At 58.3% G+C, this 40,449-nt stretch carries 34 protein-coding genes and 1 tRNA gene; 25 read left to right on the forward strand and 10 right to left on the reverse strand.

Annotation, left to right across the window (positions count from 1 at the left end):
* Positions 1-60: 60 nt before the first annotated feature.
* The 3 genes from rdrA to OKC31_RS19680 form a co-directional block, all read right to left on the reverse strand.
* Positions 61-2,166 carry an antiviral RADAR system adenosine triphosphatase RdrA gene (gene rdrA / locus OKC31_RS19670; RefSeq protein ID WP_270657461.1) on the reverse strand — a complete coding sequence of 702 codons (2,106 nt, stop codon included), beginning with the start codon at positions 2,164-2,166 and terminating at the stop codon, positions 61-63.
* A 181-nt stretch (positions 2,167-2,347) separates the two neighbouring features.
* Positions 2,348-2,423, reverse strand: a tRNA-Thr gene (locus OKC31_RS19675).
* Between the two features lie 89 nt (positions 2,424-2,512).
* Positions 2,513-3,253 (reverse strand): phosphatase, encoded by a 741-nt coding sequence (locus OKC31_RS19680; protein ID WP_247823157.1) that lies wholly within the window; start codon positions 3,251-3,253, stop codon positions 2,513-2,515.
* A 468-nt stretch (positions 3,254-3,721) separates the two neighbouring features.
* Here OKC31_RS19680 and OKC31_RS19685 point away from each other — a divergent pair, with 468 nt between their 5' ends.
* From OKC31_RS19685 to OKC31_RS19710, 6 genes are all read left to right on the forward strand, one after another.
* Entirely contained in the window at positions 3,722-4,375 is a 654-nt protein-coding gene (locus tag OKC31_RS19685; protein ID WP_005334507.1) for a TetR/AcrR family transcriptional regulator, read from the forward strand.
* A gap of 48 nt (positions 4,376-4,423) precedes the next feature.
* Positions 4,424-6,763 carry an acyl-CoA dehydrogenase gene (locus OKC31_RS19690; protein ID WP_270657462.1) on the forward strand — a complete coding sequence of 780 codons (2,340 nt, stop codon included), beginning with the start codon at positions 4,424-4,426 and terminating at the stop codon, positions 6,761-6,763.
* Positions 6,764-6,930: 167 nt separating this feature from the next.
* On the forward strand, positions 6,931-9,993 hold the full coding sequence (locus OKC31_RS19695) for an efflux RND transporter permease subunit (RefSeq protein ID WP_270657463.1): 3,063 nt from the start codon (positions 6,931-6,933) through the stop codon (positions 9,991-9,993).
* Between the two features lie 15 nt (positions 9,994-10,008).
* Positions 10,009-11,058, forward strand: a complete 1,050-nt coding sequence (locus OKC31_RS19700) for an efflux RND transporter periplasmic adaptor subunit (RefSeq protein ID WP_270657464.1) — start codon at positions 10,009-10,011, stop codon at positions 11,056-11,058.
* A 115-nt stretch (positions 11,059-11,173) separates the two neighbouring features.
* Positions 11,174-11,695 carry a crossover junction endodeoxyribonuclease RuvC gene (gene ruvC, locus OKC31_RS19705; RefSeq protein ID WP_005334512.1) on the forward strand — a complete coding sequence of 174 codons (522 nt, stop codon included), beginning with the start codon at positions 11,174-11,176 and terminating at the stop codon, positions 11,693-11,695.
* A 342-nt stretch (positions 11,696-12,037) separates the two neighbouring features.
* Entirely contained in the window at positions 12,038-12,619 is a 582-nt protein-coding gene (locus OKC31_RS19710; RefSeq protein ID WP_258721797.1) for a hypothetical protein, read from the forward strand.
* A gap of 53 nt (positions 12,620-12,672) precedes the next feature.
* Here the strand turns inward: OKC31_RS19710 and OKC31_RS19715 are convergent, their stop codons facing one another.
* Complete coding sequence (locus OKC31_RS19715) at positions 12,673-13,863, reverse strand: MalY/PatB family protein (protein WP_270657465.1); 1,191 nt, start codon at positions 13,861-13,863, stop codon at positions 12,673-12,675.
* 87 nt (positions 13,864-13,950) lie between these two features.
* On the reverse strand, positions 13,951-15,522 hold the full coding sequence (gene malX / locus OKC31_RS19720; RefSeq protein WP_270657466.1) for a maltose/glucose-specific PTS transporter subunit IIBC: 1,572 nt from the start codon (positions 15,520-15,522) through the stop codon (positions 13,951-13,953).
* 281 nt (positions 15,523-15,803) lie between these two features.
* Between malX and OKC31_RS19725 the strand changes: the two genes are divergently transcribed.
* From OKC31_RS19725 to OKC31_RS19815, 19 genes are all read left to right on the forward strand, one after another.
* Complete coding sequence (locus tag OKC31_RS19725; protein ID WP_005344074.1) at positions 15,804-16,841, forward strand: Mal regulon transcriptional regulator MalI; 1,038 nt, start codon at positions 15,804-15,806, stop codon at positions 16,839-16,841.
* A gap of 240 nt (positions 16,842-17,081) precedes the next feature.
* Complete coding sequence (locus OKC31_RS19730) at positions 17,082-17,993, forward strand: BRCT domain-containing protein (RefSeq protein ID WP_182963520.1); 912 nt, start codon at positions 17,082-17,084, stop codon at positions 17,991-17,993.
* 166 nt (positions 17,994-18,159) lie between these two features.
* Positions 18,160-18,423 (forward strand): hypothetical protein, encoded by a 264-nt coding sequence (locus OKC31_RS19735; protein ID WP_005334591.1) that lies wholly within the window; start codon positions 18,160-18,162, stop codon positions 18,421-18,423.
* A 357-nt stretch (positions 18,424-18,780) separates the two neighbouring features.
* The gene (locus tag OKC31_RS19740) at positions 18,781-19,239 is read left to right on the forward strand and encodes a DUF6998 domain-containing protein (protein WP_201934317.1); all 459 of its coding nucleotides are present in this window, start codon (positions 18,781-18,783) and stop codon (positions 19,237-19,239) included.
* Positions 19,240-19,296: 57 nt separating this feature from the next.
* The gene (locus tag OKC31_RS19745) at positions 19,297-20,013 is read left to right on the forward strand and encodes a sugar isomerase domain-containing protein (RefSeq protein ID WP_182963518.1); all 717 of its coding nucleotides are present in this window, start codon (positions 19,297-19,299) and stop codon (positions 20,011-20,013) included.
* Positions 20,014-20,068: 55 nt separating this feature from the next.
* Complete coding sequence (locus tag OKC31_RS19750) at positions 20,069-20,764, forward strand: hypothetical protein (RefSeq protein ID WP_236327085.1); 696 nt, start codon at positions 20,069-20,071, stop codon at positions 20,762-20,764.
* A 157-nt stretch (positions 20,765-20,921) separates the two neighbouring features.
* Positions 20,922-21,437 carry an AAA family ATPase gene (locus OKC31_RS19755; protein WP_182963517.1) on the forward strand — a complete coding sequence of 172 codons (516 nt, stop codon included), beginning with the start codon at positions 20,922-20,924 and terminating at the stop codon, positions 21,435-21,437.
* An 11-nt stretch (positions 21,438-21,448) separates the two neighbouring features.
* A complete protein-coding gene (locus OKC31_RS19760) occupies positions 21,449-22,225 on the forward strand; it encodes a phosphotransferase family protein (RefSeq protein ID WP_232098397.1) in 777 nt (258 codons plus the stop codon).
* Between the two features lie 535 nt (positions 22,226-22,760).
* On the forward strand, positions 22,761-24,671 hold the full coding sequence (locus tag OKC31_RS19765) for a PTS fructose transporter subunit IIABC (RefSeq protein WP_182963516.1): 1,911 nt from the start codon (positions 22,761-22,763) through the stop codon (positions 24,669-24,671).
* 580 nt (positions 24,672-25,251) lie between these two features.
* The gene (gene uhpT, locus OKC31_RS19770) at positions 25,252-26,658 is read left to right on the forward strand and encodes a hexose-6-phosphate:phosphate antiporter (protein WP_005353611.1); all 1,407 of its coding nucleotides are present in this window, start codon (positions 25,252-25,254) and stop codon (positions 26,656-26,658) included.
* Between the two features lie 219 nt (positions 26,659-26,877).
* Positions 26,878-27,183 carry a PTS fructose transporter subunit IIB gene (locus tag OKC31_RS19775; protein ID WP_005334611.1) on the forward strand — a complete coding sequence of 102 codons (306 nt, stop codon included), beginning with the start codon at positions 26,878-26,880 and terminating at the stop codon, positions 27,181-27,183.
* Positions 27,183-27,950, forward strand: coding sequence for a PTS sugar transporter subunit IIA (locus OKC31_RS19780; RefSeq protein WP_270657467.1), 768 nt, complete (start codon positions 27,183-27,185; stop codon positions 27,948-27,950). The genes OKC31_RS19775 and OKC31_RS19780 overlap by 1 nt, the downstream gene beginning before the upstream one ends.
* A 106-nt stretch (positions 27,951-28,056) precedes the next feature.
* A complete protein-coding gene (locus OKC31_RS19785) occupies positions 28,057-28,962 on the forward strand; it encodes a pseudouridine synthase (protein ID WP_270657468.1) in 906 nt (301 codons plus the stop codon).
* On the forward strand, positions 28,962-29,453 hold the full coding sequence (locus OKC31_RS19790) for an NUDIX hydrolase (RefSeq protein WP_270657474.1): 492 nt from the start codon (positions 28,962-28,964) through the stop codon (positions 29,451-29,453). Before OKC31_RS19785 ends, OKC31_RS19790 begins: the two co-directional genes overlap by 1 nt.
* Positions 29,454-29,771: 318 nt before the next feature.
* Positions 29,772-30,878, forward strand: a complete 1,107-nt coding sequence (gene mnmA, locus OKC31_RS19795) for a tRNA 2-thiouridine(34) synthase MnmA (RefSeq protein WP_005353619.1) — start codon at positions 29,772-29,774, stop codon at positions 30,876-30,878.
* Between the two features lie 23 nt (positions 30,879-30,901).
* A complete protein-coding gene (hflD, locus tag OKC31_RS19800; RefSeq protein ID WP_005334622.1) occupies positions 30,902-31,516 on the forward strand; it encodes a high frequency lysogenization protein HflD in 615 nt (204 codons plus the stop codon).
* Positions 31,517-31,645: 129 nt separating this feature from the next.
* Positions 31,646-33,016: an adenylosuccinate lyase gene (gene purB, locus OKC31_RS19805; RefSeq protein ID WP_005334624.1), complete on the forward strand. Its 1,371-nt coding sequence runs from the start codon at positions 31,646-31,648 to the stop codon at positions 33,014-33,016.
* Positions 33,017-33,155: 139 nt separating this feature from the next.
* Positions 33,156-34,286, forward strand: a complete 1,131-nt coding sequence (locus OKC31_RS19810) for a ribosomal protein uL16 3-hydroxylase (protein WP_267511595.1) — start codon at positions 33,156-33,158, stop codon at positions 34,284-34,286.
* 181 nt (positions 34,287-34,467) lie between these two features.
* Positions 34,468-34,881 carry a hypothetical protein gene (locus tag OKC31_RS19815; protein WP_270657469.1) on the forward strand — a complete coding sequence of 138 codons (414 nt, stop codon included), beginning with the start codon at positions 34,468-34,470 and terminating at the stop codon, positions 34,879-34,881.
* A 96-nt stretch (positions 34,882-34,977) separates the two neighbouring features.
* On the opposite strand, the gene OKC31_RS19820 is transcribed toward OKC31_RS19815, so the two are convergent.
* The 5 genes from OKC31_RS19820 to OKC31_RS19840 all read right to left on the reverse strand — a co-directional run bounded on the left by OKC31_RS19820 (position 34,978) and on the right by OKC31_RS19840 (position 40,363).
* Positions 34,978-35,517, reverse strand: a complete 540-nt coding sequence (locus OKC31_RS19820) for a GNAT family N-acetyltransferase (protein ID WP_005334630.1) — start codon at positions 35,515-35,517, stop codon at positions 34,978-34,980.
* Positions 35,518-35,523: 6 nt separating this feature from the next.
* A complete protein-coding gene (locus tag OKC31_RS19825) occupies positions 35,524-37,164 on the reverse strand; it encodes a GNAT family N-acetyltransferase (protein ID WP_270657471.1) in 1,641 nt (546 codons plus the stop codon).
* Positions 37,164-37,778: a glutathione S-transferase family protein gene (locus tag OKC31_RS19830; RefSeq protein WP_270657472.1), complete on the reverse strand. Its 615-nt coding sequence runs from the start codon at positions 37,776-37,778 to the stop codon at positions 37,164-37,166. Before OKC31_RS19830 ends, OKC31_RS19825 begins: the two co-directional genes overlap by 1 nt.
* Before the next feature lie 36 nt (positions 37,779-37,814).
* Positions 37,815-38,453: a pyridoxamine 5'-phosphate oxidase gene (pdxH, locus tag OKC31_RS19835; RefSeq protein WP_019444749.1), complete on the reverse strand. Its 639-nt coding sequence runs from the start codon at positions 38,451-38,453 to the stop codon at positions 37,815-37,817.
* A gap of 176 nt (positions 38,454-38,629) precedes the next feature.
* Entirely contained in the window at positions 38,630-40,363 is a 1,734-nt protein-coding gene (locus tag OKC31_RS19840) for a reprolysin-like metallopeptidase (RefSeq protein ID WP_270657473.1), read from the reverse strand.
* Positions 40,364-40,449 lie beyond the last annotated feature (86 nt).

Here is a 40,449-nt window from a genome sequence, read left to right on the forward strand (position 1 = left end):
CTATCTGGAAAAGGTACTGGATGCTGGGTTGGCTAAATTGACCTCAATTTAACAATTTGTTCACGCTCTCACCCTGTAGATAAGCCAAGGCGAGACATCTAGTTCCGCAATGGAATAGTCTTTGCGCCATTGCGCAATTTCCTGCTGTAGATCACTCAAAGCCAAGTCGAGCGGGTCTTCCACTTCTTCGTCATTGCTATCGTCAGTTATCTGGTCTCCATCATTAACATCTTGCTGCTCTGAAACCGCAATATCCTGCACTTGTGACTTGGCAGAGAAGAATGGTGCCGAGTGAAGAATCCGCTGCAAATCGATTAACTCTACATCACCAAGCAGGCTGGTAATAATCAGCTCAAAGATACGCCCGATATTTAGCAAAACTGTACGCCTTGCCGTCGTGTAGAAGTAATGCTCTGCCAGCAAGTTAAGCAACAACCCGGCCTTTCGCGAAAGTAGCTCATTTGAAGTAAAATCCGCTGAGACCTTGCCAAGTGCAGCCAACCAGTTTTGATTATTTGCATTACGACTGTAGGAAAGCTGCTTTTGCAAATCTTTATTGATGTTGCTGCCGACCTCTGCCAGCGGATATGGCAAGATCGTTTTCAATCCTGACAAATCACGGAACCATACTTTGGGTAGCTTGTCTTTCAGCGTTCCTTCCCAATCAGATAGATCATGCTTTCGTTCAAAATGCTGATAGTTCACATTGCCGTGCATACGCGGCTGGAATAGTGGTGTGTCAAATACGCTGCCACTGTGTTGACCGGCTGCTGCATCTTGCCATTGCTGCCAATGTTTACTTGCTAGTAAAACCAGATACGCAGCACCACCTGCTGGTTCGAACTTGAAGTGCTTTTCCAAGCTTAATAACCATTTCTTGCGATCGACATTATCCTCACCAGTACTTGCATCGACGGCAGATGATGGCTTGGAAAATTTTGCAAACGTGGTATAAGCAGAGCCGTATTCTCGCTTCTGGTCTTTATGTCGTTGCTGATATTCCTTTTCAAACTCTTCAATCGCTTTGACAGGCACGTCCGGCATTTGCCACGCTCGCTTGACCTGTAAGGTAGAATCAGCTTCTTTGACGGCTTTAGGTAAAGCGGGTATCAGTTGGTGACACCGATTCAATAATTGAGTCAGCGCGCGCATAGAAGGAATTGGCAACGACAATTGACTATCGCCCAGACCATTTACCGGCCCTGCCAGAAAAATCTCCAGCCACGCAATAAAGTTGCGCAGCGGCATTACGTCGGCTGGTTTATCATCACGCAAGTAGATATTGCTCTGCTGCCAATAGCGGCTGACTTCCGGCATGGTCAAACGGCGCGGGAATGGCAGGGTCTTGCGCTGATACTCTGCGGCCAACAGTACAGCTGTGTCATAGGCCTCCTTGCGACGGTAGCTGGAATCCTTGGTCAGGCGACCATGAAAATCACGCCAGGTCACATCGTTGTAAAGCTTGCGGTCGCCGCAGACGATGGGCAAAACATAAGGCGTGGCCAGATAGCGGCGCACGATTTCAAGGTTTTCAAAGGCACGATTAAGCGAGGTATCGACGTCATCAATCGGCAGGATCAGCAGCTGTTTGCCGAGCAAGCCCAGTACTTCACGGAAGAAATCCTGCACGCAGTCAGCCAACTGCTTATTGCTGAACATGGCGCGAACCTTGTCCATGCCGTAACGGTCTTGTTGTGTCTCGACCGACTCCAATGACTGAGCGAGTTTTTCCAGCGTCTGGTTCAGGCTACGGGCTTTATCCGGTTTGTTGCGCTGTTGTTCTTTGACATCTTTGTCGTGTAGTACCGCCGCGACAATGATGTGCAGGAATAGCGACTCTCCATTTTCCAGCAGGGTTGGGTCTACCGGGTCGAGGATGTGCACTTTGCTTAGGATAGATTTGTGCTCATCTTGATTCAGATAGCTTTTCAGGTTGACCAGTACGGCTGTCTTGCCGGTGCCGCGCTCACCGTCTATCGAGATGGCGTTGTGTTCTCGCAGCTCATTGAGCGATCTGCTTTCGGCGGCTTCTGCCTTGTTCACGGCATCAATAATCATCTGCGCCAGTGGTTCGTACACTTCATTGCGTGGCAGCAGGGTGTTGGCTTCGGGCAAGACGGCTGATTCGCCGGCATTTAGGGGGATGTATCGCTTGTTGTGGCTCATGAGCGGCACCTAGCTAGCGGGTTTATATAGGGCAAAATTGGGTCTGATTCTATCACGACAAATACAAAAGACATTTACCATGCCAAGTACAAGCTACTTGTTTGCAGGGGCTGATGTTAGCCCAGTGTTAGCCCACCCTTTAAATGAACAAGGCCCACATCGCTGTGAGCCTTGCTATATCTGGTGCCGATAAGGGGAATCGAACTCCTGACCTTCGCATTACGAATGCGCTGCTCTACCAACTGAGCTATACCGGCTTGTTGCCAGTCAGATTCATGAAAAATGGCTGGCGTGTCAATCGAGCCAGCTCGATTTTATGAGTTGGCTCATGGTGTTAGCGCCCATTCTACAGATCCGTAAACTCGGGGATATGGGCGCGGCCGCGACTCTCGAGGAAATCGAGCAGGGCACGGGGGGAGCGCACCAGGATCCGCTCCAGCGGGAAGCCCGCTTCGGTCACCAGCCGGTGGCAATGGTCAAAATCGCCGAGGCTGAAAGCGACGTGGGAATCGGAGCCGAAGGTGAGGTAGGCCCCCAGATCTCGCGCGGCTTCAACGATTGCGCGACAGTTGCCTTCGCTACCCGGGCGCGAGTGAATGAAGGAGGAGTTGTTGATCTCCAGCGCCACCCGATAGTCAGCTGCCGCCTTGACCACAGTCTGAATATCGATGGGAAATGAGGGGTTGCCCGGGTGGCTGATCATGTCGACCCGGCCGCTCTTGATGGCGTTGATCATCGCCTGGGTGTGGGTAGCCTGATCGCAGGGAGGGAATACCTGCTCATGAAAACCCGCCATGATCATGTCGAGGCGCGACTCGTAACGCTCGGGAAAATCGATCTCCCCCTCCAGGTTTTTGATGTTGGCCTCGATACCCCGCAGGATCCCTACCCCATCCACCACTCTTGGCAATATCGGCAAGTTGGCAAAATGCCAGACATGAGGGGCATCGGCCATCTCGGGGCCATGATCCGTGGTGGCGAACAGCTTGATCCCCTTGGCCCTGGCTATCGGCAGATAGTCGTGGATAGTGCTGTAGGCATGGGTGCTGGCAATGGTGTGAGTGTGGGTATCGACCGGGTACTTCATCTTCTCTCCCCTCATATTTTGAAAGGGCAGCATAGCAAAGAGCGGCAGCTTGGGCCACGCCAGTGCTTGCCACACTTTGTCACAAAATGCCGCGAAGCTGACATAGTCTGAGGGGCTCTGGCTGGCATACTGCCCCCGTCGATACATGCCTGAACTCGCATCGACAGTTTGCTGTCAGGATGACGCGAACTCACTTTCCCCACCGTCGCGCCCTGCGGCGGTTTTTTTTGCCTGCAAGCCGCAAACTGGTAACAAACGCGCAAAAAAAGGCCCAACTAGCATGGTGCAGGTTGGGCGAGACTTAATGTTTAATTGCAGTGGCATAGATATAGAGTCCTGCTTTTTGACTAAGTTCCGCCCACTTTGCTTTTTTCATCGAAAAACATTCCGCTAACACTCATTCACATTCTCTTGACACTTCACGTTATGAAACGTACTTTTTAAACATTCGTTTAAGTGAGGTGTCCAGTGAGTAAAATCGATACCAAAAACCGTATTCTCGACGCCGCTGAAGTGCTGTTTGCCGAGCGGGGATTCGCCGATACCTCTTTGCGTCTGATCACCAGTGAAGCCGACGTCAATCTGGCGTCGGTGAACTATCACTTCGGCTCCAAGAAGGAGCTGATCCAGGCAGTACTCGACCGTTACCTGAGCCTGTTTATGCCCGATCTCGATGCCCGCCTGCGGGTACTGATGGAGCAGGAGCAGCTGACCCTGCTGCAACTGTTTGAAAGTTTTGTCGAGCCGCTGATGAAGCTATCGGCGGTGCGGGCCAACGGCCCGGCCATCTTCATGCAGCTGCTGGGGCGCGGCTATATCGACAGCCAGGGCCACCTGCGCCGCTTTATCACCGCCCACTATGGCCCCATTTTGCAGCGGATCACCCAGGCCATCTCCAAGGCCAATCCGGCCCTGTCGCCGGCGGATCTCTTCTGGCGCCTGCACTTCACTCTGGGCACCGTCGTATTCACCATGGCCTCTGCCGATGCCCTGCGCGACATCGCCCTGGCCGACTTTGGCCAGCAGCTCGATGTGGAAGGGCTGGTGCGCAACGTTATTCCTTATCTGGCGTCCGGAGTCGGGGCGCCCGTGGAGTCGACCAGGCTATCCCTGGCCGTGTAACAACAAACAATAAATCAACGGAAACAGTGAAATAGAAGGAACTTCGGTATGATCACATTGCTTGTCCTGCTGGTGCTGGCGATAGCCGTTGTGCTCGGCGTACCCTCCATCCGTAAAAAGGTGGTAACCCGTCCGGTGTTCGGCATCTTCAAAAAGATATTGCCGCCCTTGTCAGCTACCGAGCGGGAGGCCATGGAAGCTGGCTCCGTCTGGTGGGATGGCGAGTTGTTTCGCGGCAACCCCGACTGGAAAAAACTGCACGGCTACGGCAAGGCCGAGCTGACCGCAGAGGAGCAGGCCTTTATCGACAATCAGGTCGAAACCCTGCTCGCCATGGTTGATGACTTCAAGATCGTCAACGAAACCAAAGACCTGCCAGAGCCGGTGTGGGACTATCTGAAGAAGGAAGGCTTCTTCTCCCTGATCATCCCGAAATCCTACGGCGGCCGCGAATTCTCGGCGATTGCCAACTCCACCATCGTCACCCGTATCGCGACCAAGAGCCTGAGCGTGGCGGTTACCGTCATGGTGCCGAACTCCCTCGGCCCGGGCGAGCTGCTGATGCACTACGGCACCCAGGCCCAGAAAGATTTCTGGCTGCCGGGGCTGGCCAATGGCAAAGAGGTGCCCTGCTTCGCCCTGACCGGGCCGGAAGCGGGCTCCGATGCGGGTGCCATTCCTGACAAGGGGATCGTCTGCAAAGGGATGCACAAGGGTGAAGAGGTGCTGGGTATTCGCCTCAACTGGAACAAGCGCTACATCACCCTGGCGCCGCGCGCCACCGTGCTGGGGCTGGCATTCAAACTCTATGACCCGGAAAAACTGCTGGGTGACAAGGAAGAGCTCGGCATCACCTGCGCGCTCATCCCCACCAGCCACCCCGGCGTGCGCGTCGGCGATCGCCACTACCCCATGGGTCTGGCGTTCCTGAACGGCCCGACCTTCGGCAAGGATGTGTTCATTCCGCTCGACTGGATCATCGGTGGCCCGGATTACGCAGGTCGCGGCTGGCGCATGCTGGTGGAGTGTCTCTCCGCCGGTCGCGGCATCTCGCTGCCTGCTCTGGGTACCGCCTGTGGTCACATGGCGAGCCGCACCGTGGGCGCCTACTCCTATGTGCGCAAACAGTTCGGCATGTCCATCGGCAAGTTTGAAGGTGTGCAAGAGGCGCTGGCCCGTATCGGCGGCCTCACCTATCAGCTGGAAGGGGCCCGTCGCATGACCGCAGGTTCCCTGGACTTGGGTCAGGCACCGGCCATCGTCACCGCGATTTCCAAGTACCACATGACCGAGATGGCGCGCCAGATCATGGATGACTCCATGGACATCCACGCCGGTCGCGCCATCCAGCTCGGTCCGAAAAACTACACCGGCTACGCCTACATGGGTATTCCGGTGGCCATCACGGTGGAAGGGGCCAACATCCTGACCCGCAACCTGATGATCTTCGGGCAGGGTGCCACCCGCTGCCACCCATACGTCTTTGCCGAGCTGGAAGCGGCAGCCGATACCGACGTGGAGCGCGGTCTCGAGAAGTTTGACGCCCTGCTGATCAAACACATCGCCTTCGGTGCTGGCAACTTCTTCGGCTCCCTGTTCCAGGGGCTGACCCTGGGTCAGTTCAACAGCGCGCCGGTGGCTGGCGAAACCGCCCGCTACTACAAGCAGCTCTCCCGCATGAGTAAAGGGCTGGCCCTGTGCGCCGACGTCTCCATGCTGATGCTGGGTGGCGATCTCAAGCGCAAGGAGATGATCTCCGCCCGCTTGGGTGACGTGCTGAGCCATCTCTATCTGGCCTCCGCCACCCTCAAGCACTACGAGGATCAGGGCCGTATGGTCTCCGATCTGCCGTTCGTGCAGTACGCGGTGGAGCGCAACCTCTACCTGATTGGCAAGGCGTTCGAGGGCTTCTTCCAGAACTTCCCGAACAAGGTGGTGGGTGCCGTACTCAAGCGCGTGGTGTTCCCGTTCGGCGTGGGTTACAAGATGCCGGCAGACGATCGCTGCCACGCCATCTGTCTGGCCATGATGAAGCCGGGCGAGTTCCGCGACCGTCTGACCGCCCTCTGCTATGTGGGCAAGGACGAGGCAGATCCGGTCGGTCTGATGGAGCGTGCCTTCCAGGCCATGGTCGCAGTGCAGCCCTACGAGAAGAAGCTGGTGCAGGCCCAAAAAGAGGGCAAACTGCCCCGCAAACTGGCGCTGCCGGAGCTGGTTGCCGCTGCGCTGGCCGGTTCCATCCTGAGCAAGGACGAAGCGGACAAACTGCTGGCCGCCGATGCCCTGCGCTACGAAGCCATTCAGGTAGACAACTTCGCCCCGGGCGAGCTGGAAGGCTTCTCCCAGCAAGCAAACAAGCAGCCAAACAAGGTCGAGCACGCCGCCTGATCCCTTGGCAAACCAGTACCAAACCGGCCCTCGTGGCCGGTTTTTTTGTTTGTTAACCATGCATTTACAAGCCGGGCGAATTCCAGTTAAATGCTTGAGTCCCTGTTGCAGGGGCTTTGGAAGCAAGGCCAGCGGAATGGCCGATAACAACAACTCAGGAAGAGTGAATGAACCTCGCCAAAACGGCGATCGAACGCCCCATCTGGGTGGCGGTCTCGATCGTGCTGATTTTCCTGCTGGGCCTGCTCAGCATCCGGGGACTGCCGATCCAGCTGTTCCCCGACATCGACCGTCCACACCTCAACATCTCGGTGAGCTGGCGTTCAGCCTCGCCCCAGGAGATGGAGTCGGAGATCACCGACCCCATCGAGCAGGAGATGCAGGGGGTGCAGGGGCTCAAGAGCCTTGTCAGCAACAGCTATCCCGGCTTTACCGAAATCGACATGGAGTTTGCCCTCGGCACCGACATGCAGCGGGCCCAGCTCGATGTGATTTCGCGGCTGAACCGGGTCTCGGGATTGCCGGACAAGATTGGCGGCCCCTACGTCAACAACTACAGCAGCAACGACACCCTCACCTTCTTCTTCATCCAGCAACTGCCCGGCGCCAAGGGGGTGATCGATGATCATCAGGCGTTGATCGAGGCGCGGGTCAAACCCGAGCTGGAGCGCATCGAAGGGGTCTCGACGGTCGCAGTCGAGGGGATCAACGAGCGCCAGATCCAGATCCGTTTCGACCCCTATCGCGCCGCCGAGCTGGGGGTGGAGATCCCGGTGCTGGCCAGCCGGGCCACCACCGGCTGGGACGTGTCGGCCGGTACCCTCGACATCGGTCGCTGGGAGTACAAGCTGCGCTTCGCCGGTCGTTACGACGTCGAGACGCTGGGGGACAAGGTGGTGGACTGGCGCAATGGCCTGCCCATCTATCTGCGGGATGTAGCAGAAGTAAGGGTGGCCAGGGAAGAGAACCCGGTGCTGCGGATCCAGAACGGCAATACCGCCATCGCCGCCCGGATCTTCAAGGAGAGCGGCGCCAATGCCCTGGCCTCCCTTGAGGCGATCAAGGCCCGGGTGAACGAGCTCAACCGGGAGGTGCTGGAGCCGGTCGGGCTGCACATGGAGCAGTCATTCGATGCCTCCCTCTACATCAATCGCGCCGTCAGCATGGTCACCGCCAACCTGGGGCTCGGGGTGCTGCTCTCTTGCGCCATCCTCTGGCTCTTCCTGCGCCAGCTCAAGGCGACCCTGATGATTGCCCTCGCCATCCCCATCAGCATCATGCTCACCTTCTGCCTGCTCAAGGTGATGGATCGCACCCTCAATATCATCTCGCTGGCGGGCATCGCCTTTGCCGTCGGCATGGTGCTCGACGCCGCCATCGTGGTGCTGGAGAGTATCTACCGGCGCCACGAGCGGGGGGATTTGAGCAAGGCGGAGGCGGCGCTTGAAGGCACCCGTCAGGTGTGGACGGCGCTGGTCGCCTCCACCCTCACCACGGTCGCCATCTTCCTGCCGGTGCTGCTGCTCAACGATGTGGAGGGTCAGCTGTTTGCCGATCTGGCGCTCACCATCGCCTGCGCCGTGACTGTCTCCATGCTGGTCGCCGTCATCGTGCTGCCCGCTGTGGCGGCGCGCTGGATGGGACATGAAACGCTGACCGATCCCTATGAGTCGCTGTGGCAGCGCACCACCCGTCATGTGATCCGCTGGACCTCGACCTCACGCCAGCGCTGGACGGTCATCACCCTGATGATGAGTCTGCCGGCACTGGCCACCTGGGCGCTGCTGCCCAAGATGGACTATCTGCCGGACGTGAAACGGGACGCGGTGGATGTCTGGATGAACTTCACCCCCGGGGTCAACCTCAAGGCCCAGCGCGAAGAGGTGATCGATACCCTGATCGCCCGCCTCGCCCCCTACATGAAGGGGGAGAAAGAGCCTGCCCTCAAGAACTACTACATCTTGCGCTACCCGGGGGGCGCCCAGATTGGCGTGCGCCCCAAGGACGAGACCCGCATCAAGGAGCTGGAGAGCCTGTTGATGAAACAGCTGCTGGTGGGTATTCCCGACACCCGGGTGTTCGGCGGTCAGGGGTCGCTGTTTGGCGGCTTTGACAGCGAGAACGGCGTCTCCCTGCTGCTGCAGGGAGGCAACCTGCCCGAGCTCTATCAGGCGGCCCGTGCCAGCATGGGGATCCTCAGCAAGGACCTGCCGGGAGCACAGATCCGGCCCGAGCCGAGTCTCGACTTCACCGCCCCCGAGCTCAAACTGGTGCCGCAAGATCGGCGCCTCGCCGAAGTGGGTTGGGATCGCACGCCCCTGCCCACCATCATCCAGACCTTTGGCGACGGCTTGCGGGTCGGCGAGTATTTCGACGGCGAGGATCGGCTCGACATCATGCTGATGGGGCAGAGCTCCGCCAATCCGGACGAACTGAAGGCAGTGCCGCTGGCCACCCCCTCCGGGCGCATCGTCCCCCTTGGCGAGCTGTTGCGGGTAGAGCACGACATGGGCCCGGCCAGTATCTTCCGGGCCGATGGGCGGCGCAGCATCAGCCTGCAGATAGCCCCCCCGGCGGGCATGACCATGGAGCAGGTGATCGACACCCTGAAAAACCGCAGTTTTGCCGCCATCCGTCCCCTGCTGCCCGCCGGTGGCGAGCTGCGCATTGCCGGCAATGCCGACAGCCTGCAACAGGCGCTCGACAATCTGGGGACCATCTTCCTGTTTGCCGTGGTGATCCTGCTGGTGCTGCTGTGGGGAGTGTTTGCCTCCATCAAGGATGCCCTGCTGGTGCTGCTCACCCTGCCCCTTGCCTCAGTTGGCGGCGTGCTGGCACTGCAACTGAGCGGGCTGCTGGTGCCGCTGCCGATGGATCTGCTCACCATCATCGGCTTTGTCATCCTGCTGGGACTGGTGGTCAACAACGCCATCCTGCTGGTGCATCAGACCCGCACCGCCGAGCGGGACGGCATGAGCCGCCAGCTGGCGGTGGCCGATGCCCTGCAAAGCCGGATGCGCCCCATCGCCATGACCAGTCTCACCAGCATCTTCGGCATGCTGCCGCTGATGCTGAGCCCGAGCGAAGGGAGTGAAATTTACCGCGGACTCGCCACCGTCATTGTCGGCGGCATGAGCTGCAGCACCCTGTTTACCCTGATCCTGTTGCCTGCCTTCCTGCGTCTCGGGGAACAGGTGGCGATCCCACAACCCCTGCGCCAGCGGGCCTGAGCAAGGAGCTCATCGATGACACATATGATTACCCGAATGTTGGCTGGCGCTGCGCTGATTGCAGGCAGTGCGCTACCGGTATTGGCCGATCAGGGCAAGATGGTGACCCTGGCGGATGTGACCCAAGGGGATGCGGCCGCCAATATCTGGGTCAGCGGCACGGTGGCGAGTCGCCAGCAGGCGGCACTCAGCGCCGAAGTGAGCGGCCGGGTGGAATGGATCGCCGAATTTGGCAGCCGGGTCAAAAAAGGGGATGAGCTGCTGCGCCTCGACAGCGCGGCGCTGCGCCTCTCGCTGGAGCAGGCTCGCGCCGAGCAGGCGAAATGGCAGAGCAACTTGCGCTTCGCCCGCGCCGAATCCCAGCGGATCACCCGACTGCACCAGCAAAAGAGCGCCTCCCAGAGCCAATACGACAAGGCCAGTTACGATGTGGAGCAGGCCGCGCTGGCCGAGCGGCTGGCCGCCATACAGGTGAACCAAATTGAGGAACAGCTGCGCCGCAGCCACATCTATGCCCCGTTCGACGGAGTGGTGAACAACCACTTCATCCAGCCCGGCGAGCATGTGGACGCGGGCGAGCAGGCGCTGGAGCTGGTCAACCCGGATCAGCCGGATATCCGCCTGCAGGCCCCCATTCTCTGGGCCCAGCAGCTGGCGCCGCAAACCCGGCTGCGGGTGGAGGGGGAGCAGCTGAGCGGTCACGGCGTCTATTACCAGCGGGCCGCCAGCGCCGATCCCAAGTCGCGCCTCATCGAGCTGCGCCTCAAACCGGAAGCGGGCACTTTCATCATCGGCTCGCCGGTACGGGTTGCCCTGCCACTGGGGGAGCAACAGAGCATGCTGCTGCCCCGGGACGCTCTGGTGCTCGGCACCGATGGCAGCGTGGTCTATCAGGTGGCGCGAAGCGGCAAGGCGCTCAAGGTGAATCGGGTGCCGGTCACCGTGCTGTTTGGCGACAGCCAGCAGGTGGCGGTGAGCGGTGCCCTCAAGCAGGGGGATCGGGTAGTGGTGCGTGGCGCAGGCAGCCTGCAGGATGGCGACACCATAGCGCTGTTCAAGGGCTAACCACGCCCGACGCAGGCTGGCCAATCTTTGCCCGCTTGACCCGGGACATACAGCCAAACGGGCCACAGTTTGCTATCTTGGCGGCCATCACTCGCGTTTAGAGCAATCAACACCCATGAGCATTATTTTGGGCATCGATCCGGGTTCGCGGATCACCGGATACGGGGTTATCCGGGTCGTGGGCGGCAAGGCCGAATACTTGGGCTCTGGCTGCATCCGTACCGATTGCGGCGAGCTGCCGGAGCGCCTCAAGCAGGTCTATGACGGGGTATGCGAGATCATCACCCAGTTCAAACCCACCGAGTTTGCCATCGAGCGGGTCTTTATGGCCCGCAACGCCGACTCGGCCCTGAAGCTGGGGCAGGCCCGTGGCAGCGCCATCGTCGCCGCAGTCAACGCCTATCTGCCGGTGAGCGAGTACTCCGCCACCCAGATCAAGCAGGCGGTGGTCGGCACCGGTGGCGCCGCCAAGGAGCAGGTGCAGCATATGGTGACCCATCTGCTGAAACTCTCCGCCACCCCGCAGGCGGATGCAGCAGATGCCCTCGGCGTCGCGCTCTGCCACCTGCACACCCGCCAGAGCCTGATCAAGATGGCCGGCCGCGCCAGCAGCTCGGTACGTGGCCGCTATCGCTGAGCCCTTATGTCGTCCACGACTCATCTCGATATCGCTAAATAAAAAAACCACCCCGGATCTTCGGGGCGGTTTTGTTTTGGGCGCGGAATAGAGAGCAATCCGGAGAGCAAGGTCATGCACGCCAGCTCCATCAAAAGTTGCAATCGAGCGACACGTGCGCCAACGTGACGAGCAACTCGATTATCATCGTAAACCCGTACCGTATTGCCATCAGACACAACGCCAAAGAGGCTTATAAATCACACTCTTGGCAATAGATACTTGCTTTCAATTAGTCGTGGCCGCAGACAATACAACCTCGAGTTACAAACTGATATGAATCACGCCAAGGAAGAATTAGATATGGAAAAAATCGGACTTTCCGCTATCGCCCTTCTGCTATGTGGTTGTTCTGCTGCTGGCGTCGTAATAAGCAACGACCCTTGGCAAAATCTGGCCCAAGCAGATGTGCTGATTGAACATGGGCGGGCAACCGCTGCAGAAAAACTTATCGTCGAAGCCAGAAACCTTTGCAAGGAAGACGCGGTTTGCCATGCCATGGCAGATAGAGAATATGCCCTGCTACTCCTATCTTCTTCCGTTGGTTCTACTTGGGCTGAACACTATAAAGAACAAGGGTTTATAGATCAGACAGTCAACCTGCAAAACAGGACAATCAAGGCTGCAGCATATCTGGAGCAGGCCGCCACTCAGCTAAATACAACAACCGCTTACGACAAGCTGAGCAATGTGCAGCTACTAAAAGCCTCTGTCTATCAGGAACTGCAGGATCAAAAAAGTACCTGTTCATCCCTGGCTCAAGCGCTGACAGCCTACCAAGATAATCTGCGCCATAACCCAGGCGCAGCCCCGCAGGGGGTGGATGGTTACGCCTCGCTGGGAGACTATATCATCGCACGGCAGAAAGCCGTTCGCTGTATGTAAACAGGTATCTTATGGTTCAGTGCCCCTTGCCAGCATTGGCAAGGGGCACTGTGTTAAACCACCTCCCCCAGTGCGCCGATCAGGGCGTCGAGTCCTTGATCAACCTTCGAGCGCGGGCAGCCGACATTGAGGCGGATATAGCCTGTGCCTTCCGAGCCATAGGTGTCGCCGCGCATGATGGCGACCCGGTATTTCTCCACCAGCAAGGTTTGCAGCGCATCCATCCGTTCGGTGGAGTCGATGCCAAGGCCGCGCAGATCAATCCAGGCGAGATAGGTTCCCTCGGGCACCCGATAGTCGATGGCGGGGAAGGCGGCGTTGAGCCGCGCCGCCACATGGGTGAGGTTGCCGTGCAGGTAGGCTTTCAGGGCATCGAGCCAGGCAGCCCCATCCCGATAGGCGCTGATATGGGCCAGCACCCCGAGAATGGGCGGCGATGAGAGGCCGTGGGCCGCCTTGAGCCGCTGCAGATAGGCGGCGCGCACCCCGGCGTTGGCGATAAAGGCGTAGGCGCCGCCAAGGGCGGGAATATTGAAGGATTTGGAGCCCGAGCTCACCAGCGCCCAGCCATTGTCCGGTGCCACTTCACTCCACGGCAAGTAGCGGGCAAAGCTCACATCCATATGGATGTCGTCCGAGATGACCTTGACCCCGTGGCGCTGGCAGATAGCTGCCATCCGGCCCAGTTCATCCCGCGTCCAGACCCGGCCGGTGGGGTTGTGGGGGCTGCAGAGCAGCAAAATCCGGCAATCGGGGCGAGCCGCTTGTTGCTCGAAACATTGCCAGTCGATCTGGTAACTCCCCTCTGTTTTTTTGAGCGGACAGGGCAGCAGCACCCTGTCGTTGGCTGCCAGCATATTGCCGAAGGCATCGTAGGCCGGGGTATGCACCAGCACCCCTTCCCCCGGCGCCGACCAGAGGCTCACCAGCTGGGCAATCACATAGATGACCGAGGGGCCGTAAACCAGCGTCTCGGGGTCGAGGCTCGCCCCGTAACGGCTGGCAAACCAGTTGCTCACCGCCCCCTTGAAGTCGTCGTGATTCCAGCGGCTGTAGCCAAATACCCCGTGCTCAAGGCGGGCTGCCAGCGTCTGGCGAATGCAGGGGGCGGTCTCGAAATCCATGTCGGAGATGGTAAAGGGGAGCAGGTCGGCATGGCCAAAACGGTCGGCTACATAGTCCCACTGGGTGCAGTAGGTGCCGTGGCGGTCGACCACGCGGTCGAAGTCATAAATATCGTGCATGAAGTTTCTCCCTCCATAAACAGGAGACATATTGGGAGAGGCAAACAAGGGGGGCTTGCGCCCCCCGTTCGGTTCTTATTGGCCGGTTCAGGCCCCCATCAGGCTCTGCAGCTGGTTTTTCACCAGATGCACCTGCGGGCCGATCACCACCTGCAGGTTGTGCTCGTCGAGCTTGATCACCCCGATGGCGCCGTTTGCTTTCAATACCTTGTCATCGACCCGGCTCATATCCTGCACCGACATCCGCAGGCGGGTGATGCAGTTATCGAGCACGAGGATGTTATCGGCCCCGCCCAGGGCGTTAAGGATGATTTCACCGTTGTAACCGCTGTTGCCGGCCTTCTTGCCTGCGGGCTGGGCAGTCTCGCTAGTCTCGATTTCACGGCCGGGGGTCTTGAGGTTAAAGCGCACGATGGCGAAGCGGAACACGCTGTAGTAGATGGCAAACCAGATGGCAGCCGCAACCGGCACCAGATACCACTTGGTGGCGGTGCCTTGCAGCACGCCGAACACCAGAAAATCGATGAGGTTGCCGTCAGTGTTGCCGATGGTGACGCCAAGCAGCCCCATGGTCATAAAGCCCAGACCCGTCAGGATGGCGTGAATGACGTAGAGTACCGGCGCCACGAACAGGAACAGGAACTCCAGCGGCTCTGTGATCCCACCGATGACGCAGGCCACCACGCCGGAGACCAGCAGTGCCTTGATCTTGCCGCGATTTTCCGGGCGGGCGCAGTGATACATGGCGAGCGCCGCGCCCGGCAGGCCGCCGAGGAAGGCTGGCATCTTGCCCTGCGAGAGGAAGGAGGTGGCAGAGACCGAGAAGCCGGAAGTGTCGGCGCAGGAGAGCTCGGCGTAGAAGATATTGAGGGCGCCGCTCACCTCGTGACCGCATACCAGCTGGGTGCCGCCCGCTTCGGTAAAGCGAATGAGCGCCACCAGAATATGGTGCAGACCGAGCGGCAGCAGCAGACGTTCACCGGTACCGAACAGGAAGGGGCCGAAGGGGCCGGCGTGGGAGATGAGCGCCCCGATGCCATTGATGCCGGCGGCAAACCAGGGCCAGACGAACGGCACGACCAGACCGACCACACCCAGCACCAGCGCGGTGATGATGGGCACGAAGCGGGCACCGCCGAAGAAGGCGAGCGCATCGGGCATCTTGTAGGTGTAGAAACGGGCGTGCAGTTTGGCGACGATCACCCCGACGATGATGGCCCCCAGAATACCGGTGTCGATGGAGCTGATGCCGAGGATCGATTTCACCCCGTAGGCCTTCTCCGCCGCCCCGTCACCGATGACGTTGGCCACGGTCAGGTAGAAGTTGATGGAGAGGTTGAGCGCCGCATAGCCGACGAAACCGGCAAAGGCTGCGACCCCCTTCTCTTCCCGCGCCAGCCCGAGCGGAATGGCCACCGCAAACATCACTGGCAGGTAGATAAAGGCCACCAGCCCCACCTTGGTCATCCAAAGGAACAGCAGTTGCAGCACTGTATTGTCGAGGAAGGGCATGCTCTGCTTGACCGCATCGCTGGTGAGCGAGCTGCCGACACCGAGCAGGATGCCCGAGAAGGCCAGCAGGGCGACCGGCAACATAAAGGTCTTGCCGAGGCTCTGCAGGAACTCCCAGATGGTGGATTTGGCTTGAGGCTTGGCCATGAAACGGCTCCTTGTGAATAGACAGCAATATCTGCGGCTTTCCCCGTGGCTGCTCGTAGCAATCTCGACGCAGAGGCGCGGGTCAGCATCAGGTTTTGCTGGATGATAAAACGTTTTATCAATTTACAAGTGCCGACAGGATCACAGAATAAGGGGGCTGGCTGGCAGCATGATCCAAATTTGTGAGCCGGATCGGCCAGATGGTGATGTAACGTTTCACTTGGCAACCCAAGCAGGTATGCTGGGGCCTCGCTTTCAACTGTCCGTCGTCCATTCGCCCTATGTCGCCCAAATCCCTCTCTGCCAAAGCCACCAAGATCACCGACGTCGCCCAGCGGGCGGGAGTGTCGGTCACCACCGTCTCCATGGTGCTCAACGGCAAGGGGCGCATCTCGCCGGCCACCGCCGAGCGGGTGCAGCAGGCGATAAAAGAGCTCGACTATGTGCCCAACAGCGCCGCCGCCAACCTGCGCAGCCAGCAGTCCAATCTGGTGGGGCTGATCCTGCGCGACATCACCGACCCCTTCTATACCGAAGTGACCGCCGGGGTGAGCGAGGTGCTGGAGCAGCAGGGCTATCTGCTGTTTCTGACCCAGTGCGGCCACAGCCCGGAGCGGCTGCAGCAGAGCATCCACTCCCTGTCACGCCAAGGGGTGGCGGGCATCATCTTCAATCCGGTGCGCGGCGCTGCGGCCAAAACCCTGGAGACCCTGCTCGACTCCGAGCTGCCGGTGGTGTGCGCCGCCCGCTCCTACTATCGGGATGACGTGGACTTTATCGGCCCCGACAACACCCACGCCGCCAAGCAGGCCACCACTTACCTGATCGAGCAGGGGCACCGCCATATCGCCTATGTCGGCGGGCGGGCCGACTCCCTCACCCGTGCCGAGCGCATCGGCGGCTACTGCGCCAGCCTGCTGCAATATGGCCTGCCCTTCAAACCGGAGTGGGTACTGGAGTGCGAGCGCACCCAGCGCAGCGCCGCCGACACCATCGCCCAGCTGCTGCACCAGCACCCCAAGGTGACCGCCGTGCTCTGCCACTACCCCGAGGTGGCGCTCGGCGCCATCTATGGCGTCGAGGCGAGCGGCCGCACCGTGGGCAAGGACAACTACATCGGCCAGCAGGTGGCCCTGCTCGGTTTTGACGATGTGGCAGAGGCCGAACTCACCTCCCCCGCTCTCACCTTCGTCAGCTCACCGGCCCGCGAAATCGGCCGTCAGGCGGCGAGACGACTGCTGACCCGGATGCAGCAACCCGAGCTCGCCCCCAACCGCCATATCATCACCCCCAATCTACAAAAGCGGGAGTCGGCCTGAGCTCCCGCCATTTACTAGATGAACATGAGTTGGCCCGCCACCCGGCAAGCATGGACATTTATCTCCAATCTTCTTGGGAACCATTTCTCGACAAAGCTCACATGCGTGACGAATGGCAGACAAGTCTTCTGGCCTGATTGAAGCCATCTTTTATATGATGAGGTCATTAGGTTCACCCGCAGCGAGCCATATCTCTACGGGTAGTTCCCACTCTCTTTGTAACCAGCAAGGGATCATGCAATGGGTGAATTGAATCGTCATGGCCAGCCAGTCGCTAACTACAATGCAGCACGCAACCGCGACAAGCTGTTGAATAATCTGATGGGGATCTTGGATGGCATAATCGCAGACAGTCTAATCGATGAGCAGGAGATCCTTTATCTGGATACTTGGCTCAAAGAGAGTGCCAGCCTCAACGGCTGGATCTTTCGTGAGCTACGAGAAATGGTCGCTAATGTGCTGCAAGACGGTAAGTTGTGTGAAGAAGAAAAAGTCCACCTTATGAGTGCGCTTCCCCGTCTGATGGAAACATATCGTCATCTACCGGGTGTCGACTTCTATTCAGAGGAATCAGACAAGCTATTACTCGAGGGGCTCTGTCAGGGGTTGATGGGAGATCAACAGCTGTCCGATGACGAGATCCATTACCTGAGTTGGTGGATGAAACAAAACAGCATGCTGAGGGCCCACTATCCCGGAAAACAGCTGTATCAGACGGTGGAGCGTATCCTTTTGGATGGCATTATTACTGCCGAAGAGAGAGAGGAGTTGCAGCAACAATTGATGTTGTTTATCGGCAATCCCTTCGAGCAGGGGGCTGTCACGGGTATGGCAACCAAGTTGGCCATCAGTGACTCCGAAATAGATACCCTATATGACTGTACTGTTTGCTTCACCGGCATGTTTCTTTCCGGTACACGCCGACAGTGCGAGGAAACAGCCTTGCTATTGGGGGCAACTCCCCAAGATTCTGTCACCCAGAAACTTGATTACCTCATCATCGGTGAGCTCAGTTCGCGGGATTGGCGCTTCTCCTCATACGGCAGAAAAATCGAAAAGGCCATGTTGTTGCAGGAGAAAGGACACTCGGTACGTATCGTCACCGAAGAAGCCTGGCTTGCCCATGCCAACACTCTGCACGAGTCGGCTTGAACCTTATATCACGGCGGGGGCTCACGCCCGCGCCCTGACAATTCACTCCTTCTGCTAGCCAACAGCACGCCAAAACGTGAGGCCGCTCACTGCGCCGGCAAGGAGAGATTGAGAGCCAAGTGAAGAGGGATATGATGGGCGCCTGCCTCACTTCACGAGCCCATTTATGAGCAACCCGCACGACCAGAACCCGCCGAGTGAAATCCATCGCTGTGACAAATGCAGGGAGCGTACCCGCCATATCGTGGTGCTGGTCGCCCGCGATCACAGCCAGGACATCATGCCCAAGGATCCGCGCAAAGCCTTCTGGCAAGCCTTTACTTCCAGCAGCATCACCAACTGGGCGTTTGGTGAAACACTGGCCTACCAGACCACCCATGTAAAACATCTGATCTGCGAACGCTGCGGGGAGAAGTTTCTGGAGTATTGATGGCTCCAGTCTGTCATCCGTCACACAACCAACCGAATAAAGTCCCGCCATCAAGCAAGTAGTTTGTTGATCCTTGGTAGGTTTTTACCTGCTGCCGGTTTTGCATTGCCCCCACCTTGAGTACCATGGCTCACTTGGCAACCGGGATTGGGGAGGGCGTTGCCGAGATCGCTCTGGCCACCATAGCGCCACCCCCTCCCACCACATCGCCGGTTAACAGCAGCAGAGTGGAGGCTGTCGTCCAGGGGCGGTAGCGTGCCAGCCAGAAATGGGATGGAGCGATAATTTCCTCGTGACCGTCCAATTACGCTTCGACAATCCGACCGACAAAACTGAACAATCAAAGCGGTAAAAAACATGCTCGATCACAAGCGATTCCAGAGATTGGTACAACAGCTCTACTCGACAGTAGAGGAGCTTGAAGAAATGTTTCCGGGGCGACACTTTACGCCCGATGGCCATATGGTCGGCAGTATTGGCGAATGTCTGGTTGCAGATGCTTACGGGTTAGAATTGATGAATGCATCAAACAAGGGATATGACGCTTTATCTCCATCCGGGCTGCAAGTTGAAATCAAAGCCACGCAGGCAAAATCAGTCGCCTTCCGCAGCCAGCCAGAACACACCATCGCCATCAAAATTCTTCCCAACGGCACATTCGAAGAGATTTTTAATGGCCCGGGAAAATTGGTATGGCAGCAGTTTGACGGGAAGCCCCTGCCCTCAAATGGTCAATACCAAATATCTCTTAACAAGCTCAAAGAATTAAACAAGCAGGTTGATAAACCTCAGCGGATCTTAAAAGTCACCCAATAGAACCCGTGCACAGGATGAGGTGCCCCTCTCCAGCAATCCACAAGGATCCCCGCCGTTATGTTTGAGTACGTCGAAAAACTGCAAGCGCGCATCGCTACCATGGTCAGCCAGAACGAAGCCGGGATCCGGCAGGCGGTCCACTGGTTTAGCGAGGCCATCGTCCACAACAAGATGATCCATATGCTGGGCACCGGGCACTCCCATATGGTCGGGCTGGAGGGGTTTATCCGTGCCGGTGGCCTTGGCAATATCAACGCCGTGCTCGACTCCACCGTCACCACCGCCGATGGTGCCCTGCGCAGCTCGGCGCTGGAGAAGCTGCCGGGGCTTGCCGCCATCCTGTGGGAGGAGCAGCCGATTGCGCCGGGGGATCTGATGGTGGTCATCTCCAATTCGGGGCGCAACGCCCTGCCCATCGAGTGGGCCCAGCTTGCCAGAGCGCGCGGCCACAAGGTGATCGCTATTACCTCAGTGGCGCAATCGGCGCAAAACCCAAGTCGTCACCCTTCTGGCCAGAAACTGATGGAGCTGGCCGATCTGGTACTGGACAACTGCGTGCCGCCGGGCGATGGCCTGTGCGAAGTCAATGATCGGGTCACCGGCGCCTTCTCCTCCATCTCCGGCATGGTGCTGATCAATACGCTGGTTGTGGAAGCGCAGAAACTGGCACTGGCACAAGGAGTCACCCCGCTTATTTTCTCCAGCCAGAATGTGGATGGCTTTAATAACGATGATGTTTACCGCCATTTCCAAGGGCGATTGAAGTCGATGTAAAAATCTATATATAGATTTTTTAAATTAAACCATCAACAAAAATTGAGATCACATAGTGGCAGATTATATAAACAAAAACATCCTTAGTCAGGCTTATATTCATGTTGAGCCGAGAGGTATGGAAACCGATGAACAGTTAGAGTCATTCAAGGAAAATTTAAGAATGTTTTCCTTGACTCGTACTGAGTTCTTTTTATCTGAAGGTCTTGAGATCAATGTTGAGTTTGAAGATGGTTCAATAAAAGCTCGTGTAACTGTAATTGGCACACTAATGCTTCTACTTCAAGGTATTAGTTCTTATAAAGACTTCAGAGAGGGCCTTCAACTTCTGTACTCTGATGCAAAATGGCTATCGGATGCCATCATATCGGAATCTTTATATCAAACTAAGGCAAAACATCATGATGTAATCAGAGTGGAGGCTAGAACTGGAATCATTGGCTCCATTCATAAAGTTTTTAATAAATTGGAAAACATTAAACGTGGAGCAAAAGGAGCTATGCTCGCCACTGATATTGTGGATAAAATTGATGATGCGCAAAATGAAATACTAAAGTTAATGGATAATATCTGTGATTTAGCTGATAAGGATTTAGTCGCAAAAGAATGCATTGCTTTGGTTAAGGAGCTACCAGAAACACCTGTACCACCCAAAGATAAAGAGAATAAAATTTATGCTATCGACGAGTACAGACGCAAAAAATCAAATCTAATCGGTGAAATAGAAATCCATCTAATGGCTGATGAGTAAAATAAAATTATCTATAACGCAGATGTGCGGTGATACCTAATTTGACCATAAATCCTGATGGCCCGTAGGTTCGAATAGCGAAGCGTATTCGGACATTCACGTCATCATCTCTACTTTCCAGCCTCCAGATATCTGTTCCAAAAAAGAGAGCTCATAGATGCAACGAATTCTGATTATTGGCAACTCGGGATCGGGCAAGAGCTGGTTGGCGGCTCGATTGGCTGAACAGTTAACTATCCGCGAGGTCAATCTCGATACCATCGTCTGGCAACCGGGCGGCTTTAACCAAAAACGGCCCCAGCATGAGATTGACCATGCCATTCAAACTCTTGCTCAAGCGCCCTCATGGGTGGTCGAAGGGGTATTTGGTGCCCTAGCCGAGCAACTGCTTGATGCCGCTGATACCCTGCTCTTTCTGGATCTCGACTGGTCAGTATGCCGTGATTCGCTGCTATCGCGCGGATCACAGAGTGCCAGGCAACGGGATGCAGTGGCAGCCGAAGAGAGCTTTCAACAACTGCTGGTGTGGGCATCGGAATATGGGCAGCGAGCCGGCAAAAGCTCCCGCCAATTCCATCGCGAGCTGTTTGATCGATTCCCAAACGACAAGCACCGTTTCACGACTCGGGCAGAGGTAAATAGCTATCTCACGCAACTGACCACTCATAGCTAACGGGGTAGAGGATGACGCAACAGGAGCTGGCGAAAATGGGGGGCGCTTCGGTAAATATCCAGCTGCTGGATGGCAAACCCTGTATCAGAAAAAGCGGCGCATCGCCTGTCGAGCGCCATTTCTACCAACGTGCAGCCCCGCATTTGAGCGGGCTCAACACACCTGCCCTGCTCAGGGCCGAAGAAGAGATCCTGTTCCTTGAGCAGATCCCTCATCCGGTCACGCTCACGCAGCGGCACCACAACGAACAGACCTTTGCTCAGCTGGCCAGCCTGCATAACGCCAACTATCAACCCGACTTTTCGGTGAAAACTCACGGCTGGTCGCAGGCCGACACCGACGAGGCGCTCTCTGTACTCTGCCTGCCGGAAGTGGTAAACGAGAAGATCCGCCATATCCAGCAACTTGGTCACGAACTATTCGAGGAGTCATGTCTGATTTCGGGAGATAGCAATGAGGGCAACTGGGGCACCCGCGACAATGGTGAGCTGGTGTTGTTTGACTGGGAGCGATTTGGTTATGGCAGCCCGGCCATCGATCTGGCCCCGCTGGTGCCGCGGATGGGTTCACAGGCTGAGTATGAAACTATCATTGAACGTTATCAGCGCCACAGTTCGCTGCTCTCTGGCGACCGGTTGCTCCGCCATCTCGTTATGGCCAAGTGCTGGCTGATTATTGAGGTCACCAATCTGCTGACCAGAAGGGAGAAGCCGCAGGCACAGCAATATCTGGAGTGGTATCGGCAACAAGTGCCCCGCTGGTTGGAGTCGGTGGCGCATATGGTGTAATCCGTAGGTTCGAATAGCACAGCGTATTCGGACGTTCGCGTTATCACCTCTCTCTTTTCAGCCATCCCTCTCTTGCCACCACACTTTCTTCCCAAACAACGCCCCTCTGCGCTCGCCCAACCAATGCGATTGGCCTCCGCCATCAGGCGCATAAAAATCCTAATCCGCCCGACGAAATGGCGACTTTTTGTGAGAAAGGTCACATCTGATAACGCCTTAAAACCACATATAAATCCAGACCCCGCTGGTGATTAATTTATTGACATGACGCATTACAAACCTGATTGCGAAGCCAACCATAATCCATTCACCTGTTTTTAAAGAAAAAAATAGCAACAATCTGAAAATGGCGAGTCCTGCCTGAAAACGGGATCTTCATCACATCGCGTTTTACTGCGCACAAAAATCCAGTGATTAGCACATTTGTCCGATAGGGAGGGGACGAGCGAGCCACGATAATGAACAGGTCATTTTTATCCAGTACGTCGATACGTACTCACGCATAGCTTCCACCACCGGAAGCGGGGAGAGCGCCATGATCACCACCTTGATCAATGAACATCTGATCAATCTCGATTTGAAAGCGACGCGTAAGGAAGAGGTCTTCACCGAGATGGCCCGCCTGCTGGCGTCGCAAGGCAAGGTCAGCGACGAGCAGGCCTTTATCAAGGATCTGTGGGCCCGCGAAGAGCTGGGCAACACCGGCTTTGAAGAGGGCGTGGCCCTGCCCCACGCCAAGAGTGCGGCAGTCTGCAACCCGGCGGTCGCCATCGGCATCAGCCGCAATGGCATCGAGTACGGCGCCGAAGATGGCAAGCCGTCCCACATTTTCTTCATGATCGCCTCCCCCGATGGTGGCGCCAATCACCATATCGAAGTGCTGGCCGAGCTCTCCGGCAAGCTGATCGAAGAGGGCTTTATCGCCAAGCTGCTGGCGGCCAACACCCCGGCCGATGCGCTGGCGCTGCTGCTGACCAAGAAAGAGGAGCAGAGCGCGGCCCCAACCACCAGCAAGGGCTTTATCATCGGTGTCACCGGCTGCCCGGCTGGTATCGCCCACACCTATCTGGCGGCCGAGTCGCTGGAGCGCGCCGCCAAGGAGCTGGGTTATGAGGTGAAGGTGGAGACCAACGGCTCCATCGGCGTCAAGAACAGCCCGACCGCGGACGAGATCGCCCGCGCCACCGCCATCGTGGTCGCCTGTGACAAGCAGGTGGATATGGCCCGTTTTGCCGGCAAGCCCCTCATCAAGACCGGCGTAAAAGCCCCCATCAAGGATGGCAAGGGTCTGATTGAGCAGGCCCTGAAAGCCCCCGCCTATGTGGCAGACAAGGATGAGAAGAAGGGTGACGAGAAGCGCGCCAGCGGCGGCAGCTCGGATCTCTACCGCTACCTGATGAACGGCGTATCGCACATGATCCCGTTTGTAGTGACCGGAGGTCTGCTTATCGCCCTGTCACTGGCCATCGGCGGCAACCCGACCCCGAGCGGCATGCAGATCCCGGAAGGGAGCATGTGGAACCAGATCCTCAACGTCGGCGTGGCCGCCTTCACCCTGATGATCCCCATTCTGGCGGGCTATATCGCCTACGCCATCGGTGACCGTCCGGCACTGGCACCTGGCTTTATCGGCGGCTGGATCGCCAACAACGGCAGTTTCTACGGCGCTGACGCAGGTACCGGCTTTATCGGTGCCATCATCGCGGGCCTCCTGGTCGGCTATCTGGTGCGCTGGATTGCCACTCGCCAGTACCACAAGATGGTGCAGCCGCTGGTGCCGATCCTGATCGCCCCCATCGTTGGGTCGCTCTTTATCGCTGCCGTATTCATCTTCATCATCGGCGCCCCCATTGCCGACATGATGACCGGCCTCAACGCCATGCTGCTCTCCATGAGCGGTGGCAGTCTGGTGCTGCTGGGTATCGTGCTGGGTGGTATGGCTGGCTTTGATATGGGTGGCCCGGTCAACAAGGTAGCCTTCCTCTTCTCCGTCGGCATGATCGCCTCCGGTCAGACCCAGTTTATGGGTGCCATGGCCTGCGCCATCCCGGCCGCTCCCCTTGGCATGTCGCTGGCTACCGTGCTTGGTCGCAAGCTCGGTATCTTCGATGCCTCTGAAATCGAAGCAGGCAAAGCCGCCGGTGCCATGGGTCTGGTGGGTATCTCCGAAGGTGCGATTCCGTTCGCCGCCCGTGACCCGCTCGCCGTCATTCCGGCCAACGTGCTGGGCAGCATGACCGCCGCTGTGATGGCCTTCCTGTTCGGCATCACCAACAGCGTTGCCCACGGTGGCCCCATCGTGGCCCTGCTGGGTGCCGTCAACAAGCCGCTGCTGGCCCTGCTCTGCATGATCTGCGGTGCCATCGTCACCGGCGTGGTAGCGGTTGCCCTGAAAAAGCTGCGGGTAAAAAAGAGTGACGAGGTAACCCTGGCCAAGGCGGCCTGAGTGCCCCCTCGCCATCGCGGCTCATAGAGCATAAAAGAGGCCACCCCACGGGGTGGCCTCTTGTTTTTTGGGGATAGCTGGCGGGCCGTATCTCCCAATATCGCCCCCCGAGAAATGGTGGTCGATAAGCACTCTTCCTAGTATCTCCCTTCACCTCTCTCCTTGCCTTTCCCTTGCTTCCTTCTGGCCTATCCATCCCACCAGCCCAGCACTCACACAGAGCGCCAAACTGGCTGAAATGGCAGCAATCTGGCGTCAGCGGTGTGATGTTTCTCACGCTTTGTCCGCGAAAGCGCAAAAACTAGGAAAATTTCCTAGCCCCACTAGGGATGGCTCTCAAGCCATTTTTTGCCCCTCTTATTAGAGTCACCTCACCTGATGTCGTGACCCGCACCGCGACGGGCAATGTGCCCCGTCATTCCGTGCCGGGCCCGGGTTTATATGGATGGAGCGTCGAGCGCAGCAACGGCTGACAGCCCCCGACGTTCCGTTCCCCCTTCCGTGGCGTGACCTCGAACAACCTATCTACAAATGAGGGGCGCGGCGGAAATACCGTCTATCTCGCAGAGGATGAACGAAGATGTTGAAATTGCTCCAACAGGTCCGGGTCCCCACCCTGGACCTGCCGGTCGAAGCCCGGCGCAAGCTCTGGTTCAAGCCGTTTATGCAATCTTATCTGGTTGTATTTATTGGCTATTTGACCATGTATCTGATCCGCAAGAACTTCAACATTGCGCAAAATGACATGATCCAGGAGTACGGTCTCTCCATGACCGAGCTTGGCATGATCGGCCTTGGCTTCTCCATCACCTACGGGGTGGGCAAGACCATCGTCTCCTACTATGCCGACGGCAAGAACACCAAGCAGTTCCTGCCACTGATGCTGATCCTCTCCGCTCTGTGCATGCTGGGCTTCAGTGCCAGCATGGGCGGCACAGGTTTCAGCCTCTACTTCATGATCTTCTTCTATGCCCTGAGCGGTTTCTTCCAGAGCTGTGGCGGTTCGTGCAGCTACTCCACCATCACCAAGTGGACCCCTCGCAACAAGCGCGGCACCTATCTGGGTATGTGGAACCTCTCCCACAACGTGGGCGGTGCCGGTGCAGCCGGTGTGGCGCTGTTCGGTGCCAACTACCTGTTCGATGGCAACGTGCTCGGCATGTTTATCTTCCCCTCCATCATCGCGCTGATCGTCGGCTTTATCGGCCTGCGCTTTGGTAGCGATTCACCGGAAGCCTATGGCCTTGGCAAGGTGGAAGAGCTGTTTGACGAAGTGGCGAGCGAAGAGGATATCGCTACCGAAGAGCAGCAGCTGACCAAGTGGCAGATCTTCGTGAAGTACGTGCTGCTCAACAAGGTGATCTGGCTGCTCTGCTTTGCCAACATCTTCCTCTACGTGGTGCGTATCGGTATCGACCAATGGTCTACCGTCTATGCCCACCAGGAGCTGGGCTTCTCCAAAGACGTGGCCATTCAGGGCTTTACCTTCTTCGAAGTGGGCGCTCTGGTCGGCACCCTGATGTGGGGTTACCTCTCTGATCTGGCCAATGGCCGTCGTGGTCTGGTTGCCTGTGTGGCACTGGCGCTGATCATCGCCACCCTGGGTCTCTACCAGCATGCAACCACCCAGTTCATGTTCCTGGGCTCCCTGTTCACCCTGGGCTTCCTGGTGTTTGGTCCGCAACTGCTGATCGGCGTCGCCGCCGTGGGCTTCGTCCCCAAGCAGGGCATCAGCGTGGCCGATGGCGTCAAGGGCACCTTTGCCTACCTCATCGGTGACAGCTTCGCCAAACTGGGTCTGGGCATGATCGCTGATGGCACCCCCATCTTTGGCTTGACCGGCTGGACCGGCACCTTCGCCGCGCTGGATATCGCAGCCGCCGCCTGTCTGGTACTGATGGGTTGTGTCGCGGTCGCCGAAGAGCGCAAGATCCGCCGCATCAAGCGCGAACTGAAAGCCGCCGAACTGGCCGCCCAGACCGCCTGATAGCCATAACAACAGACGCAGATTGTTCAGGGCCACCCACCGGGGTGGCCCTTGTTGTTTGAAGCAACTAGACACCCGACTGGCCCGGCATGAACCTGCACTGCCGTTCAAGGGGCAGGCATATCCCCATCAAGATCCCACTTTTCATATGCGCTTTTGGTAAAAGCCCCCCGCAGGCGCTATCTTGTTGCTCCCCCTTGTCAGCATCACAGAGAGCAGATGAAGATCGTCGCCGTCACCGCTTGCCCGACCGGTATCGCCCATACCTATATGGCTGCCGATGCCCTGCAAAAAGCCGCCACTGGGTTGGGACTCAAGATCAAGGTCGAGACTCAGGGCGCCATGGGCATGGAGAACATGCTGACCGCCCGCGATATTGCCAGCGCCGACCTGGTGCTGATTGCCTCCGATATTGAGATTGAGCAGAAAGAGCGCTTCCTCGGCTGCACCATCCATCAGGTGAGACTGGAAACTGTGTTGCTGGATGCCAACGCCGTACTCAAGGCCCTGCCGATCCCGGCCTGATGCTGACCCGCGAGATCACCTTCTACTGCCAGCAGGGGTTGAGCATCACCCAGGCCAAGCAGTTGAACCGGCTGGTGGGGATGTTCAAATCCACCATCCGCTGTGCCAACCTCACCCGGCGTCAGACCGTTGCCGCAAGCAACCAGCTCTCCCTGTTGACCCTCGCCACCCAGCCCGGCGATCTCTGCCAGTTGCAGATCGAAGGATGCGATGCCGAGCTCGCCCACATGGCCTTCACCTGCTGGTGCGGGGAGCTGGGTCAACCGCTGGTGCGCCCGCGCACCGCCGCGCTGGCGGAGTTGCGACTGGCCAACGCCCTGCCCGACTACCATTTTGCCCTGTGCCAGCTGGCCCACAGCCCCGAACCGCTGACCAAAGCCGAGGCCCTCGAGCATCTAATCGATCTGCTGCCCGCCGAGCTGATCACCGACCGCGCCACACTGACCGCTGCGGTAGAGCGGCGCGAGCAGGTATCGGCCACCATCATCCGCCCCGGCCTTGCCATGCCTCATGTATTGAGCGAAGGGATCAGCCAGCCAGCGCTGACCCTGCTTAGCTGCAAGGAGCCCATCGAGTGGGGCTCTCAAATCGGGCAGGTGCAGACCATTATTCTGCTGGCGGTGCCGGTCGGTAGCGGACGGGAGACCCTGCGGCCCCTCACCCGACTGACGCAGGCGATGATCGACGATGTGGTCAGCCACGCCCTGCTGCAGGCAGGCTCGGCCCCCGCCCGTCAGGCTATCGTGATTGAGAGCTTGCTGAGCTAGGCGAATTGGCTCTGGGCACTGCTTGTTGTGACGCCACAGCCATTCATCCTGCCCTCAGCACCCTGTGGTACACTCGCTGCCATCGTCTGTCTGAAGTGTGTATCCGATGAAATCTCCCCGCTCCCGTCTCTCTGTCAGCCGCGCGCCGCGCGATAACGCCCCGCGCACGGCGGCCAAACCAGCCGCACCCCGCCATGCATCCCCCCGCAAACCGGAGCTGGCCCCAGAGGATCGCAAATTGCTCCTGCTGAACAAGCCCTATATGGTGCTCTGCCAATTCACCGACGAGGCGGGCCGCGAGACCCTCAAGGATTACATCAAAGAGCCCGGCATCTATGCCGCAGGGCGGCTCGATCGCGACAGCGAGGGGCTGCTGCTGCTCACCAACGATGGCAAGCTGCAGGCACGCCTCACCCAGCCGGGGGAAAAGACCCCCAAGACCTACTGGGTGCAGGTGGAAGGGCTCCCGAGCGAGGAGAAACTGGCCGCCCTGCGCGCCGGTGTGGAGCTCAATGACGGCATGACCCTGCCCGCCGGGGCGCGCATCATGGATGCACCTGCGGTGTGGCCGCGCAATCCGCCCATTCGCGAGCGCAAGGAGATCCCCACCAGCTGGCTGGAGATCAAGATCATCGAGGGGCGCAACCGGCAGGTGCGGCGAATGACCGCCCATATCGGCCACCCCACCCTGCGCCTTATTCGCTACGCCATCGGCGACTGGACCCTGGATGGTCTGGCACCCGGCGAGAGCCGCAGCCTGCCCGCCCCCGAGCTGGCGCCGAGCTCCAGCAGCCGCCCGCGTCCCTCCTCATCCCGTTCAGGCGCTCATACCGCCAGGGATGCGCCACGGCGGGCCAGCCAGCCGAGACGGGACGAGCGCCCCCGCACCACTCACCCAACCGAGCGTTCAACTTCAAACCCGACCGGCGGCAAACCCCGCAGCAGCGGGCGAGGAACGGCACGCAGACCCGCCCGTGCGGGCAATCCCGATAGCAACGACAAGGAGTCATGATGAGCAATCAGGCAGAGCAATCGACCACCAGCCACGCCCGCATGGAGGCGCGCCTGACGGTCGCCGCCCTGGTGCAGTGGCAGGGCCGCTTTCTGGTGGTTGAAGAGGAGATAAAAGGCAAGCGCCGCTTCAACCAGCCCGCCGGTCATGTGGAGGCCGGTGAAGATCTGCTCACCGCCGCCTGCCGCGAGCTGAAAGAGGAGACGGGGCTGACCGCCACGCCTACCGCCTGGCTTGGCACCTATCTCTACAAACCGGCCGACAGCGAGGCCACCTATGTGCGCACCGCCATCATCTTCGACCTTGAAAAAGCGCCCGGTCAGCACCATCCAGAGGATCCTGATGGCGACATCCTCGCCTGCCACTGGCTCACCCTGGAGGAGATCGCCGAGTGCAAACCGGCCCTGAGAAGCCCGCTGGTGTGGCAGTGCATCGAGGATTATCTGGCGGGGACACGGCTGCCGCTGTCGGCACTCAAGGCCTTTATTTGAAAACCTGTCCACGCTCTTACTGCGAGGCCGTGATCAAGGCTCATGTGCTGCTCGCTTGTTTGCAATCAGGAAAGCTCACGTATATACATACGCTCCGGTTCCTGCGCTGCTCTTTACCTTGCTGACGGCCTCTCGTGACAGATCGTGAACAGGCTATCCGATATCGTTTGGCACCATTTTTTCATCATGGTGCTGACAAACAGAAAAACGATTTCCTGCTATCAGGCTCCTGATGGGAACTGCGGCATGGATATGTGACCGGGGGCGCAAAACTCTGGTAGAATACGCCCCGTTTAAACGAACTGGTAACTTCGACTAATGACAGACAACAGCCAAATCAAGGTGATCGTCGGCATGTCCGGCGGCGTGGATTCTTCCGTCTCGGCCTACCTGCTCCAGCAGCAGGGCTATCAGGTCGAAGGCTTGTTCATGAAGAACTGGGAAGAAGACGACACGGACGAGTACTGCTCTGCCGCCCAGGATTTGGCTGATGCCAAGGCCGTCTGCGACAAGCTGGGGATGAAACTCCACACCATCAACTTCGCGGCCGAGTACTGGGACAATGTGTTCGAGCACTTCCTCGAAGAGTACAAGGCTGGCCGCACGCCGAACCCGGATATCCTGTGCAACAAGGAGATCAAGTTCAAGGCGTTCCTCGAATTTGCCGCCGAAGAGCTGGGTGCCACCTACATCGCCACCGGCCACTATGTGCGCCGTGACGACAGCACAGGCCGCCCGCGCCTGCTGCGCGGTCTCGATACCAACAAGGATCAGAGCTACTTCCTCTACACCCTGAGCGAAAAGCAAGTGGGTCAGAGCCTGTTCCCGGTTGGCGATCTGGAGAAGCCGGAGGTGCGCCGCATCGCCGAGCAGCTCGATCTCATCACCGCCAAGAAGAAAGACTCCACCGGCATCTGCTTTATCGGCGAGCGCAAGTTCAAGGACTTCCTGGCCAAGTTCCTGCCCGCCCAGCCCGGTAAAATCGAGACCGTGGATGGCAAGGTGATCGGCGAGCATCAGGGTCTGATGTATCACACCCTGGGCCAACGCAAGGGGCTCGGCATCGGTGGTCGCAAAGATGCCACCGAAGAGGCCTGGTATGTGGTCGACAAAGAGGTCGAGCGCAACGTGCTGGTGGTGGCGCAGGGCGAGCATCCTCGCCTCTACTCCGACGGTCTCATCGCCAGCCAGCTGCACTGGGTAGATCGCACTCCCATTCGCGAGCCGCGTCGTTGCACCGTCAAGACCCGCTACCGTCAGCAGGATATCCCCTGCCTGATCCAGCCCATCGACGACGAGACCATCCGGGTTATCTTCGACGAGAAGCAGGCTGCGGTGACCCCGGGCCAATCCGCCGTCTTCTACGACGGGGAAGTGTGTCTGGGCGGCGGCATCATCGAACAACGTTTCAGCCATCCGGTTTGAATCCTTAACAGAAGGCAGCAGACGTGAGCGATAAATTCCAAGACAGAACAATGGCCTTTGCCGGCATCTGCCAGGCCGCGTATCTGGTGCAGAAGGTGGCCCGAGACGGCAGCTGTGACGAGGCCGCCCTGCGCGAGAGCCTCTCCAGCATTCTGGTGACCAACCCGAGCCAGCCGCTCGAGGTGTTCAACAACACCCATCTGGCCATTCGCGACGGCTACCGTGCGCTGGTCGAACAGCTGGGTGCCGACGGCAGCCAGAAGAATGCCGAGCTGACCCGCTACGTGGTAAGCCTGATTGCGCTGGAGCGCAAGCTGGCCAAGCGCAAGGACATTCTCAATATGCTGGGTGAGCGGATCAGCCAGATTGGCCGCCAGCAACAGCACTTCGATCTGCTCGACGAGCAGATTTTGGCCAACATGGCGAGCATCTACAGCGATCTTATCAGCCCCATCGGGCCGCGCATCCAGGTGGCGGGTACCCCGCTGTTCCTGCAGCAACCGCTGGTGCAGCACAAGGTGCGCGCCCTGCTGCTGGCGGGCATTCGTGCCTGCGTGCTGTGGCGTCAGCTCGGTGGCAGCCGCACCCAGATCATCTTCGCTCGCAAGAAGATGGTGGAGCTGGCCAAACGTTACTAATCATCGGCTCGCGCGCGGGCAAGCGAGGTCGACATCAGGGTGAACAGCCGCACATCAGCCTTGATGACAACTCAGCCCCACGCGCGAGTGGATACGGATCCCCCACACAAATCATCAGGAGTTCACCCCATGGAGCTGTCCGCGCTGACTGCTGTTTCCCCGATTGACGGTCGTTATGGCGACAAGGCCGATGCCCTGCGCCCTATCTTCTCCGAATTCGGCCTGCTGCGTTTTCGCGTCGAAGTCGAGGTGCGCTGGTTGCAAAAACTGGCCAGCCACGCCGGGATCCCGGAAGTCCCTGCCCTGAGCGCGGCCGCCAACGCCCTGCTCGACGGCATCGTCAGCAACTTCAACGAGAGTGACGCCGCCCGCATCAAACAGATCGAGCGCACCACCAACCATGATGTGAAAGCGGTGGAGTACTTCCTCAAAGAGAAAGTCGAAGTGAACCCGGAGCTGGCGGCTGTCAGCGAGTTCATCCACTTCGCCTGCACCTCGGAAGACATCAACAACAACTCCCACGGTCTGATGCTGAAAACCGCCCGCGAAGAGGTCATCAAGCCTTACTGCGAGAAGCTGATCAGCGAGCTCAAGCGTCTGGCCCACGAGTACCGTGACATGCCGCTGCTCTCCCGCACCCACGGTCAGCCGGCAACCCCGAGCACCATGGGCAAGGAGATGGCCAACGTCGCCTACCGTCTTGAGCGCCAGTTCAAGCAGATCATGGCGGTGGAGATCCTCGGCAAAATCAACGGTGCGGTCGGCAACTACAACGCCCACCTCAGCGCCTACCCGGATGTGGACTGGCACCAGTTCTCCGAGGAGTTCGTTACCTCTCTGGGCCTGACCTGGAACCCCTACACCACCCAGATCGAGCCACACGACTATATCGCCGAGCTGTTCGACGCCATGGCCCGCTTCAACACCATCCTGATCGACTTCGACCGCGATGTGTGGGGTTACATCTCCCTGGGTCACTTCAAGCAGCGCACCATCGCAGGCGAAATTGGCTCCTCCACCATGCCGCACAAGGTCAACCCCATCGACTTCGAGAACTCCGAAGGCAATCTGGGTCTGGCCAACGCCGTGTTCCAGCATCTGGCGAGCAAGCTGCCCATCTCCCGCTGGCAGCGTGATCTGACCGACTCTACCGTACTGCGCAACCTGGGTGTGGCGGTGGGTTACTCCCTGATTGCCTATCAGGCGACCCTCAAGGGTATCTCCAAGCTGGAAGCCAACGACGCCGCCATGGCCGCCGATCTGGATGCCAACTGGGAAGTGCTGGCCGAGCCGATCCAGACCGTGATGCGCCGCTACGGAATCGAGAAGCCCTACGAGAAGCTCAAGGAGCTGACCCGTGGTCGCCGCGTCGATGCTGAAGGGATGCGTACCTTTATCGACACCCTGGAGTTGCCGGAAGCGGTCAAGGTTGAGCTGAAGAAGCTGACCCCGGCCAACTACATCGGCGACGCCCAGCGTCTGGTCGATCTGCTGAAGTAAGCCAACCGGCAGTGACGAAGGGGCCCTGTGCACGATACGCCACAGGGCCCCTGTTATTTTCCCTGCCACGGCAGGATCCCGAGTGGCTTTTCCCAAGCCCGCCTTGGGCAAAACCTCTTTGCGAGACACGAGAAACAGCATGTACGAACTCAATCTGGATATCGCTCACTTCCTCGAGCACTACTGGCAGAAGCGCCCGCTCCTTATCAAGGGTGGCTTCAAGGACTTTCAGGATCCCATCAGCCCGGATGAGCTGGCAGGTCTGGCCATGGAAGAGGTGGTCGAGTCCCGCCTCGTCACCCGTTTCGACGGCAAGTGGAATGCCGCCCACGGCCCCTTCGAATCCTATGACCATCTGGGCGAAGAGAACTGGACCATTCTGGTACAGGCTTGCAACCACTGGGCTCCCGAGGTGAACGAGCTGGCCGTGCCGTTCCAGTTCATCCCGGGCTGGCGCTTTGACGATGTGATGGTGAGCTTCTCCACCCCTCACGCGGGTGTCGGCCCCCACATCGATAACTACGATGTATTTATCACCCAGGGTCTGGGCAAACGCCACTGGCGAGTCGGCGATGCCAAGCCCCTCAACGAGTTTGCCGCCCACGCCGCACTGCTGCACTGCGAGCCGTTCGAGGCGATCATCGACGTCATCATGGAGCCGGGTGACATCCTCTACATTCCGCCCGGATTCCCCCACGAAGGCTACGCCATCGAGCCCTCCATGAACTTCTCGGTGGGTTTCCGCGCACCGGATGCCAAGGCGCTTATCTCCTCCTTTGCCGATCACCTGATCGACAACGAGGTGCGTACCGAGCGTTACGGCGATGCCGATCTCAAGCCCCGCGCCCGTCACGGCGAGATCCAGCCCCACGAGCTGCACCGTCTGCGCGAGCTGATGCAGCAGGCCCTCGATGACGAGACCCTGTTCAAGGAGTGGTTCGGCACCATGATCTCCGAGGCCAAGCACGATCTCGACGTCAATCCGGTCGAGCCGGACTACAGCGCCGAGGAGGTAGCCGACCTGCTGACCCAGGGCGAGCCCGCCATCAAGGTGCCGGGTCTGCGCACCGTCTGGTTTAGCGGCGAGAGCCAGCAATGCTTCATCGACGGCGAAGCCTGGACTCTGCAGAGCGAAGACGCGGCCGCCATTTCGCTCTTGTGTGACAAAGACATCATCACTCAGGCCGATATGGTGGAGCTGGCCGATCAGGCTGGCTTCCTGCAACTGCTGACCCGTCTGGTCAACCGCGGTTACTGGTTCTTCAACTGAGCAGGTGGTAAGCGAAGGATAAATGGGCGCCTTATGGCGCCTTTTTTCACTCAGAGGCGGTTCAATTAACAATCGATGCGTGAAGCTGAACCCACTCTTGATGAACCGACAAGTGGTGATTTATTGAGCTAACATGGATGGGTATCATGCATCCGTCCCTGTTCACAAGAGAAGCGCCACCATGCAAATCACCTCTAGGCCCATGCCGCTGCCCGATTACGGCAAATCCCCCTCCTCTCCGGCTGTCACACCCGAGCAGGTCAGTCAGGCCCGTAACGAAGCGCTGATCAAGAAGGATGAAGTGCAGGCACAGAGTGAAGAGAAAGCAACGGCTCGCAGAACCCTGGCGGTCTCTTATACGGCTAACCAGCAAGATAAAGCCGTGGTGGAGCGCTACCTGGAGGCCAGCGGTCAGGAGAGCGACAGCAAGTCGGGCCCGAGCACGGCTGATATGTATCAGGCTGCGAATCGCTACCAGCGCCAGCAGAATCTCAGCGACTACATGCAATTCCAGCAGAGCCCGCTCGCCCAGCAGATGGGTGACATGGTTGGCGAAGATAATCGCAAGGGCACCCAGCTCGACATCATTGCCTGAGCCTATTTGCTCGAATAAGCCCGGCAGGGACTGATATAAACTGAAAAAGCCCTCGATGAGGGCTTTTTCGTTATAGCTTGTCGCTGCAACTTCTCGCTAGAAATGGGGCTCTTCTGCCTGCGCGTCCGGCAGCTCGTCGGGAAGTTCATCAAACAGGGGGTGATAGAGCACCTCACCCTGCACACCCGCAAAACCGCGCTCCTGCAGCTCCATCGCCATAAAGCAGTCGGCAGGCACCTCATAGATGCAGTGCAGGCCAAACTCGCTGGCCGGGCGGAAACCGAAACGGCTGTAATAGGCCGGATCCCCGAGTACTACCACCCCTTTCCAGTCCATCTCGAGCGCCGTATCAAGCCCTTCACGGATGAGATCAGAGCCAATCCCCTGGCCTTGCCAGTCGGGATGAACCGCAACCGGCGCCAGACCAAGCCAGGGCCCTTCCATGCCGTTAATGGTGATCGGGCTTAGCATCAGGTGCCCCATGAACTCGTACTCTTCCTCTTCGACCATGGTCACTACGGCAGCACCACATTCGCGCAGGCGGTTGACCAGTTCGGCCTCATCGGAACGACCGAAGGCGGCACTCAGCAGCTCATAAACCGGCAGCATGTCACCGGGGCGCTCGGTTCTCAACATCAGGTATTACTCCTCGTACAGCAGAGCGGGCATTATTCCACACAACGGCTGGTCATTCTGAGTACCTTTGTCCAAAAATGGGAGGGTGCACTCAGGAAAACGAGCTGCAAACTGCTGCTGCAAGGCGGTTAGCGTAGCCGGGGTGGCCCTGTTCATCGCCTCCCGGTAGGCCAGCCAGAGGGCGGGAGCCTCTCGCGCCAACCGATCAAAGGTCAGTTCTGGCGTTTGATACCAACAGCCATCCAGCTCATCGACCAGCTCCGGCAGCTCCACCAGCAGCCGTAACTGCTGATAGCGTATCTGCGGCGAGTCACCGTTGCCACCCAGCGCCTGCGCCATCAATTGGTTGAACCAGTGGCGCCGTGATGCGCGCTCCTCGCGGCTGAGCAGCGCTGGCCCCTGCCGCTGCAGCGCGGCCAGTTGCAGCAGCCACGCCAGCCCCTGTTCATCCCTGTCTTTCAGCAAGATGCCGCCAAGATGGGACAACTGCTCCGGTTCGGCCTGCTCCAGCAGATCGACGGGATAACAGTGCAGCGCCAGCAACCTCTCAAGATGCGGCGGGCAGCGCAGAAAACAGGGCTTCTCCCCCGCGCCCCTCTCATCCACAAAGAACGAGATAGCCAGCTTGCCGTTGGCACTCTGCCGATTGGTCGTTGCGGGATCACACAGGATCACCACAGCAATCCGCTCATCAGCAAGCCAGCGGGCAATCTCCTCGGCCAAGGAATTGGGTAAGCAGGGTGCACGATCCAGTCGCCAGTAACTCACCTCACACGGCTGGCGACCGCTGATATGGCGCCGCCCACGATAGTGCATGCCCACTTTTGCCATCACCCGGCCGGAGGCTAAATTGTCTGGCATATGGCGAGCCGTCAGCGCCGGCAGATTAAGTTGGTCAAAGGCGAACGCTTTGACCAAGCTTGCTGCCCGGGTCGCCAGACCGCGATTCTGCCAGGGCACACCAACCCACCAGGCGAGCTCGCCATTCCAGCGCAAGGAGATCACCCCGACCAGCGCAGCCCCACCCTCCTCTGGCAAGGTGATGGCCCAGCTCCAGCCAAGGCCAAGCGCCGCCTTGCGCCAGCTGAGCGCCAGCCAGTCGCGGGCCCCCTCCGGCGGATAGGGGTGAGGAATATTGAGGGTGTAGCGCGCCAGCGCCTCGTCGCTGCAGTAGCGCACTATCTCGCGCTCATCGTCGGCCTGCAATGGTCGCAGCACGACGCCTGATAGCGAATGCCCCTCAGCCAGGGTCGGCACCGTCACGCGGCGCACCAGCAGGCGATTGAGCACGGCGCCCAAATCGGCCTCGGGGGTGAGCGGCAGATCGGCCCCCACAGGGCCAAGGGTGAGCAGTCCCTGCTCCCTGGCGAGGGTCAATAGCGAGGTAGAGGCACTGATCAGAACCTGGCGGCTGGGATCAACATGAAAATCCGCCAGCAGATCCCCATCGAGCCAGGCAGCCAGCAGGGCCCCCGGGCAGAGCACCCCGTCAGGAGGACTGCTCGCCCAGGGAGCATCGGTTTGATCGAGGGCGGCAGCCGCCTCTTTGCCCAGCAGCAGCTGCCAGCGATGACCTTGCTGCTGCCAGTGCAGCAACAGCGCAGCCCACTGCGGTTGCCACAGACTGGCCTCGATCAGCAGTTCCATCAGCTGGCCTGACAGGCCGCTGGCAGCGTCAGATGGCGGGGATGGGCTTGGATACGGGCGATCCAGCTACGGATAGCGGGCCACCCCTGCAGGGAGAAGATCCCCTCCTCTGCCACGTGGGTGTAGGCATAAAGGGCGATATCGGCGATAGTCGGCGCATCACCGCACAGATAGGGGCTCTGTTTCAGCTGCTGCTCCATTACCGCCAGCGCCTTCTCGCCACCGGCTTTCAGACCGTCGAGCCGCGCCTCCTGCGACTCGGGTCGGCCGAGATAGTGAACGATAAAGCGGGCCACCGCGATGTAGGGCTCATGGCTGTACTGCTCAAAGAACATCCATTTGAGCACCTCGGCCTGCTGGCGCGGATCGGTTGGCCACAAAGACGAGCCCTGCGCCAGATAGAAGAGGATGGCATTGGATTCCGCCAGCGTATCGCCCTGGCCAATCTCCAGCACCGGGATCTTGCCGTTGAGGTTCTTGGCCAGAAATGCGGGGGTACGGGTATCCCCCGCCTGAATATCCACCTCAACCCACTCAAGGGGCAGCTTCAGCCAGCGGGCCAGCAGCCACACCTTGTAACAGTTGCCAGAACGCAGATCACCATACAGACGCATACACACTCCTTGTGAAAACAGAATTGAACAGCGCGCTCAGGGTGCCAGACGCTCGATATGCCAGCCATCCCCGTCGCGGGTGTAGTAGAAGCGGTCGTGCAGCCGGTGCTCGCCCCCCTGCCAGAACTCCACCGTCTCGATCACCACCCGGAATCCGCCCCAGAAGCTCGGCAGCGGCACTTCGCCATTGGCAAACTTCTGCTTGAGCTCGAGGAACTTGGCCTCCAGCACGCCGCGGGCCGAGATGCGGGTCGACTGTTTGGAGACCCAGGCAGCGATCTGGCTATCCTTGGGACGGCTGTGGAAATACTTCATCACCTCGAAGGTGCTCATCTTCTCCACCCGGCCGGTCACATGCACTTGACGGTCGAGCGTATGCCAGGGGAAGAGCAAACTGATACGGGGATTGCCTTCCAGCTGCTGCGCCTTGCGACTCCCCATGTTGGTGTAAAAGACCATCCCCTGGGCGTCGTAGTGCTTGAGCAGCACGGTGCGCTGCCAGGGCTGACCATCGGCATCCACCGTCGCTACCACCATGGCGGTGGGATCGGTCAGTTTGGCCTCACAAGCCTGCGCCAACCACTTCTCGAACAGCGCCAGCGGCTCGGCCGGCAGATCGGCCCGGTGCAGCCCGCCACGGGTATACTCACGGCGCAGATCAGCAACATCCATCATCTTGATTTTCCTTCAAATAAATAATGGTTCCACGACCATCAAGAGAATGATTGCAGGCATTGTGCGCTCGATAAAGGAACCTTGTAAACCATACAAAAAAGCGAAGAGGCTCACGCCTCTTCGCTTGGTTCATCAATTTACCAAAGATGGGTAATCTCACCCTTGGGTTATCTGGTTTAGTAGCTCATGGTCTCACGACGACGCAGCAGCGCAGCGATACCAAGGCCCAGCAGCGCGAACAGACCGGTCGAACCACCGCCGCCGCCATTGCTTTCAGGCTGGGGAGCCGGTGTGTTACTGCTCTTAGTCGCCAGTTTTGGCGTAATGGCATAGAAGATATTGTCGCTACAGGCCAGCTTGAGGCGAACAGCGCTGCCAGCATTGGCCGGAATGGTTACCTCATGAGCGCCATTGTTGCTCACGCCATTGACCAGCGGCTGCCAGCTCTTGCCTTCATCGTTGCTATAACTGATATCGACCCGCTGGCAGTTGATGCGGCCACCATCGGTTCCAGCTACTTGCCAATTCACTGTGGTCGGGCTACCAACCAGAATACGCTGGTCAGGGGCTGGCAATATCTTGAAGGTTTGTGAACCTGTATCGACCACTTCGACCGAGGTCTCACCATAGGCACCACCGCCTTTGCCATCACGGGCGACCAGACGGAAGTTAAGGGTGCGCGGCACATTGACCCAGACATCACCTTTCTCAGCTTCCCCTTTCAACTGGGTAGCCAGCGAAGGAAAGTGACGAACCGGGGATGTTGTCGGCGCGGCGTAACGATAAAGGGGACCGGTAGCAAGGAACCCGGAGCTCAATTGATGGCCACTCGTCGTTGCATCATCACTCAGGTCAACCTGCTCCCAAGTGTAAACAAGTGCATCACCATCAGGGTCACTGCCCTTACCACTCAGGCTAAACGCCACACCTTTAGGGATCACATGCACTGGCGGCACTTCGGTAATTTCCGGCTCCAAATTGTCCCCATTCTGTCTCGGAATAGAGGCGCCACAACGCGATGCGATAGTCGGTGCAAGAATCGCTGCGTCCTTGATTTCGATCTCCCCTTTCTGCGCTTTGGCTTCTCTCGCGATGATATGCTGCAGCATCTGCTCAATCGACTTGCTATGAAAATAAGCCTCGCTGTTGAGATGTACGTTTTGCTCCCCCATCAAACCCGCATAACCCATTATTGAACTACCACTGCCTGGCTCCCATGCCATAGATGGCTCTCTTTGTGTCCCATTTGCATTGTAGGTATGATTGGCGCCAAATTGATGGCCAATTTCATGCGCAACGAAGTCAATAAAAAATGCATCACCAACAGGATTGATATTTCCTGTAACAGCTTGAGACCTGGATGAATAAAAATATCCTATGTCATCACATAATGACCCAACCCTCGCCGAACCTGCATCTTTACCCGCGGTCAATACATGGCCAAGGTCGAAATAACCAATCTCTCTACTAATCAGTTTCTCTCTCTGAACTCTAGCATTTATAAGAGTATCTCTTGTTTCACCTGGATATCTACCATTCACAAAAGGATCGTCAGCAAGATTTTCGAATATAATATTGTGATTTCCCTCTGCCAATACGAAACGAACACCCAAGTCCCTTTCATACACCTCATTTAAACGGTTAACCAATACAGCCAGTGAATCCAAGGCTTGCGCCTTGCCGCCAAAGAACTTGGTATATGCACCAGTGGTAGAGAATGCAATGCTGTACTGGGTAAGCGCTGCCTTGCTATAACTAGCCTCGTTACGAGCCGCTTCAGTATTATTTTCTAGATTTTTTTTCGGCTCGGACTTGTCAATGATCTCATTGATATTCTTGCCACTCATTGAATGTGCATCTTTTTTGTAATAGACAGCGTAGGTACCGTTGCGCTGAATATCGACAAACACCTGCTCTCCCAGGGTGAGAGCGTGAACAAATTGTTAAATTGAGGTCAATTTAGCCAACCCAGCATCCAGTACCTTTTCCAGATAGG

The sequence above is a fragment of the Aeromonas sp. Y293-4 genome (assembly GCF_027705905.1).
GTDB lineage: Bacteria > Pseudomonadota > Gammaproteobacteria > Enterobacterales > Aeromonadaceae > Aeromonas > Aeromonas veronii.

Excerpts from the sequence above, each read along its gene's own strand:
- OKC31_RS19735 (WP_005334591.1), top strand. The coding sequence starts at position 18,160 with ATGAGCAACCCGCACGACCAGAACCCGCCGAGTGAAATCCATCGCTGT.
- uhpT (WP_005353611.1), top strand. The coding sequence starts at position 25,252 with ATGTTGAAATTGCTCCAACAGGTCCGGGTCCCCACCCTGGACCTGCCG.
- OKC31_RS19725 (WP_005344074.1), top strand. The coding sequence starts at position 15,804 with ATGTCGCCCAAATCCCTCTCTGCCAAAGCCACCAAGATCACCGACGTC.
- ruvC (WP_005334512.1), top strand. The coding sequence starts at position 11,174 with ATGAGCATTATTTTGGGCATCGATCCGGGTTCGCGGATCACCGGATAC.
- OKC31_RS19680 (WP_247823157.1), bottom strand. The coding sequence starts at position 3,253 with ATGAAGTACCCGGTCGATACCCACACTCACACCATTGCCAGCACCCAT.
- OKC31_RS19695 (WP_270657463.1), top strand. The coding sequence starts at position 6,931 with ATGAACCTCGCCAAAACGGCGATCGAACGCCCCATCTGGGTGGCGGTC.
- OKC31_RS19710 (WP_258721797.1), top strand. The coding sequence starts at position 12,038 with ATGGAAAAAATCGGACTTTCCGCTATCGCCCTTCTGCTATGTGGTTGT.
- OKC31_RS19740 (WP_201934317.1), top strand. The coding sequence starts at position 18,781 with ATGCTCGATCACAAGCGATTCCAGAGATTGGTACAACAGCTCTACTCG.
- OKC31_RS19715 (WP_270657465.1), bottom strand. The coding sequence starts at position 13,863 with ATGCACGATATTTATGACTTCGACCGCGTGGTCGACCGCCACGGCACC.
- OKC31_RS19815 (WP_270657469.1), top strand. The coding sequence starts at position 34,468 with ATGCAAATCACCTCTAGGCCCATGCCGCTGCCCGATTACGGCAAATCC.
- OKC31_RS19760 (WP_232098397.1), top strand. The coding sequence starts at position 21,449 with ATGACGCAACAGGAGCTGGCGAAAATGGGGGGCGCTTCGGTAAATATC.
- OKC31_RS19775 (WP_005334611.1), top strand. The coding sequence starts at position 26,878 with ATGAAGATCGTCGCCGTCACCGCTTGCCCGACCGGTATCGCCCATACC.
- OKC31_RS19825 (WP_270657471.1), bottom strand. The coding sequence starts at position 37,164 with ATGGAACTGCTGATCGAGGCCAGTCTGTGGCAACCGCAGTGGGCTGCG.
- OKC31_RS19690 (WP_270657462.1), top strand. The coding sequence starts at position 4,424 with ATGATCACATTGCTTGTCCTGCTGGTGCTGGCGATAGCCGTTGTGCTC.
- OKC31_RS19730 (WP_182963520.1), top strand. The coding sequence starts at position 17,082 with ATGGGTGAATTGAATCGTCATGGCCAGCCAGTCGCTAACTACAATGCA.
- mnmA (WP_005353619.1), top strand. The coding sequence starts at position 29,772 with ATGACAGACAACAGCCAAATCAAGGTGATCGTCGGCATGTCCGGCGGC.
- OKC31_RS19785 (WP_270657468.1), top strand. The coding sequence starts at position 28,057 with ATGAAATCTCCCCGCTCCCGTCTCTCTGTCAGCCGCGCGCCGCGCGAT.
- rdrA (WP_270657461.1), bottom strand. The coding sequence starts at position 2,166 with ATGAGCCACAACAAGCGATACATCCCCCTAAATGCCGGCGAATCAGCC.
- OKC31_RS19810 (WP_267511595.1), top strand. The coding sequence starts at position 33,156 with ATGTACGAACTCAATCTGGATATCGCTCACTTCCTCGAGCACTACTGG.
- OKC31_RS19780 (WP_270657467.1), top strand. The coding sequence starts at position 27,183 with ATGCTGACCCGCGAGATCACCTTCTACTGCCAGCAGGGGTTGAGCATC.
- OKC31_RS19790 (WP_270657474.1), top strand. The coding sequence starts at position 28,962 with ATGAGCAATCAGGCAGAGCAATCGACCACCAGCCACGCCCGCATGGAG.
- OKC31_RS19755 (WP_182963517.1), top strand. The coding sequence starts at position 20,922 with ATGCAACGAATTCTGATTATTGGCAACTCGGGATCGGGCAAGAGCTGG.
- OKC31_RS19700 (WP_270657464.1), top strand. The coding sequence starts at position 10,009 with ATGACACATATGATTACCCGAATGTTGGCTGGCGCTGCGCTGATTGCA.
- OKC31_RS19745 (WP_182963518.1), top strand. The coding sequence starts at position 19,297 with ATGTTTGAGTACGTCGAAAAACTGCAAGCGCGCATCGCTACCATGGTC.
- OKC31_RS19830 (WP_270657472.1), bottom strand. The coding sequence starts at position 37,778 with ATGCGTCTGTATGGTGATCTGCGTTCTGGCAACTGTTACAAGGTGTGG.
- purB (WP_005334624.1), top strand. The coding sequence starts at position 31,646 with ATGGAGCTGTCCGCGCTGACTGCTGTTTCCCCGATTGACGGTCGTTAT.
- pdxH (WP_019444749.1), bottom strand. The coding sequence starts at position 38,453 with ATGATGGATGTTGCTGATCTGCGCCGTGAGTATACCCGTGGCGGGCTG.
- OKC31_RS19820 (WP_005334630.1), bottom strand. The coding sequence starts at position 35,517 with ATGTTGAGAACCGAGCGCCCCGGTGACATGCTGCCGGTTTATGAGCTG.
- OKC31_RS19765 (WP_182963516.1), top strand. The coding sequence starts at position 22,761 with ATGATCACCACCTTGATCAATGAACATCTGATCAATCTCGATTTGAAA.
- malX (WP_270657466.1), bottom strand. The coding sequence starts at position 15,522 with ATGGCCAAGCCTCAAGCCAAATCCACCATCTGGGAGTTCCTGCAGAGC.